Raw genomic sequence first — 57,671 nt, 5'->3', positions numbered from 1 at the left:
CCGTCCGCGTCATAGAAATAGCGGCCCTCCATCGGCTCGTTCGCGGCGTACAGGTGGATGCCCACGCCGGCGTTGCCGGCCATCGTCACCCAGCCATCGATGAAGTCGGTCGGGGTGTCCGGCATCGGCAGCGGGTCCCAGCGCAACTGGTTCGGCGGCGCCTCCAGCGCACTGAAGTCGCTGACGATGCCGCCGTTGTCCAGCCGGGTGAACGGCTGGTGCATGGCCCCGGGCCTGATGCGGTACAGCCAGCTGCGCCGGTTCTGCGCGCGCGGCGCCGTAAAGGCGGTGCCGGACAGCTGCTCCGTGTACAGGCCGTAGGGTGCCCGCTGCGGCGAGTTCCGGTGCTGTGGCAGGGCGCCAGGCAATGCTTCGGTGGCGAACTCGTTGCCAAAGCCGGACAGGTAGCCCGGATTCAGGTCGGTCTTGTTCACATTGTCTCCTGGATGAAAGCGTGATGCCACTGTAGACCATTAGCGTGCTGAATGCGAAAATGTCGACTATTCACCTTAGAAATAGATGCGACATGGAACTGCGCGACCTGGACCTGAACCTCCTCCTGGTGTTCCAGGAGGTGTTTCGCGAGCGGCAGATTTCCGCCGCGGCGCGCCGGCTGCGCCTCACGCAATCGGCCGTCAGCAATGCTCTCGCGAGGTTGCGCCGCGCCACCGGAGACGACTTGTTCGTGCGCGTTGCCGCCGGCATGCAGCCGACGCCGTATGCGGAGCGCATGGCCGAGCCGGTAGCGACGGCGCTGGCGCACCTGGAACAGGCTTTGGCGCCGGTCCAGCCGTTCGACCCGGCAACGAGCCGGCGCCGCTTCACGATCGCCATGACCGACGTGGGCGAGGTGTATTTCATGCCGCGCCTGGTCGAGCTGTGCGGCGCGGCGGCGCCCGGTGTGCAGATCGCCTCGATACGGGTCGGCACGCCGGGCCTGCGCGAGGAGATGGAAGCGGGCCGCGTCGATCTCGCGATCGGCGCGTTCGACGATGCGCCCGAGGCGCTGTACCAGCGCCGCCTGTTCCGGCAAGACCATGTATGCCTGTTCCGGGCAGGGCACCCGCTTGCCGCCGGACCGCTGACGGTCAAGCGCCTGGTCGGCGTGCGGCACCTGGTGGTGGCCGCGCTCGAGAGCCCGTATGACGGCATCAACACGGCATTGCAAAAAGCCGGCATCCTCGGCGCCGCCAGTTTCTCGGTCCCGCATTTCTCGGCCGCCCCGTATATCGTCAGTACCACCGACCTGGTGGTGACGGTGCCGCAGAAACTGGCCGAGCGGGTCGCCGCGCCATTCGGCCTGGTGTACGTGAAATCGCCGTTGCCCCTCGCCGCGCTGCAGACGAACGTGTTCTGGCACCGGCGCTACAACCAGGACGAAGGCAACCGCTGGCTGCGCACCCTTGTCGTGGAGGCGTTCGGCGAATAGCCTTATTCGGGGGCGGTGTCGAACGTCTGCTTGACTTGCTGGCGCAACCAGATATTGGCGGCGTCGTGGTGGACACGGGGGTGCCAGTGCTGGCGAATCGCGAACGGCGGCACCGGCACGGGCGTGGCAACCATGCGGATACTCTTGTAGCCGGCAAACTTGGTCGCCAGTTCGCGCGGCACCGTGGCGATCAGCTGCGGATTCTCCTCGATGATCATCGGCACCGTCAGGAAGTGCGGCGTCATCAGGTAAATGCGGCGCGGCCCGTCCAGTTCGTCGACGATGGCATCGTAGGCATCTTCCAGCTTCCCGGAAAGCGATACCACGATGTGCTCCATGGCGAAGAACTGGTCGCGGCTCAGCGTTTCACCGATGTCGCTGTTGCGGCGGTTGACGATCGTGACGAACGATCGCGTGAACAACTGCTGCTGGAACAGCCCGTCGGGAACGGCGTGCAGCGAACCGAGCGCCAGGTCGCCTTCGCCGCTTTCAAGAACGCCCTGTACCTGCCGCATCGGAACCTGCAAGGTTCGCAGCGTGCAGTGAGGCGCCGTTTCACGCAGCCGGGCGATCAGCCGCGGCAGGAAGATCAGCTCGCCCATGTCGGTCAACAGCAGACTGAACACCCGGTTCGACCGGGCCGCATCGAAGCCTTCCCGTACCAGCAGCTCGCCGCGCACGGTGCCCATCACCGACAGCACGGGGCCGCGCAGTTCCAGCGCACGGGGCGTGGGCTGCATCCCCGCCCCCGTTTTCAGGAACAGGGGATCGCCAAAGAACAGCCGCAATCGCTTGAGCGCATGGCTGACGGCGCTCTGGGACATCGACAAGTCTTCAGCGGCGCGGCTGACGTTCCCCACGCGAATCAATGCATCGAAGACCGGGAGCAGGTTGAGATCCAGGTCGCTGTTATGCAGATCATTCATAACGTGAATCGATGGTGTGTGATTTTCAAATAATACTGCAAGGGGTATCGTCTGACCACGCCCAACAAACCAAGGAGATCGCATCGTGGCAGAAAAAAAATTCGCATCGCAGGCCGACCTGGAAGTCAAGAAGACCAGTTTCATCAAGCTTTCCGATAACGCCTATGCGTACACGGCCGAGGGCGATCCGAATTCGGGCGTCATCATCGGCGACGACGGCGTGATGGTGATCGACACCACCGCCACGCCGGTCATGGCCCGTGCCCTGATCGGGCACATTCGCAGCGTGACCGACCTGCCGATCAAATACGTGGTGCTCACCCACTACCATGCCGTGCGCGTGCTGGGCGCCTCGGCCTATTTCCAGGAAGGCGCCGAGCAGGTGATCGCCTCGCGCGGCACCCATGAAATGATCGTCGAGCGTGGCGAGCAGGACATGAAATCGGAGATCGAGCGTTTCCCCCGCCTGTTCGCCGGCGTCGAATCCGTGCCGGGCCTCACCTGGCCCACGATGGTGTTCGACAACGAGATGACGATCTTCATGGGCCAGCTGGAAGTGAAGCTGGCGCACGTGGGCATGGGCCACACGAAGGGCGACACGATCGCGTATATCCCGGCGCAGAACATCTGCTTCTCCGGCGACCTGGTCGAAGCCGACGCCGCCGCCTATACGGGCGACGCCCAGCTGGAAGAATGGCCGGCAACGCTGGAAACGCTGCGCGCGATGAACTTCGACAAACTGGTGCCGGGCCGCGGCCCCGCGCTGCTGAATCCGGCCGAAGTGAATGCCGGCATCGACTACACGAAGGATTTCGTGACCACGCTCCTGCAGAGCGCGAAAGAAGCGGTCGCCGACAAGCTCGACCTGAAAGCGGCGATGGCGCACGTGCGCTCGAAGATGGATCCGAAGTTCGCGCACGTCTTCATCTACGAGCACTGCCTGCCGTTCGACGTGACCCGCGCCTACGACGAGGCGAGCGGCATCAAGCATCCGCGCATCTGGACGGCGCAGCGCGACAAGGAAATGTGGCACGCCCTGCAGGCGTAAGACGGAGGAAAATGATGGAGACGGATTTCCAGCAGCGCGTATTCGACTACCAGCCGCGCAAGGACAGCAGCGAAGGACGCCGCCCGGTCGTGGTGGTGGGGGCCGGCCCGGTCGGGCTGGCGACGGCGATCGACCTGGCCCGGCAGGGAGTGCCTGTGATCCTGCTCGATGACGATAACCGGCTGTCGACCGGCTCGCGGGCGATCTGCTTTGCCAAGCGTACGCTGGAAGTCTTCGACAGGCTCGGGTGCGGCGACCCGATGGTCGGCAAGGGGGTGAGCTGGAACGTCGGCCGCGTATTCATGGGCGACCAACCACTCTACAGCTTCGACCTGTTGCCCGAGCAGGGGCACGAGCGGCCGGCCTTCATCAACCTGCAGCAGTACTACGTGGAAGGCTACCTGCATGAGCGAGCCCGGGAGCTTGCGCTGCTCGAGCTGCGCTGGAGCAGCAAGGTGACTGGCCTGGTGCAGGACACCGAAGGGGTGACGCTCACGGTTTCCGCGCCGGACGGGGAGTATGCGTTGCAGGCGGAGTACGTCGTGGCAGCGGATGGCGGCAAGAGCGCGATCCGCAATTTCCTCGGACTTGAAAGCAAGGGGCGCATCTTCAGGGACCGCTTCCTGATCGCGGATGTGAAGATGACGGCCGAATTCCCGTCCGAGCGGTGGTTCTGGTTCGATCCGCCATTCCACCGCGGCCAGTCGGTGCTGCTGCACCGGCAGCCGGATGACGTCTGGCGCATCGATTTCCAGCTGGGATGGGACGCCGATCCGGTCGCCGAGCGTGAGCCCGGGCGCGTGATGCCCCGGATCCGCGCCTTGCTCGGCAAGGAGGTGGACTTTACGCTCGAATGGGTGAGCATCTACACGTTCTGCTGCCTGCGCATGGACAAGTTCCGCCACGGTCGCGTGCTGTTCGCGGGCGACTCGGCCCACGGTGTGTCGCCGTTCGGAGCCCGCGGCGCCAACAGCGGCGTGCAGGACGCCGACAACCTGGCGTGGAAGCTGCGCCTGGTATTGCAGGGCAAGGCGCCCGCTGCGCTGCTCGACACCTATGCCAGCGAGCGGGAATATGCCGCCGACGAGAACATCCTGAACTCGACGCGGGCGACCGATTTCATCACGCCGAAAAGCGCGGTCAGCCGGCTGTTCCGCGACGCGACACTGCAGCTGGCGCGCGACCATGCGTTCGCCCGCAAACTGGTCAACAGCGGGCGGTTGTCCATGCCGTCGGTGTATGGCGATTCGCCCCTGAATACCGCGGATGCGCAGGCGTTCGGTCCCGCGTTGCGGCCAGGTTCGCCGGCGGCCGATGCGCCGGTCGAATGGGAGGGCAAGGCCGACTGGCTGCTGCGCCATGTCGGCGACGACTTCACCGGCATCTACTTTGCCGGCAGCCACGTCGACGACAGTGTGCTGCGGCGATGCACCGCGCTGGCCGATGGGCCGATTCCGGTCCGCACGCTGGTGATCGCCGCGCCAGGCACGGCCTCGGGGCCGGGCGTGCTGGTCGACCGTGACGGGCTGGTGCGCCAGCGGTATGGCGCGCTACCGGGCAGCTACTACCTGCTGCGGCCGGACCAGCACGTATGCGCCCGCTGGCGCGAATTCGACGAAGCGGCCGTTCGCCAGGCCGTTGCCCGTGCCACCTGCAACCTGGAGCAAGCAGCATGAATGCGCAACTGAACCTGGACAGCAACCTGTCCGCCCCCGACGATTTCTACGAGGCGTTGATCGACGCCCACCAGGGCCTCGATGATGAGCAGAGCAGGATGCTGAACGCCCAGCTGATCCTGCTGCTGTCGAATCACATCGGCAACCTGGCGGTGCTGCGCGAGGCCCTGTCGATCGCCCGGGCAAACGCGGGTAGCACGGCACGCTGACGCGAGGCCATCGCCGTCATGCGTCCGGCACTTCCTTGCAGTGCCGGACATTTCCTGTTGCGCCGCATGGACCCGCTGCCGGGGCGGCGGAGGGACACCTTCGCCGCTCCACCGTCGTGGTACTCGATGGCTGTTCGGAAGTACTCACCGATCACCCCGGCGCTTGCCTTCTCGAACGTTCAGGCGGCTTTTTGCGTCGCCGCGAGCGCCTCCGCGTCCTCGCCAGCCGGCACCCTGAGCGGTGCCGCCGGCTCCGTGACCACCCGCCATACCGCACGCGCCACATCTTCGGGAAGCGTAACGGGGCCGGGGGCCTGCATCCCGGCGAATACGGTGTCCACGAAGGGCCGGTAGGCCTGCGGCACGTCGCCCTGCATTCGACTGCGCGCCCCCGCGCCGAATCGGGTATCGGGCGCGCGGCCAGGCAGCACCAGGTGGGCGCGAATACCGAGCGGTTCCAGTTCGAGCGCCAGCGATTCGGTAAACGCGTTCACGGCGGCCTTGCTGGCCGTGTAGACCGACAGCAGGGGACGAGGCGCAAGGGTCACTGTCGAGGTGACGTTGACGATCACACCGGCGCCCCGCGCCCGGAACGCAGGCAATACCGCCTGTGTCATCGCGATCGTTCCCAGCGTATTGGTCTCGAACACTTCGCGCGCCGATGCCATCGTGATCGCTTCGAGCGGATTAAGCATCCCGATGCCGGCGTTATTGACCAGGACGTCGACGGCGCCCGCGGCGTCGATGGCGGCGCGGATGCTGGCGGCATCGGTCACGTCCAGCGCCACGATGCGCAACCGGTCCGACCGCGGCAGGAGCGCGGGGTCGGGCGTGCGCATGGTAGCGACGACCTTCCAGTCGCGTTCGAGAAAGTGGCGGGCAATCTCCAGCCCGAAGCCGGACGAGCAGCCAGTGATCAGCACAGTGTTCATGAAAGACTCCAAAAATGGTTGGGATTCCAGAAGGATAGAGAAGATCTCGTGGACCGGCTACAATCCAAAGTCCAGAAAAAGTTTGCAGGAGTCCAGATGGCCGATCCATTGGCGGAAGTAGTCAGCTTGCTGCAGCTCGCTCCACGTTATGCCAAGGTGGTCGATGCCGCGGGCACCTGGCGCGTGCAGCGGACGGAAACCGGCCAAGCCTCGTTCTGCGTGATCCTCGACGGTAGCTGCCGCCTGACGGTTGGCGACAGCGAGCCGCTGCTGCTGTCGCCCGGGGACTTCGTCCTCATCCCGGCGACTTACGAGTTCGGCATGTCGAGCCTGGTACCGCCGCCCCATCGACACGCCGTGATGCTGCCGGTGCAGCTCGGGCCCGGCGAGTTCCGCCTGGGCGAGCAGCACGGCCCGCCAGAGGTGCGCTACATCGTCGGCTACTGCGAATTCGGCTCCCCGGATGCGGCGCTGCTGGTCTCGCTGCTGCCGAAGTTCATTCACGTGTGCGGCGAGCGCAGGCTGGCGACACTGGCGGAACTGCTGCGCGAAGAGTCGCTCGCCCGGCGCCCGGCGCGCGAGGTCATCATGACCCGCTTGCTCGAGGTGCTGCTGATCGAGGCCTTGCGCTCGGCGCAGGGCACGATGGCGTCGCCCGGGCTGTTGCGGGGATTGGCCGACGCGCGGCTGGCGGTCGCGCTTCGCCTCATCCACGCCACCCCGGCACGCGCGTGGACCGTGGCGGCGCTGGCGCAGGAAGCGGCCTTGTCCCGTTCAGGATTTTTCGAACGGTTCAATCAAGCGGTAGGTGTCGCGCCGATGGAATACGTTCTCACGTGGCGCATGGCGCTGGCAAAAGACCTGCTGCGGCGCAGCGACTGCCGGATAGCCCAGGTGGCCGAGCAGGTCGGCTACAGTTCGGCAAGCACCTTCAACGTCGCCTTCACGCGCCATGCCGGCATCACGCCAGCGCGTTATGCGCGTCAATCCGGCCAGCCGGCTGCGCCAGTCAGGTCTGGCTCGTCACACCCGGTCGAGACTCTGTCACATCCAGACCCGTCATCGCATCGTCATGCTCATGTCGTAGAGTGACGTGCGGCCGCAATCCGGGCCGGGGAGGGCGCGATACCGCGCCTTTGGGCATGCCGACCTCACCGAATAGCACATGAGCGAACACCTGTCTGCGCCAGTGAACCAGAACGATGCCGTTATCGACAACGCGGTCCCGGAGGATTTTCCCATTCCGGTGGCCGTGCTCGACATGCTGGACGAAGGGCCGGCAAACGCCGGCGAAGAAACCGATGCGCGGCGCAACGCCATCGACAACGTCCAGAAAGCGTATGCCGGGCGCTTCGAGGCCTGCCAGGATCTCGCATTGCGGCTGTGCACATTGATCGTCGAACGTGGCGAAGCATCGGCCCTGCCGGCCGCACGGCACCGTCTGCTGGAGCGCTACCGGAGCGCGCTGGCGGCCGCGAAATGGACATCGGAAGAGGAGGCCACCTGGATCGCCCAGCGGATCGCCTTCCTGCTGAAGTGGGACAAGGTGCCGCTGTTCCGGCATCCGTGGCGTCGTTACTCCTGACTGCCGGCAGGGGGACATACCGGGCGTATCCAGCCACGGTTTCACGGCTCGCGCATCCCGGCAAGTGCTACAGCGGAAGGTAGCCTCCGCGCAAGCCTGCTCAGTCTCGTCATCGTACCGCCGCCGGCCGCGCTTGGAGGAAAGCGTTCCGGATCGCTTCGCGACCGACGGCCAGCAGTTCCTCGTGGACGGGCGGATGCAGCGTGCGTGCCGTGCCCGAAGTGGTCAACGTGAACCTGGCCGGATGCTGCGCGGCCAGCTGCCGCCCGTGTTCGTCGAGCGCCGAGCCCAGGTCCGCGCCTGCGCCTGTCGCGAAGCGCAAGCCGCCGACCTTGTCGCGGCCTTCCTTCACAACCTCTTCCGCGAAGCTCAGCGCCTCGTTAACGAACGATGCGCGACAGACTGTCGGAACCTTTCGACCTCGCCCAGCTTGCCGGCGCAGCGCACCTTAGTCCATTTCACTTCAGCCGGATGTTCAAGAAGTCGATCGGCATGTCGCCATCGCTCATTGACGGTCGGTGCACCAACGCCCGCTAGGCCGGCACCGACCTGTCCAGTATCGCCAGCCATGCCCTGGCGAAAGCGACGAACGCGGTAACGAAGTGGGGTGTCTTTCGCTCACCTCCGAATCGCTCATTTGCCGCAGCTTCGCTGCCGCTCCACTGGCGCAGCGATCGGGCGACGCGTTGTAGAAACGGAGAATATCAGGTATCCTGATATCGCAACAATCCAGGGTCGGGCTTGCAGCCAAGCGGCCAGTCTTCATGGCAACCTCGGCCGCGACCCAACCCGTCCAGTTCGACGATCCGATAAAAATGGAGGAGATATGAAAAAGTATCTGGGCATCGCCCTCATGCTGTCGTCATTTGCCGTGGGATCCGGCCCAGCGTGCGGTGCGGAGAAGCAAGTCTTCCAACCGCCAACACCGAAGCTGGAACATCTCGCACGATTCACCGTGAACCTGGAAGCGCCGATCTGGGAGCTGGGCGCGACCAGCGATCTCGGACGCCGCCGCATCATCCCGATCACCAGCGGCAGTTTCGACGGTGCGCGCCTGAAGGGCACCATCCTGAACAACGGGGCGGACTGGCAGGTGGTGACTGCGCAGGGGCTTGCGATCATCGACACGCGTTACCTGCTCAAGACCGCCGACGGCGCGCTGATCTACCTGCAGACCAAGGGTTTCCGCTACGGTCCGGCCGATGTGATGGCGGAAGTCGCCAAGGGCAACCCGGTCGATCCGGCAAAATATACGTTTCGCGTGACGATGAGTTTTGAAACGGCCGATCCGCGCTATGCGTGGCTCAACCGCGCCATCGGCGTGGGGGCGGCGATGCGTCTTGGTTCGGCTGTCGTCTACGACGCCTATCTGCTGGAGTAGGCTGGTTTCCCGCTACCGGGTGGCCATGGCAGCACCGGCCTGGTGGCAGCCAGGTCTCCTCGTCAGTCAGGAAAGTCGGTATCCAGGAACAGCGCTTCCACCTGCGTGCGTGCCCATGGAGCGCGGCGCAGGAATTTAAGGCTGGACTTCACGCTCGGCTCGCTTCGAAAGCAATTGATGTCGATGCGGCGAGCCAGCTCGTGCCAGCCATAGTGCTCGACCAGCCGGGTGAGCAAGGATTCCAGGGTAATGCCGTTCAGGGATTGCACACGCATAGCAGGGGTGGGTTGGGCGGGACAGGGCGGCCAGTATAGCCGCCATCATCAAAAGCCGCACTGATGACCAGCGCGGAGAAAACGCTGCCGGACCAGCAGGACGTCGCACCGGCACGCCCTGCGCGTAGCCGTTCAGGTCAGCGTACCTCGTCCGTGGGCCGGGCGGGCGCCATGTGCCAGTCGCATCGCGTGGGCTCCGACGCGCGCGCCAGTGACTGGCTCTCCAGGGCATCGAGGGCGGCGGCATAGCGGCGCCCCATGTCGCGCTGTGAAGCCGCGTCGAAGTGAACCGCGTCGCGCGTCGAATTGCCCGACAGGCCGTGGCTGCCGACGCAGGCACTGTGCGCCAGCGTGGCGGGAAGCTCGCGATTGACGTCGGCGATCCGCTGCAGGAAACGATCGGCCGCCAGGTGGGCCGGCACATACTGGCCGACGATGAATGGCGTCGACGGGCCGGCGCCGTCGATATGGCTGCGCAGGTAGGTGGCCAGCGCCACCAGTTCGGCTGCATAGGCCTCGGGGGCCATGCGGTTGCCGCCGTCCGTTTCGCCCTGGTGCCACAGGATGGCGGCGAAACGCGCCGGTGCACCGCGGGCGCGTGCCGCACGCATCGCCGCATTGGCGCGCGCCACCGCCTCGGCCGCCAGCGGCGAGACCGCCGCACCGGTGACGCGCCAGCTGCCGGCGTTGTCGCTGAAGCCGGTGCCGCCATATGCCGCGGCCACGAGCACCAGTTGCCGGCCCGCGCTGCCACGCGCAAGGTAGGCCTGGCCGAACGAGATGCCTGGCCCGATCCGGACAGGGCGTTCTCCACGGTCCTGGTGCGGCAGCGGATCGCGCGCGAGCCGCAATGTGTTGGCCCGCGCATCCCATGCAAGCAGGCGCGGATCGGCCGGCGTGTCCGCCATCGGATCGGTGCCCAGGCCGCGGCCCGACATGTTCGATTGCCCGGCAAGCAGCACCACGTCGTATCCCGTGCCGGCATATCGTGGGGGTGATTCAGTGCAGCCAGTAGCAAGCATGACCAAGGCCAGGAGGAGGGCGTGCGGAAGGGGTGGGCGCAAACGCTGGCGCATGGCGGGCGGAATGGGTTGGCGACCGCATGATGATGCCAAGCGTGCGCCTGGCGCGCAATGCCTTTTCCAGCGCTGGGCGCAAGACATTTCACGGCGCCGCACGCCGCACCGATGCACTCGCCGATTCGATCGTTGCCGCGGATAGCGGCAAGCTGCCCGACCGCTCGATCACCGAGGGGGGCCGCTGCGCGTGGCCGGCGTCACGATGGAACGCACCGTGGCGGGCGATCCGGCGCACCTCGCGGTCGAAGGTTCGTGTGTGAAATTCGCAGCCTTACCCATGTACATTCGGAATTGAACGGACGCGATTTCTTCTCCGCTAACGGCGACCGTTCGCTCAATTTGACGATGTGCCGCACGAGCTGACGGCTGCGTGGATGGGTATGAGAACCCGTCCTGCCGGCAGCCAGGTAATCAGGCGATACGCCTCCCGTTTCCTTCTCTCGACAAGACCCTCTGGATGACATCGTCTCCCAGTCCTTCCCGCCGCAGCATGCGTTCGGCCCGCTCGCGGCCCAACTCCTGCGAGAGCGCGATCGCAGCCTGCACGACCGCCGCGCCAATCAGGTCCTGGCGGCGCCCGGCGTGGCAGTAAAACAGGCTGATGTCGCTATCGACCGGCATCTCGGTCGCGACCGAAGGCTCCGGCTGTGGCAACGGCGGGACGCGGCCCGGATGCCCGTCGACAAGGCGTTCGATCACGCTCTCGGGAATGTTCGCCGCACGCCAGTAGGCGCGGGCGTCGTCGACCCCCAGCATTTCCATGAAAATCAGTCCTGTTTCGACCTGCCGGGATACCAGCGCATTCCTGCGAAACTCCTGCGTCGTCCGCTTTCCTGGATGACTCTCGTGCGAAGGGGGCGCACATGGGGCCTGGCAGGAAATTGCCGGGACCGGCAAGACCGCGGTGCCAGCATTCGCCATGGTGCCAGCATGCTCGTGCGGAGCTAGGGCAGAGCGCATCGACCAGGAATGGCCCAGGGACGGGCACAAGGCAGCTGCCATGAAATTGACGTTTTGATACTGTATGGATGTACAGTATAGATGAAGTTGATCGTAGTAGCCAGGCCATTGCTTCGTGCGGCACCGGTCGATCCGGCAGGTTCGGAGAAAAATGCGCTATCTCCGCCGCATGGCACGCGGAATGCTATCGACGCAGCCCGAGCAATTTCATGAAGCAGCCGGAAAACACCTCAGCGGCTTCCGTCGGCGGATCGCGGCGCCGGTGGCATCGTCGACTCGCCACGCGTCACATATTCCATGATTCGCTCGACGCAGGCATCGGACATGGTATGGATCCGGGCACCGCATTGAACGCGGCCTGCCGCACCGATGGCGCGGCAGTGAACGATGCGGATGTGCACCTCGTCCGTGACCGTACTGTCGGGAAAACGAAACCGCAGGACACCGTGCACGCAGTCAGTCAATGGTTCCGCTGCGACGAATCCGACGCCCATCCTGGCGATGTCGGTGAGGTGGACGCGCCAGGTCCTGCTGCGATTGTCGTTCGATAGCGATGCCTCGACCTGCAGGAGGCGGCGGACATGAGCGCGCCGCTGTTCAGTTATCTGTTCGCTCACCTGTTCGCTCTCGACCAATCGCGGTGAAAAGGGATGACAGCAGCCAGCTTACCCCCTTCCTTGGCATGCGGCCGCTTCAGGAGCCCTGAATTGCCTCCGACGCGATGCAATTGCTGAAGCGGTCCTGTTCATGCGTGGCCATCAGGCCCGATATCCAGTCAAGCTTCGGCAAGCGCGGCGTTTGAGTCACGCGGGGAGCTTGGCAAGGTCACGGGCGAGGCCGGGTGACGTCCGGGCGTCACTGCAGCGCCGTTCACCGCCTGCGTCGGCATGTTCGCTGGGCTGGCGACGATCCGCTCTGCCTGCCAGTGTTTCCGCGCGGCGCAGTGCCGTCCTCGGTCTGGCCAGGACGTTGGCGGTCAGCGTGCCGCTCAAGCCTGCCAGGATGGCATATCGATGGGCTCGGCCGATGCCGAACGCGTCGCGGGTGAGCACGGCAATGCCGATCAGTTCCGCTGTTCGCTGGTCTTTTCTCCTGTCCACTGTCTGCACCGGATTGCTATCGTAGATGCAATCTTACTACGATTGACTGGAGCGCAATGTGGGCAAGCGTACAGTTGAGTGTGGGCTGCTTGCCGACGAGACACTGCATTGAACCGGTCGAAGCGGGCGCGGGGGCTGCCGCAGGCGGGGTATCCTGCAACTGGCTTTCACCTCAGCCTTTGTCATCCTCGCTGCCGGTATTCCATGACCCTATCGCTACGCCGCGCCCCCGTTACCGTCGCCACCGCTGTCAGTCTCCTGGTACTGGTGGTGGCCTGGCTGGTCCTCGGCCGGAGCATCAGGAACGAAGCCGAATCGTGGTCCTGGCTGGTGCATACGAGGGAAGTCCTGGAACATGTCCAGAGGACGATGACACTGGCCAGCGACGCCGAAGCGGCGCAGCGGGGCTTCCTGCTGACGAGCAACGAGAAGTTCGCCTCCGCCTACACCGTCGCGCGCGACCAGGTTCCCCATGAGATGCGTACCCTGCGCGAGCTGACCCGCGACAATCCACGCCAGCAGGCGACGTTGCGCTTGCTGGAGGCAGCGCTGCAACGGCGCCTGCACATGCTGGAGCTGGTCATGCAGCAGTATCGGGGAGGCACCATGGCCGATCCCGACATGCTGGAGTCGGGCCGCCTGATCAAGCAGCAGATCGTGGCCCATGCGACCACCATTCGTCTCGAGGAGCAGCGCCTGCTTCGCGAGCGGCAAGCGCGCGCGCAGATCACCCGCTGGGAACTGGTCACCGCGGTAGCCGTCGTGTCCGCCCTGTCGGTATTCCTGATCATCCTGCTGTGGGTAATATCGAGACGGGATGCCGCCCGCCTGCGGGCCGAGCGCGCACAGCTCGACGCGACCCTGCGCGGGATCGGTGAAGGGGTGATTGCAACCGACCGCAACGGTGTTGTCACCCTGGTGAATCCGGTCGCGGAAGGCCTGATGGGGATCACGGAAAAGGCGGCCCTGGGACAACGCCTGGCAGACCTGCTGCACCTGCATCACGAGACCGGCACTCCGGTCACGGCAGTGGACACGGCGCTTGGCGAAAGCGGCACCGGCCGCTGGCACTTGAAGACTGGCGAACGCCATCACGTTGTCGAGTTGACCGTGGCGCCCGTCAAAGCGGACAGCACGACGCCGCAGGGGTCCGTACTGGTGATGCGGGACGTCACCGACCGCGATGCGCGCGAGCGTGCGCTGCGCGAATCCGAAGAAAACTACCGGTACACGATCGAACTCAATCCGCAGATCCCGTGGAAGGCAACTCCCGACGGCAGTGTCCACGGCGTCTCGGAACGCTGGCTGGCGCTCACCGGGCAGCCGCGTGACGCCGCGACAGGGGCAGGGTGGGCGGAGGCCGTGCATGCGGAGGATTTGCCGGGAATGGTCGCAGCCTGGACGCACGCGGTCTCGACGGGGGAGCCGTATGACTTCGAGCATCGCATCCACACCGCGGATGGTGGCCTTCGATGGATGCGCTCCCGGGCAAATCCGCGGCGCGACGAGTCGGGGGCGATCGTCGCATGGTATGGACTGACCGAGGATATCCACGCCCGCAAGGAAGCGGAACTGTCGTTGCGCCGCGGCGAAGCGGAGCTGCGCGACAAGCTGGCCCAGGTCGAAACCATTTATCGTGCCGTTCCCATCGGCCTGGGCTACGTCGATACGCATGCGCGGATCGTGGAACTGAATGAAGCGCTGGCCGAGGTCGCGGGACGCCCGAAGGCCGGGCTGCTCGGCATGACACCCGCGGCTGTGCTGCCGGCACCCTTTGGCGACCGTGTGACCGAGGTGCTGGACGAGGTCCTGCTGCGGCGACACCAGGTGAGCGGTGTCGCATTCACCGACACGCAGGCCGTGGACGGCGCGCGGCGCGACTGGCTGGGCAGCTTCTTTCCCGTGATCGATGGCGGCGACGTGCAGGGCGTGGTCATCGCATTGCTCGAGGTCACGCAGATCAAGGTGGCGCAGCTGGAACTCGAGCAGGCGAACCAGTCGCTGGAACGGCGCATCGAGGAGCGGACCATGCAGATCGGCGAAGCGAATGCCGAGCTGCGCGCTTTTGCGCACACGGTCGCCCACGACCTGCGCGCGCCACTGCGCAACGTGGAGGGGTTCGCGACGGCGCTGCTGGAAGACGAGGGTGAGCGGATGTCGGAAGACGGCCGGCTGTTCGCCGAGCGGATCGTCGCTGCCGTCACGCGCATGGACCGCCTGATCACCGACCTTCTCGCCTACAGCCGCCTGTCGCGCGCCGAGCTGCGCATCGAGCCGGTCGACCCGGCGGCGGTCCTCCGCGCTGTCATGCGCGACCTGGAAGGCGAAATCGCTGCCCGCGGGGCGGAGATCGCTGTTGCGCCGGCGTTGCCGATGGTGATGGGGAACCAGGCCATGCTGGTGCAGGTGCTCGCCAACCTGGTGTCGAACGCGATCAAGTTCGTTGTCCCTGGCACGCCGCCGCGCGTGTCGATCGGCGGCAGCAGGGACGGACCACTCGTCCGGCTGTCGATCGAGGATAATGGCATCGGTATCGCCCCCGAACATCATGAGCACGTGTTCGGGGTATTTGAACGGCTGCACGGGCAGGAGCAATATCCGGGCACGGGAATCGGGCTCGCGATCGTGAAGAAAGGGATTGAACGAATGGGCGGAAGTGTACGCATCCTGCCAGCGGCGTCGGGCGGTACCGTGTTCGAGCTTGCCTTGCCGGCGGCCGCATGACGATGGAGACCGGAATGACGCTCGCCACTGCCGCGCCACCGTCGGACGGCGCTCCGCTCATCCTTCTCGTCGAGGACAATCCGGACGATGTCCTGCTGGCGAAGCGGGCATTCAGGAAGGCCGCCCTGGCGGCGACGCTGGAAATCGCCAGCGATGGTGATGAAGCCGTCGGATACCTGGACGCCGCCGCGCAGCCAGGTGCGAGCCCACGGCCTGCGCTCCCGTCGCTGATCCTGCTCGACCTGAAACTGCCGAAGCGCCCGGGCCTGGAAGTATTGCGCTGGATACGCGCAACGCAGCACTACGACGCCACACCTGTTGTGGTGCTGACCTCTTCCACGCAGGATGAAGACATCCAGAAAGCTTACGCACTGGGCGCCAACTCCTACCTGCAGAAGCCGGTGGCATTCAACGGCCTGGTGCAGCTGCTCGGGGTGCTGGGCCTGTACTGGCTGCAGAATAACCTGACCGCGTCGCCCGGGGCGACGCAGCGTTAGAAGTTGAAGTCGAGAGTGGAATATTCAAGTTGAATGGGCATGCCCGAAAGACGCAAGCGTGACGATTACCTTATTACTGCTGGACGATAATCCGGATGACCGCGCCCTCGCGCGGCGCGAACTCGAACGCCATTTCGACGGCTGCACCATCCGCGAAGTGGGCGACCGTGCCGGCTTCGAGCGCGAAATGCAGGACGGCCTGCGGGTCGACCTGATCATCACCGATTTCCAGATGCGCTGGATCACCGGCCTCGATATCCTGAAACAGGTAAGGGCCTACGATGCGCAGCTGCCCGTCATCATGTTCACCGCGACCGGCACGCAGGAAATCGCCGTCGAGGCGATGAAGCTCGGGCTGGACGACTATGTCATCAAGAGTCCGCGCCACTATGCGCGCCTGCCGCTCGCCGTGCGGACCTGTCTCGACCGCTCGGAGATCCGGGCACGCGCGATCCGTTCGGAAACGCGGCTGGCCGGCCTGCTCGAGAATATCCAGCTGGGCGTCTTCCGTATGACCCTCGATGGCCGTCTCCAGGAGGGCAACCGCGCATTCTGGACCATGCTCGGCGGCGATCCGACGGCGCCGGATACCTTGCGCCATCCATTGCTCGACCAGGTGCTGGCGCGCCTGCCCGCACTCCAGGCCACGCTGGACACCGCCGAGCTGCAGGCGGAGCTGGGCGCCATCGATGACGCGGGCCGCTTCTTTGTCGTCAAGCTCGTTCGTGTCAAGGTCAACGGACATGAAGCCGTCGACGGTATCGTGGAAGATGCGACGTCGCTGCGCAGGGCCAGTGCCGAGATCCATCGGCTCAATGCGGAGCTGGAGCAGCGTATCGCCGAACGCACCCGGCAGCTGCAGGAGGCCAACGAAGCGCTGGAAACGTTCGGCTTTTCGGTGTCCCACGACCTGCGTGAACCGTTGCGCACAATCCAGGGGTACGCGGCAGCCCTGCGCCAGGACCTGCACGCGGGGGATTACCGGCACCTGGAGAAGTTCGTCGAGCGCATCAATGCGATCGCGCGGCGCATCGACCAGATGGTGTCGGACCTGCTGGAGTTTGCCCGCTTGTCGCGGGCCGAGGTCGGCTCCGAAACGCTGGTATTGACGGACATCGTGCGCGATGCCCGGGTCGCGCTGCAAAACGAGCCGGTCTATCGTGCGGCCGAGGTCCATGTCGACATCCCGGAAGCGTTGCGGGTCAGGGCGCATCGTCCCATTCTCGTGCAGGCGCTGACGAACCTGTTGGGTAACGCCGTCAAGTTCGTGCGGCCCCATACGCATGCAGCCATCCACGTCGTGGCCCGCGCGCACGGCCGCCAGGTCCGGATCGAAGTGCAGGACAACGGCATCGGCCTGGCCGACGAGGCCCGCGCGCGCGTCTTCAATGTCTTCGAACGCCTGCATGGCGAGGAAGAGTATCCCGGAACAGGGATCGGCCTGGCGATCGTGAAGAAGGGCGTCGAACGCATGAATGGCTGCGTGGGCGTGGATTCCGCTCCCGGCATCGGATCAACTTTCTGGATCGAGTTGCCAAGTGCCTGACATGTCTGGTGGCGCCGAACGGCTGCGCATCCTCCTCATCGACGACAATCCCGATGACCGCGCGCTCGTCGAGCGGGAATTGCGGCTGCGTATCGCCGCCGTGTCGGTCAGCCACGTGGCCGATGCCGGCGCACTCGACCAGGCCCTGGCCGCTGGCGAATTCGACGTGGCCGTCACCGACTATCGCCTGCGCTGGACACTGGGCACGGAGGTGCTGCGCGCCATCAAGCAGCGCTATCCGAACACGCCCGTGGTCATGTTCACGGGCAGCGGCAACGAAGAGGTCGCGGTGGAGGCGATGAAGGAGGGCCTCGACGACTACATTACCAAGACGCCGAAACACTATCCACGGGTGCCTTACGCGGTGCTGGGCTGCTTCGAACGGGTCAACAACAGGTTGCGCCTGCAGGAGTCGCTGGCGCGGGAAAAACTGGCCAAGGCAAGACTGGAAGTGGCACTGCAGTCGGCCCGCATGGGCACCTGGCAGTACGACGTGCAAACGGGCCAGCTGGCGTTTTCCGACGACATCGGGCCCATGTTCGGCCACGGCCACGGCTTTGTCCACGCAACCGTCGAGGAAGCGCTGTTGCAGGTCCACCACCTGGACAGCGGGCGGGTGCGCAGTGCGTGGGCGGGCGCCATCGAGCGTGACGAGGCGTTCGCCTTCGAGGCCCGCGTCGTCGGTGCCGACGCCAGGACCCGCTGGCTCGCGGTCAGCGGCAAGGCCGTGGGCGACGGGACAGGCACACGGCGGATCGTCGTGGGGACGGCACGCGACGTCACGGCCGAGGTGGCGGCGCAGGAGGCGCAGCGCGCGCAGCAGGAAGAACTGCAGGCGGTACTCGACGTCCTGCCGGTCGGGGTGGCGATCAGCCACGATCCGCAGATCAGTGAAATCACGGTCAGCCCCTATTTCTGCGGTTTGCTGGGCATCGAGCCTGGCACCAATGTGGCGCAAGCCGTTACCGGACCGGACGGCGAGCAGCCGTACCGATATTTCCGGGGCGGCCAGCCGCTCGAGCCGGCCGACTGGCCAATCCGTGTCGCCGCCCGCCAGGGGACGCCGGTGCGCAGCGAGGAGCTGGAGGTGCGTTTCAACGACGGACGCGCGTTGACCATCCTGGTGAATGCGGCACCTCTGCTGGATGGGCAGGCGGCGGTACGCGGCGCGGTGGCCGCGATCATGGACGTGAGCGCACTGAAGTCCGTCCAGCGGGAACTGGAGCAGGCGAACCGACAGAAAACCGAATTCCTGTCGGTACTGGCACACGAGCTGCGCAACCCGATGGCGGCGATCAGCTATTCGGTCGAGATGCTCCGCCATGTCGCGACGCCGGATGCCATCCACAAGGCACGCGAAGTGATCGGTCGCCAGACCGCGCACATGCGCAAGCTGCTGGACGACCTTCTCGACCTGAGCCGGATCACGCACAACCGCATCGACCTCGTCCTCCGGCCGATCGACCTGCGAAGTGTCATCGAGCATGCCTACGAGAGCACGCAGGCGTTGCTGGAAGCGCAGCGTCACCGTATCGCATTCGAGCTGCCCGACAGGCCGTTGATGGTACTGGGCGATGAAGTGCGGCTCACCCAGGTCTTCACCAACCTGCTGAACAACGCTGCCAAATTCACGCCCGCTGGCGGCTCGGTCACGGTCGCGGGGGCAGTCGACGAGCGGCATGTCGTGCTCGAGGTGATCGATAACGGCGCGGGTATTCATCCTTCGGAACTCGAGCATGTCTTCGAGATGTTCGTGCAGGGGAAAGGCAAGGCCAGCGGCGGGGTGCCCGGGCTGGGGATCGGCCTCGCGATCGTTCGCAAGCTGGTGGAACTGCATGGCGGTACAGCGCAGGCTTTCAGCAAGGGTCCCGGCAGTGGCACCACGTTCCGCATCGAGTTGCCCCGAGCCGAAGAGGCAGAGACGACGCAGGTCAGGCCGGGCGGGCACGACGCCGGCAAGCACGGGCGGTTGCTGGTCGCCGACGACAACGTCGACGCGGCGGACCTGCTCGGTGCCGTGCTTGCCATGGAAGGCTATCCCGTGGAGGTCGCCTACGATGGCGAAGCCGCCATCGAGCTGGCCGGGCGCTGGCGGCCCGACCTGATGCTGCTGGATATCGGCATGCCGCGCGCGACCGGCCTCGACGTGGCTCGCTGGATCCGCGCCCAGGACTGGGGCACGCATGTCGTGCTCATCGCGATTACCGGGTGGGGACAGCACGAAGACCGCCGTGCGACCCGGGAGGCGGGTTTCGACGTCCACCTCGTCAAGCCTGTCAGCCCGACGGAAATCGTGGCGCTGATCGGCAAGCATCTGGGCGCGCCGCATGGCGATGCACGGCATTCGCGAGACTAGCGCCCGATCCGTCTTTCAGTGAAAGGGGATCGCCGGGAAGGGCCCGCACAGGCACTGTGCCACATTTCCCTGCGGTTTATTTTGCAGTTATCATCACTGCACTACTGGATGAGAAGCAACTCTTTGTCCAGGACGGCGATGAGGACAGCGAAATGAGCGATTACGCACGCCCCCCGCGACCCGATGACGAGGAAGAACGCCTGAGCGCCTTGAGCGCGGCGCAATTGCTCGACACGCAGCCCGAGGAAGTATTCGACCGGGTGACCCGCATGGCCTGCGCCGTGCTGGGTGTTCCGGTCAGCCTGATTTCACTGGTCGACAAGGACCGGCAATGGTTCAAGTCCAGTTCCGGCCTGGACGCCCGCGAGACCGGCAGGGACGTGTCGTTTTGCGGACATGCCATTCTTTCCGACGCGCCCTTCATCGTCGACGACACCAGCGCGGATGCCAGGTTCGCGGCCAATCCGCTCGTCACGGGTCCACCGGGGATACGCTTCTATGCAGGGATTCCCATCCATGCGGGCCCCAGCCGGATCGGCACGCTGTGCATCATCGATACCGCCCCGCGGACACTCGTCGCGCGTGACCTTACCCTGTTGAAGAGCATGGCACGAACAGTGGAGGATCTGCTGTATGTCAGGCAAGCAACGCTGGAGTCGGTCCACTCCCTGAACGACTGGATGCGGCATTACGGAAATGCGTCACGCAGCCGCGTTCAGGCACTGCGAAACCTGCTCCTGCGCGACCATCTGACCGGCCTGCCCAGCCGCGTGGCGATCGACAGCGCCATCAGGGATGGCCTCGGGGCGAGTGAACACAAAGGATCAGGGCTGCTGGCGGTGATAGACATCGATAACCTGTCCGCGGTGAATGAGCGGCTGGGGCACGATGCCGGCGACAGGCTGATCGCGTTGACCGCCGAACGCCTGCTCCAGGCGTCCGGGCCGGCTGACGTGGCGGCACGCATCGGTGGCGGCATGTTTGCTTTCCTGATGCGTGGCGCACCCGATTATCGTTCGGCGGTAGCGCGGCTGGCGGAAATCCATGAACTGCTGAATCGGGCGTTCGAAGGCACCCACGGCTCGATACGGTGCAGCCTGACCACGGGGTACGTAGCGATGGGGTGGCAGGAAGCAGATCCCGAAGCCTTGCTCGATACGGCACATGAGGCCGTGCGGCAGGCGAAAGCCCTCGGCCACGGCCTGATGAGTGCCTATAACCATGCGCTGGGCCGTCTCGGCCATCGGGCGCTGGAACATGACCTGCGCGCGGCGATTGCGACGGACCAGCTTTACCTGGTGTATCAACCCAAGATCGATTTCGACAGCGGCGACCTGGTCGGATGCGAAGCCTTGCTGCGCTGGCGGCATCCGTCGCTCGGGCTGGTCGCACCGTGCGACTTCATTCCGGTGGCCGAGGAAAGCGGCATCATCGTGCAACTCGGCCGGTGGACGCTCGACGAAGCGTGTCGCCAGATCCGGCGGTGGCTCGATGCGGGAGAAGTGGCACCCAGCGTCGCGGTCAACTTGTCGCCGCGACAGTTCCTGCACGGCGATATCGTGGAAGGCGTGCGGGCGTCACTGGCGGCCCACGGCATACCGGCTGGCTTGCTGGAACTGGAGCTGACCGAAACGGTCGCGGTCCGCGACATCGACCGTGTCATCGCCATCATGCATGAGCTGAAACGGCTGCACGTCAGTCTCAGCATCGACGATTTCGGCACCGGTTTTTCCAGCCTTTCCTACCTGATGCGGCTCCCGGTCGACCAGCTCAAGATCGATCGCTCGTTCATCAGTCATCTCGTCACGGACCAACGTGCGCAGGCGCTCGTGAAAGGGGTGATCGACATCGGCGATGGATTGGGAATGCGCGTCATTGCGGAAGGCGTCGAGACGCCCGCCCAGGCGTCGCTCTTGTCGGTGCTCGGGTGTTCGGTCATGCAGGGGTATTTTTTCGGCCGGCCGATGTCCCCGGACCAGCTCGAGGAAGCGCTGCGGGTACCCGCCGGCAAGAGGCGAACAGGAGCGCTCATGCGCAGTGCCGATGGGGCCTGACCAGGCGGTCGGCCCGTACGCAAGCGCGTTCGTACGGCAGTGGCGCGTCGCGGGCATCGGCAATGGGCGCAGGACGATCTGCCCGCGACGACCGTGCCTGGTGATCTGCGCGCCAACGTCTGATCAAGGGGCGGTAAGCTGGCGATCGTCACCCTCGAGACATGAAGGACATGATTGACTGACTACCTGAAAATCGATCGGCTCCTTGGGATGCTCCTTGTGATCCTCGGGTTCAACACCATGCTTGGCTGGCTTCTGCGGGTACCTGCCATGGTGGAGATCGTTCCAGGTCTCGTCCCCATGGTCTTCAATACAGGGTTGGGATTCGCGCTGGCGGGCATCGCGCTGATCGCTGGCGACCGCCGTGCGGGCACGGTGCGCGCGCTCATCGGGTATGCCATGCTGCTGCTGTACAGCATCACGCTGGCCGAACATGTCCTGGATGCCACCCTTGGCGTGGACATGGCGTGGGTCCATCAGTGGTACAACTACGGCAACACCCGCCCTGGCAGGATGGCGCCCAACAGCGCATTGGGTTTCATGCTCATCGGCGCTGTCAATGCCGCGGCGAGGTGCGTGCATTCGCGTGCCAGGGCGCGCATCGTGGTCATCCTGACCCTGTGCATCCTGACCATCGGCCTGACAGGGCTGGGCGGGTACCTGCTGGCGCCGGACCTGCTGTTCGGCTGGTCGCGCTCCGCCAGGATGGCCGTGCATACCGCCAGCGGCATGATCGTGGCGGCGATCGGGATCTGGGCCGGCTGGTCCGCCAGTACCTGGTACGCCGACACCCGGTTCTTCACGGAGGCGGGCAAGGTGCGCCTGCTGGGAACCGCCATCTTGATCGTTGTCACGACCACGGTCGGCCTGGCTGGCTTCGTGCTCATGCAGGAATCGCTGGAAAAGGCCATCGAAGGGCGCCTGCTGTCCGTCGTGCAAAGCCGCGGGCCCTGGCTGGCAACGATCACCCGTGAAACGGTCCAGCATGCACGCAGCGAACTGCGAATGGTGGAAGCCGTCGAAGCCGCCGTGCCTCTGTTGCGCCCGTCGCCGGCCGGCCGCCCGCCGCTTGCCTTCGACCGCGCGGCCCGGCGCCTGCTGGCGGAAGGTTATCCGCACGTCGCTGTCGAGGATGCAAACCGGCATGTCGTCAGGGAAGCCGGCGAATTCGAAGCGCCTGCGCAGTTCGTCGCCGTGCTGGACAAGGACGGCACTGAACTGGTCTGGAATGGCATGCCCATGCTGCGGGTCCGCGCGCCCGTGATCGAGGGCGGCCAGCTCATCGGCCACCTCCGGCTCGACAGGTCGTTGCAGTCATTTAACCGGGTGCTGTTCAATGTCGCGACACTGGGCGAGACCGCGGAGGTGTCCGCCTGCGTGCGGCAAGGCGGGCAGATGGTCTGCCTGCCGAACCGGCAGCATTCGCGCCCGTACCGGCTTGGTCTGGCGGAAGGAGATCGCCATCGCGACTTGCCGATGGAATACGCCCTTCGCGGCAAGGCCGGCGTCATGTATACGCTCGACTACCGCGGCCACAATGTGGTGGCGGCCTACGGCGAAATCGTCCCCGGCATGGGGTTTGTCGCCAGGCAAGATACCGTCGAGGCGTATGCGGTTATCCGCCGGGCGCTGGCAGTCGGCGTCCCGATCGTCCTGCTGATCGCCCTCGGCGGCGCTTACGTCCTGTACGCGCAGACCAATCCGCTGGTGACGCGCATGCATGATTCGGAGCGCCGCGCGGACCAGGCCGCCGCGGAGATCCGCACCCTGATGAACGCCGTAGCCGACGGCATCATGACCATTGGCGGCGATGGCCGGGTGCATTCGGCCAATCCCGCGGCATGCACGCTGTTCGGCTACGCCGACGAAGGGCTCGCGGGGCGCCATGTCGAGGGCCTCATTCATTGTGCCGTGGCGGATGGGCGCAGCTCGGGCGATGGTCACGCGGCGAAGCATCAACTCGCACAGCTGGTCGGCCGGGCCAACGTACAAGTGGAGGGGCAACGCAGCGATGGCATGCGATTTCCGCTTGAACTGGCGGTGACCGCGGTCAACGTCGAGGCGGACAAGCGTCTTGTGGCAATCATGCGCGACATCACCGAGCGCCAGGCCCTCGAGCGCAAGCTCGAGCGGATGGCGCAGTACGATGCGCTGACAGGGTTGGCCAACCGCACCCTGTTCGTCGACCGGCTGCGTATCGCACTGGCCCGCAGCCAGCGCCTGCAATCCTCGCTGGCGCTGCTGTATATCGATCTCGACGGCTTCAAGCAGGTGAACGACACGAAGGGACATCACGCGGGGGACGAGCTGCTGCTTGCCGTGGCGCAGCGCATCACGGCAATGGTCCGGCGTACCGATACGGTCGCCCGGTTGGGCGGCGACGAATTCACCGTCCTGCTGGAGGACGTGAACGAGGCAGGCCGGAATGCTCTCGCGGTGGCGGAAAAGATTCTCGCCGAGCTGCAGGTGCCGTTCCCGCTTGGTGCTGCCAGTGTCCGGATCGGTGCCAGCATCGGCGTGGTCGTGCAGAACGGCGCCGGGCCCGCGACCGATATCGAGCGCATCGTGCAGTTGGCGGATTCCCGCATGTACCTTGCCAAGCAGGGTGGCAAGAATCGGGTCATTGGTCCCTGACCTCCCGGCGAGAGAAAATTTCCAAGTTGTTAGCTTCTTTCCATCGGGTTCGTTGCGTCGTATCCGTTAAGTCTTTCAAATACCTGGGATGTGTTTGCCAAAAACTTGAAAGGCTACAGCGTGAGAGTCAAAGATTTGTCGATTGCCAAGAGACTGGGCATGGGATTCGGCGTCGTGAGCGTCTTGCTCGTTTTCCAGATCGTGATGAGTAACATCATGCTTGGGCGCATGGATGCGAGCACCGATGCGATCGTGCATGACCGGATGCCAAAGATCCTGGCGACCAAGGACATGCTTCTGGAAGTGAACGATATCGCCATCGCTTTGCGCAATATGATACTGACGCCCGTCGCAGCCGACCGGACAGCGCAGATGGACGAAGTCAAGGCGTCGAGAACCGCGATCGCCGCCATCCTGGGCTCGCTGGATGGATCGATCAAGCGACCCGAGGCACGGGCACTGCTGGAACAGGTCAGGAAGGATATGGATACCTACGTCGCTGGCCAGGATCGGCTGGTCCAGCTCGTCAACGACGGAAATCCCGACGCGGCGCGGGCGCTGTTGAGCACGGAGCTCCGGCCCTTGCTGGCGCGCCTCAAGGGTGAGGCAAATGACCTGGTCAGCTTCCAGAAGGGGTTGAGCGATGAGGCGGCCGCAGCCGCCGCGGCAACGCACACCGAGTCGAGATTAGTTTCCATCGTCATCGGCGTGCTCGCCGTCGCCTTTGCTGGCGGCGTGGCCTGGTGGATCACGTCGTCGATCGTGCGACCCGTGCGCCGCGCCCTGGAAGTCGCCAATACTGTCGCTGCTGGCGACTTGACCAGCCAGATCGACGTCGAGACGGCGGATGAAATGGGGCAGTTGCTGCAGGCGATGAAAGCGATGAACGACAGCCTGGCGCAGACGGTTGCGACGGTTCGGTCGGGTACCGACACGATCGCGACCGCGGCGGCGGAGGTGGCTTCCGGCAGCCAGGACCTGTCGGCGCGCACGGAGCAGCAGGCCAGCTCCCTTGAAGAGACGGCGTCGTCGATGGAAGAGCTGACGTCGACCGTGAAGCAGAGCGCCGACAATGCCCGCCAGGCAAACTCGCTCGCGGAGAATGCTTCCACCATCGCTACCAGGGGCGGCGACGTGATTGGACAGGTCGTCACGACCATGGACGATATCCGTGCCTCGGCGGCGAAGATCGGCGACATCACCAGCGTCATCGACAGCATCGCGTTCCAGACCAATATCCTTGCGCTCAACGCGGCTGTCGAAGCTGCGCGCGCCGGCGAGCAGGGACGGGGCTTCGCCGTGGTGGCAAGCGAGGTGCGGAACCTGGCGCAGCGTTCCGCGGCAGCCGCCAGGGAAATCAAGCAGCTGATCGGCGATTCGACGGAAAAGGTCGCCAACGGTGCCGCGCTGGTAGCGCAGGCCGGCGCCACAATGTCGGAAATCGTCTCGAGCGTAAATCGTGTCACTGGCATCATGGGCGAGATCACCACGGCCAGCGCCGAGCAGACTGCGGGGATCGAACAGATCAACCAGGCGGTGGGAGAGATGGATTCGATGACCCAGCAAAACGCCGCACTGGTCGAGCAGGCCGCGGCGGCATCCGAAACCATGAGCGAGCAGGCTGGCAAGCTGGCGGAGGCGGTGTCGGTATTCCGTCTTCGCTCCGCGCACGCGCCGCTGCGCAGCGATGCCGGACGCCCTTCGTCACCGGCGAGGCATCCACGACTGGCAATGAGCTGACCAGGTAGCACTGGCCTTCATCGCATGAGGCGTCGCGCAAGGCTTCCATTGCCGCGGCGGTCTCGATCCCTCCGGCCAGGTCGGGTAGGTTGAGCACGTTCGCAGTGTCGATCATGCCAGGATAAGGCCTTTGCGGCGGGTGTCTCGGTCACGAAAGAACGGTCCAGCTGCAGCACATCGGTCCACGGCGGCGACCGCCGACCGTCCGGCATCCATGGCTCCACCGTCAGGAGTGCATCGGCAATATGGTTGCGCCCACCTGCCGCACCGTGAAATGTTGTAACCGTGCCGGCAACAGCTTTTTATTCGAAGCTGCAAGCGAGGCGGCGTATACTTCACGTCAATCAAGCCCGTCTGCGGCGCGGGCCATTCGATCGCGGAGAAGACATGGGCAAACGGGCGCTGTTCGGCACGACGCTGCTCGCTGCGGCCATTGCCGCGCTGGTGCCACCGTGGCTGGCCTACAGGGAGGCGGAGTACCAGGCGTACCGCACGGAGGCCGATTTCGCGCTCGGCTACGCCCGCGACCTGATGCGCCGGGTCGACGAAACCGGCAGCCAGGCGTTTCGTGGCATCGAGCAGCTAGCCAAGTCCGGCTATCCCCCGTGCTCGGCGCAATCTCAGGAACTGATGCGTCGCATCGACTTGTCGTCGACCTATATCCAGGCCATCGGGTATGTCCGGGGCGGCGTGCTGGCGTGCTCCTCGATGGGGGACCATTCCCTCGCGCTGGGCACGCGGACGTTTCGCACGTCCAGGGGCGTTCTCATTCATACCGAGGTGCCGCTTGGCAAAGACTCCTCCAGTCCGCTGATCGGCATCCAGCGGGGCGATTACGCCGCGCTGTTCCACCGCGACCTTCCGCTCGATACCTGGACCGCCGTGCCGGATGTGTCGCTTGCCGCGCTGCACCTGGAAATGCGCGACAGCGGAACCCCGATGACCAACCGCGGGTATGTCGACCGAAGCTGGCTGGCGCGCCTGGAGAACCGGCGCGAAGTGACCTTCCTGACCGGGCAGTATCTGGTTGCCGTGGTCCGTTCCGACAAATACCTGAACGCAGGGGTCGCGGCCGTGCCGCGCGCGCACCTGGACCGGCGTACGGCGGCCGCCGCGATGCGCCTCGTGCCCGCGGGGACCGTGGCTGGCCTGGCGCTGGCATTGGCGATCCTGTTGCTGGCACGGCGCCAGATGTCCATCGCGAACGCACTTCGGCATGCCCTGCGCAAGGACGAGTTTTTTCTGCTGTATCAACCCATCGTCGAACTGGCGACCGGCAAGTGGGTCGGTGCCGAGGCGCTGCTACGCTGGCGGCGCGCCACGGGTGAGCTGATCGGACCCGACCTGTTCATTCCGATTGCCGAGCAGACCGGCACGATCACGAAGCTGACCGGGCGCGTGATCCGCCTGGTCCAGCGTGACGCCGGCCGTTTCCTGGTCGATTTCCCGGGCTTTCACATCGCCCTGAATCTTTCCGCGTCCGATCTCCGGTCGACTGCCATCGTCGATCTGCTGGACCGGCTGCTCGCACAGACGGGCGCCAGGCCGGCCAACCTCATCGTCGAGCTGACCGAGCGCGCATTGCTCGACATCGGGTCCGCGCGAAAAGTGATTTCCGCCCTGCGCAAGCGGGGTATCGAGGTCGCCGTCGATGATTTCGGCACGGGGTATTCCAGCCTTTCCTATCTGGAATCGCTGGAACTCGACTACCTGAAGATCGACCGTTCCTTCATCGAAGCCATCGGCACGCGGGCACCGACCAGCCAGGTCGTCAGCCACATCATCCGCATGGCCGATGCGATGGGCTTACGCATGATTGCCGAGGGCGTCGAGACCCAGGCGCAGGCGGACTTCCTGATCGCGAACGGCGTGCAATATGCGCAGGGCTGGCTGTTCGCCAAACCGATATCGTTTGACGAGCTGAGCCGCGCGCTGGATGGAACGCTTCCTGAACGCGCGGACCGGCTGGCCGCCGGGCAGTGACGCCAGAGCTGGCGCACTGTCCGGATCCACGCCGTGTCGAACAGCGCCAAGTCGCGATGCCGCGGCAATGGAGCAGTGAGTGTCGGCCGCGTCGGGTCATCGCGGCGACCGTTAGGCCATGTGGCCGCCATGCCCCGGTTTTCCAGGATGTCGCCGTGGCCAGGGCGGGACCGCCTTCGGTCCCTGTCCCGATGTCGATCCCGCTCCCGATACCCGCCGCTGATTTCAGGGAGCGATCGGGAACACCGGCACCTGCCGCAGGGCGGACAGGCCGACCACGAAGGAGGCTGGTCCGGTAGCGTCGACAGGGCCGCCGACGTCGTTGAAGACATGTTCGAAGCCGCCCGAGCCGAACACCTTGCCAGCGCTCGTGTTCGTGAAGCGCACGCCCGGCGCGACCGGCGCCCTGATCGCGCTGCGCGCATAGATGACGGCCGGTGGCGGGGCACGGAAGAACGTCCAGCTGATCAATCCGGTGGCGTCGTGCGAGGTCACGTTGCCGGCCACTTCATAGCATGGATAGCCGTTCTCGGTCGTCTTTTCCATGCGATTCATCCAGCGATCCTGGGAGGGCGGGTCGTACGGCGGCTCGCATTCCATGAAGATCGTGCGCCCGCCGTTGGCGTTCCACACGACTTGCGACTTCTGAAAGTGCTCGGCGAACAGGCCCAATGCGGTGACGTTGGCGCCGTTCACGACCAGGCCATGGTCCGCCAGGTTGATGTCCCAGCCGACCGTATCCGGATTGCCATGGTCGGCGCGCCACAGCCAGGCGTGATCGACCAGCACGTCGTTCTGGTTGATCTCGAGGCTGGTCGTCGCCATGCCGGCGTAGGAACCGCCGATGCGGATGAAAATATCGTGCAGGGTCGTCGGATCGGATGCTATCCCCTTGCTGGCACCCTTTGGCCCGACCTGCACCAGTACCTCCGAACGTTTCGTGTTGGCGTCCACCATGAACGACGACAGGATAACGCCGGGAACGTCGTCGACCAGGACCGCGGCGGTGCCGCTGGTCGGTGTCAGCGTGGCCAGGCCCATGCCCATCACGACAGTGTTGGCGCGGCTGACCTGGATCGGCCTGTCGATCGCATGGACCCCGGGTGTCAGCAGAAGATGCTTGCCCTGTGCGAGTGCCTCGTTGATCGCCGCGGCCGAGTCGCCAGGCCTGGCGACATGGAACGCGGACATCGGCAGCGGCGTTCCATCGCGTGCCGTCACGCCCCAGTTGACGCCACGCGCGCTGGTGCGCAGCGACGGGACGAACACCAGGAACCGCTTGCCATCGTGATAGAGATACGGTGCCTCGCGCGAGAGGGGCGTCGAGGCCAGCGAGGTCTTGTCGCCAGGGGCGAACCGCGTCGCGGGCGCGCCAACGACGCCGGAGGTCACGATATTGGCGGATCGTCCCTGCCAGCTGCCGATTTCGCTGTCGCGGGTGTAGTACTGCGCCTGCCCGCCTTCGACCGCGCCGGTAACGGCTGGCTTGCGGTCCTCTTCCCATGCGAATGCGGAACGGACTTCGCCGGTGACGCGGCTGTTCGCGATGAAATTGCCGAATGCTATGCCGCCGGCCAGGTCGAGATTGCCGACCACGTGGAGGCGCCGCAGCGGCGACGCCTGCGACGTATTCCAGCGCATCGTGTGCGCCGGTTCGTCGGCCTGGATCGGATGGATCGTCATGTTCGCCAGGGATCGCCAGAAGGTCGACAGCGCAGGCTGGCCCGCCACGCCGGCGCGCAGGTTGCCATTGATCGTCACCCCGGCCGGCGCTGCGCCCAGGCCGTGCACGGTCATGTTGACGCCTACCGGGGAATCGACGTGTCCTGTCGCCGTGGCGGGATTGAACTGGCCGGCCGCACTGCCGTAGGTACCCGGCATGAAATACACGGCGTGGCGCTTGTCGTCGAAGCCGTTCGACTGGGCCGCCAGGCTGCGCAGCCTGGCGTTGATGTCGGCAATGGCCATGGCCGGCGTGAAGATGGTCACGTTCGGCCCGAAATCCGGCACCGGCTCCGCGGCCTGGCCGGCGGCCGGCGCGGTCTCGCTGGCCCGTCCATGGCTTCCGCCGCAGGCGGTCAAGAGAACAGCGGCGGCGGCGACCAGCGCCAGCGCATGCATTCCCTGCTCACGCATTCCTTGATGTGTCATTCGAGTCTCCATGCTTGGTATCGGGAGGCGCGCGTTTCCAGTCTCGGCGCCTGGTGTTCCGGGGGCGAATCGAACGGCAGGCGGCAGGGAAATGCTGCTTGCCGGATCCCGGCTCAGGAATGGGTCAGCAAGGCCCGGTCTGCCCGGCCCGGCAGGAAGCAGACCACCGCGCAGGCGGCGATGGCGGCGGCGGCCAGCCCGAGGCTCGCATAGCCCGACAGCTTCACCACCGTGCCGCCGAGGATGGGGCCGATCGCCGCGCCGGTCATCAGCATGGCCGGTGTCGCGCCCACCGCGCGGCCGCTCGGGTCGAGCGCGGCCAGCAGGCCGAACGCGAAGGTGTGGGTAAAGATCATCACGGCGGCGAAGCACGCCGCGCCGGCGGCATAGGGCAGGACGGTCTGGCTCTGCGTCATCAGCAACGCCAGCACTGCCTGGACGACGGGACCGCACACCAGCACCACGCGTGGATTGACGCGCTGTTGCAGGAACGCGGCAAGCGGTGCGGGAAGCAGATTGACGAAGCCCAGTGCGATGAGCACGCCCGCCACGGCAGCCGCGTCGAAACCCCGCTCGGCGCCGATGCGCTCGACGAAGGCGAAGATCATCGCCTGGACGAGGGCCATGCAGCTGACGCCGATCGCCGCCAGCCATACCGCGCGCGGCAATTTGCCCGCCATGCGCTGCGCCTCCGTGCTCGCGGCGCGGGACGTGGGGAAGGCCAGTGCGGCGACGCAGGCGGCAAAGGCCATGATGCCGCAGAAGCTCCAGAACAGTGCCGGCGCGCCCAGCGCGGCCACGAGCTTCGGCACGCCGCCCATGAACAGGATACCGAAAACGCCCAGTGCAAAGCCGACGATGGCGAACAGCCGGTGCGGGTTGCCGCTGCCGCCGATAGTCGCGTGCGTCACGCTCAACGCGGTCGCGGCAGCCAGTCCGGCCACCACGTGCAGCACGGCCATCGCCGCATAACCGTCGACCAGCCCGACAGCGCCGAAGGCCAGCGCCGCCACGGCGAAGCCGCCGGCCGCGGTGGCGCGTGCGGGCACGCGGACCGAGCGGGGGGCCACGAACAGGCTGGCGCACACGGCGCCGGCCAGGAACAGGGTGGCCAGTCCGCCCGCCTGCTGCGGGTCCAGGCCGTAGCCGCTGATCAGCACACCGACCCAGACCGGCAGTGCGACCAGGTCGACCATCCCGGCACAATGCGCCACCATCAGGCTGGCGCGGCCAGCCCGGCTTTCACTGGTTGTTTTCATTCTTGTCTCCTGTATTTTTGGGCCGTTCGTGCGAACGCACCGGCAGGCCGCGCCGATGCGCCTGCCCGCGGCGATGCACTCACCGTTCACGCGGCATGGGATGCCGCGAGACGAGTGCCCTTGTATTTGTATGTGCTTGCAACGGCTCCTCAATGTAGCGGTGGCATGTCACCGTCACAAGTCGGACCTTTCGATTGCAGGTATCGGCCAGGGCGATGAATCGGCCATTCAACGACGCCACCGGAAACGCCCGACGCGTGGGCCGAGCCAGGGCTTTGCGCGAGTCCTCTTCCAAAAGCAATAGCTCTCGATGCCTAAATGAGATTGATTCGTATTATGTTTTGGTGGCTTATAATGGCGAATTCCTTTTTCACCGCCTGCTCATGATCCAGTCCGCCTTCCCCATGACTTCCTTCACGTCCATCGCCAGCGCCGTGGCACTGCTTGCCGCGGGTGCCGTGCATGCACAGGAAAGCGGGGCCCCGGCGCCGCAAACCATGCAGACCGTCGTGATCAGCGCATCGGCGGATGCGTCGGCCGAGGGGCTGACGAAGGCCTATTCGGGCGGCCAGGTCGCCAGGGGAGGGCGGGTCGGCCTGCTGGGCAACGTGGACATGATGGATACGCCGTTCAACGCCACCAGCTACACCCAGCAACTGCTGCAGGACCAGCAGACCCACAGTGTGGCGGATGTCCTGCAGAACGACCCTGGCGTGCGGGTCACGCGCGGCTTCGGCAACTACCAGGAGATGTACGTGATCCGTGGTTTCGCGGCCAACTCCGACGACCTGGCCTACAACGGTTTGTACGGCATCCTGCCGCGCCAGTACGTGGCGACCGAGCTGCTGGAACGCGTGGAAGTCTTCCGCGGCGCCAGCGCTTTCCTGAACGGCGCCGCGCCCGGTGGCGGCGGCATCGGCGGTTCGATCAACCTGCTGCCGAAGCGTGCCGGCAACGCGGCGCTGACCTCCGTCACGGCCGGTATCGAATCCGGTGGCCAGGGCTATGCCGCGGCCGATATCGGGCGGCGTTTCGGCCCCGAGGGCCGCGCCGGCATCCGCGTCAATGCCGTGCGCCGCGATGGCGATACCGCCGTGGACCGGGAACAGCGCGAACTGTCGCTGGCTTCCGTGGGGCTGGACTGGAATGGCGGGAACTACCGCGTGTCCGCCGACGTCGGGTACCAGGATCACCAGCTGACGGCCGCCCGCCCCAGCGTCAATGTCAACGCCGGCGTGCCGGTTCCCGTCGTGCCGGATGGCCGCAGCAACTACGCGCAGCCATGGACGCATTCGAACGAGCGCGACACGTTCGGCACCCTGCGCGGCGAGCTCGATCTCGCTAAAGACACGGTGACCTGGGCGGCGTTCGGCGCACGTTCGGGGCGCGAGTCGAACATCCTGGCCGCGCCGCGTGTCGCCGCGGCCGACGGCACCGCCGCGATGTACCGCTTCGACAACGAACGCAAGGATACGGTGCGTACCGGCGAAGCGGGTGTTCGTACGAGGCTGCGCACTGGTGCGGTCGGCCATGCGATCAGCGCGACGGCGACAGGTTTCTGGAGCGATTCGCGCAACGCGTACGCGATGAGCAATTCCACCAGTGCCGGCATGTTCCGCACCAACCTGTACGCGCCGGTGGACAACATCGCGCCGGCGGCCACCTACCTGGTCGGCGGCCGCCTGGATGCGCCCCTGACCACCAGCAAGACCATCCTGTCGAGCTATGCGATCGCCGATACCCTGTCGCTCCTGGACGAGAAGGTGCTGGTCACCGTGGGGCTGCGCCACCAGCGCATCAAGGATTACAGCTACAACTACAACACGGGTGCGGAAACGTCCGCCTATGACCAGAGCCGCAACACGCCCGTCGCCGCCGTCGTGTTCAAGCCCGCGAAGAACGTCTCGGTCTATGCGAATTACATCGAAGGCCTGCAGAAAGGCATGACCGCTTCCGGTACCGGCGTGATCAACCTGGGCGAGACCTTCGCGCCGACAGTGTCGCGCCAAAAGGAAGTCGGCGCCAAGTACGACGCCGGCACCATCGGCTTCACGGCTGCCGCCTTCGTCACGGCGCAGCCGCAGGCGTACGTCGTGAACAACGTTTACGGGCTCAATGGCGAGCAGCGCAACCGCGGCGTGGAGATGACGGTCTTCGGCCAGCCCGTGCGCGGCCTGCGCCTGCTGGGCGGGCTGACGCTGATCGATGCCGAACAGCGCCGCACCAATGGCGGCCTGCGCGACGGCAACGATGCGGTCGGCGTGCCGGACCGCCAGCTGAACCTGAACGCCGACTGGGACGTGCCCGGCGTGCGCGGCCTGGCGCTGAATGGCCGCGTGGCGTACACCTCGCAGCAGTACCTCGATGGCGGCAACCTGCAACGGGTGCCATCGTGGACCCGGACCGACGTGGGCGTGCGTTACCTGGCCAGCCTGGGCGAGCGGACGTTGACCTTGCGCGCGCGCGTCGACAACCTGTTCGACCGCGACTACTGGGCCTCCGCCGGTGGCGCGTCGGGTGCCGGCTATCTCGTGCAGGGCACGCCCCGCACGGTGGCAGTGACGGCCGCGGTCGAATTCTGAGGCGCTGCGTCGCGGCTCAGCAAGTCGCGTCGCGGACTGTCAGGGCGACGTCGGCCGCGCCGCTTGACCAGGTCGAGTCAAGGAAGCGGCGGTGGCGATCGGCCTCACCCAGATATTCCGGAAGCTGACTGGATCGCCATGATCCTGCAGCTTGATCGGCGCGGCACCATGCTGGCGATAGGACGGCTTGCCGGCATAGACCGACTCCCCCTGGAGTGCGACATGATGCTGTACCAGCACGCCGTTGTGCAGGGCGGTGACATACGCCGGTGACAGCAATGCGCCATCGCTGGCAAAGCGCGGCGCGGTCCATAGCACGTCATAGGTCTGCCATTCCCCCGCCGCGGCGCAGGCATTCGCCAGCGGGATGTGCTGCTTGTAGATGCTGGCCGCCTGCCCGTTCGCGTACGTACGATTGTCGGCGCAGTCGAGGATCTGGATCTCGTAGCCGCTGTCGATGCCGGTCGAGGCCAGGAACAGGCCGCTGTTTCCCTTGCCCTGGCCGCTGCCCGTGGCCGATGCCGGCACACGCCACTCGAGATGGATCTGGTAGTCCGTGAACAGCCGCCTGGTCTGGATGTTGCCGCTCCCGGCGCGCACGGTGAACACGCCGTCCTTCACGGTCCAGCTGGCCGGTTGGCCGGGCGATGCGGTCGACACCCATTCGCGAAGATCCTGCCCGCCGAACAGCACGATCGCATCCGACGGCGCGGCGGCCGGGGAGCCCGGAGCGACGCGCGCGGGTTCCGGTGCCCATACTTCCGTGTCCTTCGGGTCCGGCGGGGGAGGCGCCTGGTGTTGCGCGGTGGCGGAAACCATCGCCGGGAATCCGATCCATGCCACGGCCGTCCTTGCAATCATCATTGATCCTGTCATTGTTTTGCCCGGCACGCCCGGGTCAGCGATGCATTCATGCCGATCACGGGTATCGGGATGGCCGCTCGATCCGGACCTTTGCCTTGCAAGCCCGGCCAGCCCCGATTATGCGATACCCGGCGCAAACCGCCAACCGGGCACCCGGCGGCGGCCTGGCAGCATTGCGGCATGACAGTGCCCGCGCGCCATCGGCGCACACCGGCGACTATACTTGCGGTCAACGGGCCAGGCATCGGCTCATCGATCGCGAGTCAATTAATGAAGCAGCGTGCGGTATTTGTCGCAACGTCACTGGCGGTCCTTGTCGCGCTCACGGTGCCCCCATGGCTTGCGCTGCGTGAAGCCCGGCAGCAGGCCTACCGCGCGGAAGCCGACCTGGCGCTCGGCTACGCCAGCGATATCGTGCGCCGGGCCGACGATACCGAGAAACAGGCGCTGGCCGGCATCGACCAGCTGGCGCGATCGGGCCATGCTCCCTGTTCCGCCGCGTCGCAGGCGCTGATGCGGCATATCGACCTGACCTCGATCTACCTGCAGGCCATCGGCCATGTCAGGGATGGTGTCCTGGTCTGCTCATCGATGGGCGACGAGCCGGTCCCGCTGGGGGCGCAGGTGTTCCGTTCGTCGACCGGGGTAACGCTGTACGCGAGCGTGCCGCTGCGCGATGGCGTGAAGAGTCCACTGCTCGGCTTTCAGAAGGGTAACTTCGCGGCGCTGATCCACCGCGACCTGCCGCTCGACGCCTGGACGGCGGTGCCGGGCGTGTCGCTGGCGATGATGCACCTGGAATTTTCGCGCAACGGTCCGCCGGTCACCCATCGGGGGCATATCGAACGGAGCTGGCTGGCGCGCCTGGGGGAGCGCCGTGAAGCGACGATCGTCATGGACGGCCATCTCGTCGCGCTGGTGCGCTCGCGGCAGTTTCCCACGGCCGGTATCGCCGCGGTACCGGTTTCCTACCTGGACCGGCGCACCAGCGCCCTGGCAAGGCGGTTCGTGCCCGCCGGGGTGATCGCCGGCCTGGCGTTGGCGGCGGCGATCTGCATGCTGGCGCGCCGCCAGCTGTCGCTGGCCAGCGCCTTGCGCCAGGGGCTGCGGCGCAACGAGTTCTTCCTGGCCTACCAGCCGATCGTCGAACTGGCGACGGGCCGGTGGGTGGGAGCGGAAGCGTTGCTGCGCTGGCGCCGGTCGAACGGAGAACTGATCGGGCCCGATCTTTTTATCCCTGTCGCGGAACGCACCGGGACCATCACGAAACTAACCGAACGGGTGCTGGAACTGGTGGCACGCGACGTCGGCGATTTCCTCGCGAGGAACCCCGCGTTCCATATCGCCGTGAACCTGTCCGCGGCCGACCTGAACTTGCCTGTCACCAGGACCTTGCTCGACAAATTGCTGGCCGACGCCGGCGCCACGCCGTCCAACCTGATCGTGGAGATGACCGAACGGGCGCTGCTGGACATCGCGACGGCGAAACCGGTCATTGCCAGCCTGCGTTCCGGCGGCATCGAGGTGGCCGTGGACGACTTCGGCACGGGCTACTCGAGCCTGTCCTACCTGGAGTCGTTCGAGCTCGATTTCCTGAAGATCGACCGCGCTTTCACCGAGGCCATCGGGACGCGCTCGCCCACCGACCAGGTGGTGCACCACATCATCGCCATGGCCCAGACCATGAAACTGCGCATCATCGCCGAAGGGGTGGAAACCGAGGCGCAAGCCGAGTACCTGCTCGGGCGCGGCGTGCAGTTCGCCCAGGGCTGGCGCTTCGCCAGGGCCATGCCCTGGAGCGAGCTGCGGGCCGCCTTCGAGCAGCGTGGTTCGGGAAGTTCGCGTGCCCCGGCGAACGACCTGGCGGACGTGCGGTGACGCGGCCGGCCGCTTGCCGCATGGCGAGCCCGGCGCCGGATCGTCTTCAGCCGGATCAACTTCAGCCGGATCAACTTCAGCCGGAGATTGTGCTGGCGGACGCGGTGTCCGCTTCCTGTGCCAGGAACGCCTCCAGCTCGGCCATCGGCATCGGCCGGGCAAACAGGTAGCCCTGGCCTTCATCGCACGCGGCGTCGCGCAGCGCCTCCATGGCCACGGTGGTCTCGATCCCCTCGGCCACCACGGACAGGTTGAGCACGTGCGCCATGTCGATCAGCGCCCGCACGAAGCCGTCGCCGGCGGGATTCTCCGCGACGAAGGAGCGGTCCAGCTTCAGCACGTCGATCGGCAGGCGTTTCAGGTAGGACAGGCTGGAATAGCCGGTGCCGAAATCGTCGATCGACAGGCGCACGCCCAGCGCCTTCAGGCCTTGCATCACTTGCACGGACTGGCCCAGGTCCTCGATCAGCGCGCTTTCCGTCAATTCCAGTTCCAGCGCCTCCGCCGGCAAGCCCGATTCGGCCAGTGCGGTGCGCACCTGGCCGATCAGGTCGGGCGAGCGCAACTGGCGCGCCGAGATATTGACCGACACATGCAGGGCCAGGCCGAAGCGGTCGTTGACGTGCTGCACGTCGCGGCATGCCGCTTCCAGCACCCAGCAGCCGATGGTGCCGATCTGGCCACGTTCCTCGGCCAGCGGAATGAACTCCAGCGGCGGCACGCGGCCGAATTCGGGATGCTGCCAGCGCAGCAGCGCTTCCACGCCCAGCGTGCGCAGCGAGCGCAAGTCGACGCGCGGCTGGTAATGCACCGAGAACTGCCGCTGCTCCAGCGCGCGGTGCAGTGCCGCCTCGAGCTGCAGGCGCCGCCGCGCCTCCAGGCACATTTCCGGCTCGAAGAACTGGAACGAACCATCGCCGAGCGCCTTGGCCTTGTACATTGCCGTGTCCGCTTTCTGGAACAGCTCGTCGGTCGACGTGACATCGGTTCCGGCATGGCTGATACCGATCGACGCGCCCACGCGCATTTCCATGCCGTCGGCGACGAACGGCATCTCCATCGTCGCAAGCAGGCGCCCGGCGATGGCGACCGCCGCCTCGCGGCCCACGCAGCTGGCCGCGACCACGAACTCGTCGCCGCCCAGCCTCGCCACCACGTCGCCCGGCCGCATGCACGCCTGCAGGCGCTGGCCCACCTGGCGCAGCAGCCGGTCGCCGGTGGCGTGGCCCATCGAATCGTTGACTTCCTTGAAGCGGTTCAGGTCGATGAAGAACACCGTCGTCTCGCCGCGGCACTGGGCCAGCATGTCCGACACGCGCCGGTTGATCCAGGCGCGGTTCGGCAAGCCCGTCAGCGTGTCGCGGGTGGCCAGCTCCTCCATCCGGGCCTCGGCGCGCTTGCGCTCCGTGATATCGGTGACGAACGCCGTCAGCGACCGTGCCTGGCCTTGCGCATCGAGTTCGATGGTCTGGTTCACCAGGGCCACCACGTGGTGGCCCTGGCGGTGCAGCAGCACCGTCTCGAGCGCATGTTCGCGCGGGCCCGTGTGGCGGACATCGAGCGCTGCGCCGGCGTGGCCGCCCACCAGGATCTGCGCCACCGGCCTGCCGAGCAGCTCCTCGCGCGAATACCCGGACAGCTGGCACAGCGCGGGATTGATGTCGTCGATAATGCCGTCGCCGTTGACCAGCACATAGCCGGCCGGCGTGATGCGGATCGTTTCGCGGAAGCGCCGCTCGCTGTCGCGGATCTGCTGTTCGCGCGCCACGCGTTCCGAGATGTCATGGAAGAAGACCGACAAGCCTTCCTCGTGTGCGTAGATCCGCTCGCTGACCCAGACCCCCGCCGGTTCGTAGAAAGCCTCGAAGCTGATACTTTCGCGGCGTGCCATGGCGATGCGCAAGTGCTCCCCGACCACCGATTCGCTCAAGCCGCCGGCCACGTCCCACACCACCTTGCCGATCGCCGCATCGCGGTCGATACCGGCGAACGCCGCCGCGCGATGATTCGCATACACGATTTCCCATTGCGCGTTGACCGAGAAGAAGCCATCGGTGATGCTCTCGATCAGGGTACGGTTTTGCTCGGCCATGCATTCGAGGCGCTGCAGCATCTCCTTTTCGCGCGCGATATGGCGCGAGACGAACACGGCGCCCAGGCAATCGCCCGTGACCGGATCGGTGACCATGCGTGTCTTCGACGCCAGCGCCAGATAGCGGCCTTCGGTGTCGCGCTTGCGGATCTCGATCGCGTTCGGCCGGGTCTCGCCGGCCAGGATGCGCCCCATGTCATCGTTGGCGTGGGCATGGTCGTCCGGGTGGACGAAGTCGATCGCGGGTTGCCCGATCAACTGTTCCCTTGTCCAGCCGAGGCTGCGCGTGAACGACGCTGAAATGTCGATGTAGCGCCCGTCCAGGCCACAGTAGGCCACCAGGTCGGTCGCGTTGTCGACCAATAGCCGCAGCGTCGCAGCATCCCGGACCGCGGCATCGAGCGCATCGCGCCGCTCCGTCACGTCGACCAGCGTGCCCGCATGGCCGTCGCCCTGTTGCCGCGGCAGTCCGGTGACCAGCACATGCCGCCGCTGGCCATCGCTGCAGGTGACCTCCAGCTCGCATTCAAAGGGCTGGCGCCGGGCCAGCACGCCATCGAGTTCGCACGCCACGGCGGCGCCGTCCACGGTGGCGACCGCCGCCAGCCAGTCCGCCAGCGGCATGCCGGCCATTTGCGGCAGCAGCCCGGGACACCACTCCAGCGGCGCTGCGCAGACACCGTCCGCATCGGTGGACCATGCCAGGTGAAGGAGCTGTTCTTGGGGCGAGCTGCGTTCGCGAATCATGGTGGGGCGGCCTCGTGTGATGAGCAGGGCGGGGCGCCTTGCTCGCATGCTGGATGTTCGATCGGAAGAGTGCCCAAGCCAGTCAATCGACGGGGGCGAGAGCTCGCGAACCGCATGGCGGTGGGCAGGATGGCCGCAGTGGGAGCTGAATCGACACGGTACCACGAATAATTCCGTGCGGCAATATTCTTGCACGAATGCCGGCCGTTTGTGGCGCCCCGGCAACTTCGCCTGTCTGGCCCTCGAGCGGGCTTTCCTGGGCAGGCAATGGTTGCGGACAATGACACTACGTGTCATACTGGATTTGTCGTGTCATCGGCCGTATCGGAGAAGGCCGGCGCGCGGCGGCACGCGTTTTTCCTTCATTTTTCGTGCATTTTTCCTTCATGCAGGAGCCAGGATGACCAACACACTTTTGATGACCAAGCAGGAACTCGTTTCCATCGCGCAGGAGCGCCTGGACCGGGAAGCCACCGACAACGGCTGGTCGGCGCGGCAGCGGCTAGCCCTGGCTTGCCGCATCTTGTTCGACGGCGGGCATGATTCCGGCCTCGCCGGCCAGATCACCTGCCGCGCCGGAGAACCCGGCACTTTCCTTACCCAGCAACTGGGCCTGGGCTTCGACGAGATCACCAGCACGAACCTGATCCACGTGGACCGGGACTTGCAGGTACTGGCCGGAAGCGGCATTCCCAATCCGGCGAACCGTTTTCATACGTGGATCTATCGGGAGCGCCCGGATGTCAACTGCATCATCCATACGCACCCCACGCACGTGGCGGCGCTGTCGATGCTGGAAGTGCCGCTGGAGGTGTCGCACATGGACACCACGCCGCTCCATGACGACTGTGCCTTCCTGAAGACCTGGCCCGGCGTCCCGGTCGGCAACGAGGAGGGCGTCATCATCGCCGGCGCGCTGGGCGGCAAGCGGGCGATCCTGCTGGCCCACCACGGCATGCTGGTGGCGGGCAGCTCGATCGAAGAGGCTTGCGTGCTGGCGCTGCTGATGGAACGTGCCGCGCGCCTGCAGCTGCTGGCGATGGGCGCCGGCACGATCCAGCCGATTCCTTCCGCGCTGGCAAGCGAGGCGCACGACTGGATCTCGACCGCCAAGCGCGACAGCGTCTCTTTCAATTATTTCGCCCGGCGCGCGCTCCGCCAGCACGCCGATTGCCTTCTCTGACACAGGAACCGTTCACATGACAACTCCATTCAAGGGCATCATCGCCTATCCCGTCACCCCATTCCAGGCCGATGGCAGCATCGACGCCGCCATGCTCACGCGCCTGGTCGACCGCATGATCGATGCCGGCGTGCACGCGATCGCGCCACTGGGCAGCACCGGCGAGAGCGCCTACCTGGACGACGACGAATGGCGCCTCGCCGCCGAGACATCGATCGCCGCCGTGGCCAGGCGCGTGCCGACCGTCGTCGGTATCTCCGAACTGACCACGCAGGGCGCCATCCGGCGTGCCCGGTTTGCCGAACGCCTCGGCGCCGACGCGGTGATGGTCTTGCCGGTGTCGTACTGGAAGCTGACCGAGGCGGAAATCATGGCCCACTACCGCGCCATCGGCGACGCGGTCGGCCTGCCGATCATGCTCTACAACAATCCGGCGACGAGCGGCATCGACATGTCCCCCGAGTTCATCGCGCGCATCTGCCGCGAAGTGCCCAGCGTAACGATGGTCAAGGAAAGCACCGGCGACCTGCAGCGCATGCACCGTCTCGACCAGCTGACGGAGGGCCGGGTGCCGTTCTACAACGGCAGCAACCCGCTGGCTTTCGCGGCATTGAATGCCGGCGCCGCCGGCTGGTGCACGGCCGCGCCAAACCTGAATGCGGCCCTGCCGCTGGCCCTGTACGAGGCGATCACCGCCGGCGACCTGGCACGCGCGCGCGCCGTCTTCAGGCGGCAGCTGCCGCTGTTGCAGTTCATCGTGAAGATCGGCCTGCCGACCTCCGTCAAGGCCGGTTTGCGCCTGCAGGGCATCGACGCGGGCGACCCGCGCCTGCCCCTGCGGCGGCTGGGCGCGGAGCATGAGGCCACGCTCGCGGCCATCCTGGCGGCGCTGGAAGAGTAGGGGAAAAGCGGGCAGCAAAGCGGTAATGCCGTTTAGATAAGCCACCCCAAGTGCAGATTCCGGGGTCAGGGAGGAGTGCTGGCATGCATGCCAGCACCGTTCCGCAGGCGCGAAGCATGCTTCGCGAAACCCCTGCTTCACCCCGGCGGGGCGTAGTCGGGGTTTCAAGGAGCATCGCTCCTTGCCGACGTAGCGATACTGGCCTGCAAGCCAGTATTCCTCTCTGACCCCAGCCCTTCGCTGTAGGGGTGAATGCATGCGATCCCGACGCGCCGGGTACGCTTAACGGAATGGCATCAGGGAGAAAGCGGGGAGTTGCGGCGCCGATGAAGGCCGCGTGGCCGCCCGCCCTTACTCGCCGTCGTGGCTGACGACGACCAGCACTTCCGCCTGCTCCTCGCCGATGCTGCGCGTCCGGTGCGGGATCAGCGCGTTGAAGTACAGCGAGTCGCCGGCGGCCAGTTCCACGGTATGGGTGGGGAACGCCACTTCGATACGGCCCTTGTGCACGAACAGCAGCTCTTCGCCCTCGTGCTCCTTGAACGCGGACGTCGTGAATTCGCGCGGCGGAAAGACCACGAACGGCAGCATCCGTTTCGACACCGCGCCCGAGGCGATGCTCTGCACCTCGTGCCGCTCCGCATGCTGGTTGCCGAGCGATGTGCGCTCGCTGGCGCGGGTGACGGTGATGTCGTTCGCGGCGTGGCTGTTCGAGATGAGCTGCTCGATATCGACTTCCAGCGCCCGCGCCAGCTTGATCGCGACAGCGATCGACGGCACGCTCAAGCCCCGCTCGACCTTGGAAAGATAGCTTTTCGTCAGTTCCGCCCGCTCGGCAAGCTCTTCCAGCGACCAGGATTTCTGCTTCCTCAGTAGTTTGAGTCGTAACGTCATGGTACTTCTGGCGAGATCAAAGGCGCATTATAGGTGACGAGGCGGGTTAGGTGACGAGGCGGGTGCGTTCGCTGGTATTGCCGGCGATGACGCAAAGCCGCCGACCGTTGCGTGGCGCCGACGCCATGGCGCGGTCCAGCCGATCCAGTTGCGTTATGGCGCCGCTGGCACTAGCATGGATCGCAGGACAGGGGCCTGCCTTGAACCAACGCCCGTGGCGGATCGCGCTGTCATCAGCTCTTCCTGACTGAATCGGCAGGCCGTTCGAGGACAGCTTGCCGGACCGAACGACCAACCCGGCAAGGACTGCGCGCATGCCCCCCACATCTGGCAGCCAATCGTCGTCACACGAAAACCTTGCAGGCACCGGGTCGTACGATGCCGGCACCACCGCGCCTGCCGGCCTGCAGGAAATCTATGAAGCCCTGGAGCGGAAGGCCACCGAAGCGATGGCATGGTATGCATCGCGACAGCGGGCCAAGAAGCGCGGGGCGCGTTACATCCGCACGGCGGCGATCCTGCTCGGCGCGTTGACCGCGATTATTCCTTCGGTGATCGCGATGATGCCGGAACGGATTTTCATCATGGGAGAGGACATGGCGGTGGTGCGCTTCAATCCCGTGGCTACCATCACCGGTGTCGCGGCCGCCACCGCCGTCCTGTTCGACCGGTTCTACGGCTTCTCCGCCAGTTGGGGGCGTTATATCGTCACCTATCAGCGCATCCAGCAAGACCTGGACGACTTCCGGATCGGATGGCGCAAGCAGATGCTCAAGTTGAACAGCAACATGCCGCCCACGGATGAGCAGATCCTGGCGGTGTACGATTTCCTTGCCGCGTTTCTGCGATCCGTGAACGATGCGGTACGAGCGGAAACGGAAGCCTGGCTGACCGATTTCAAGAGTTCGGTCGCGGATATCGACAAGACAGTCGACGGCCAGCGGGCCGCCGCCGCGAACATCGCGGCCGGCGGTGCCAAGGGCGCGCTCTCGGTGGTGCTCGCCGATCCGGAGGAACTCGACGGTGCACGGTGGACGCTGCAGATCGACAATCGCAAGGAGGAAGTGAAGACCGGTCAATCGACGGCAACCATCCCGATGCTGGACCCCGGCATCTACAAGCTGCGCGTGGCGGGTATCCGCAGGGGCCGGCCGGTCGCGGCGGAGTACCCGGTCTGCGTGACTCCCGGCGATGTGACCACCCTGAAGGTTGACAGGCTTGGCTGACCTGGCCGACTTGTGCCCCAACTGCGGGCATGACTACGCGCCGCACGTGGATCGCTGCGAAAACTGCCATCACGACCTGGGTGCACCCAACGTGCGTGCAGCCATGGCAGCCGGCGAACGAGCGGCACTCGAGAAACGCTGCCGCGATGCGCTGGAATACGCGGCAAGCCAGGGCTATCGGCACATCGTCGAGGATTTCAGGCGACATGCCGCGCGCTCCCGTGCCGTGATCTGCAAGAACATTGGTGCAGTCTACGGTATCGCCGCGCAGGCAAGGGGCAGCTGGCTGATTTCCAGCTATCACGCGCAAGTCGCTGGCGGAAGCCGTGCGCCGGATGGCGACGATTGGGACTTCGCCAGGGCGCACGAGCGCCGCTGGTTCCCGAACTACTCCGACAAGATCCAGTACGGGGCCCTTTCGTTGACTGACACGGGCCTGTCTGGCTGGGGCGAGGTGTCGCTGGTGCTGAACGAAACCGCGATCCGCGGCCGCGCATCGGTGGGTGAAGAGAATGCGGTGCATTTCGCGCAGCGGCTTTCCCCGGCGGAGCCGTTTCCCAAGGGCTTCCGGGCGACATGGGACGAGCGCGGCGAACTGTGCGTCGCCAAGCTCTTCAAGAAAGTGGAGGCCACGACCGGCGAAGCGGATTTCGCCGGCATCCTGATGTCGACACCAGGCGATCGCGACGAGGCCAACTTCGTCGAAGTCCACATCTATGGCACGCTGTTGCTGGAAGGCGTGGCATGCGTACGTGTCGCCCGTGTGTACGAGCAGGAGTTTGCGAGCTTGTGGGCGACGCTGGGCAGCCGAAACATCCGGGTCGATTTCTTCGACGATGAGAAGGTACAGGCATGAATGCCGTGATTTCCGGCGCATCGGGGATGGCGCTGCTGGTGGATGCCGGATCGTTCCATTCGTTTCACCTGAAAAGCCCGGACACCCGGCGGCTGCGCCAGCCGGAAGAGTATGCGCTGCTGTTCGGCGGCGATCCCAGTGTCGAGTTCCTGGAAAATGTGACGGAGGAAGAGGTACTGTCCCGGCTTCGGGACGCGGTGGAACGTGAACACGCCACGCGCTTCATGCTGTTGCTGCTGGACGGCGCCTGGCCCACCGACGTACGTGTGGAAGCGGCAAAAAAGCTCGAGGACATGCTGGACACGGACAAGCAGCAGCGCATCAAGGACCTGCTCTTCTCGCTGCCACTGCCGCCCGGGGAGTCCGTGCAGAGCGCATTGCTGCTGTGCCGCGGTCCGCGCGTGAAAGCGCTGCTGGCGGAATTGGTCATGTCGCAGGAGGCAATCGCTGAAACGCGCGCCGCCTGGGACGCGGCCGTCATGCAGTCGCCGGCAAGCGAGCCCGATCTGCTTCACGCCCGCGCGCTGGCGGTGCGCAGCGGCTTGTTCCGCGAGATGGTGGCCTTCACGCTCCAGCGCGCCAGGTTCGACGAGGTACGGGTGCACGTGCGCGCGACCGACTTCAAGGAGATTCCCGGGTGGGATGCCTTGTTGAACAGCTGGGCTGCGCCGATGCATTCGCGATGGCAAGTCGCTGGCGAAATCATCGCTGCCACCTGGGGCCACCTGCGGCACCTGCACCTTCCCCGGCCCAGGAATCCGCTGCCCGGCATGGCGCCGGCCATGCAGTGGCCGCGTGCCGAATCGGCCGCGCATGGCCCCGATGCCATGGACGATGCAGCAGTCGCCGGGATGCGACGCGTCCGGCGCCCGCGCGACTTCCCGCATTGGATATCCCTGCTGGGCATTGGCTTCCTGCTGTTTTTGTACATGCTGCGACAGGTGGCCCCTTTCGCCGTGGACGCTCAGCAGCTCGCCCAACTGGTGGGCTACCTGGCCATCGCCTTCCTGATGCTCCAGGGCATGGGATTCTCCGGTGCTGCATGGTACGTTCCGCAATACGTGCCGACCGGTGATGTACAGGCGGACCACGACAAAGCCAGCGTCAGCCAGGCGCTCCGTGCACAGGTCGACGCATTGAATGCGACGATCGATGCCACCGCCGACGAGGCCCGGCGCATCCGCCGCTGGCGCAACGTGCCTTACTGGCTGTACCTCGTGCTGGCCGTGGGTTCGCTGCTGGCCTGGTACGTCTTGCCGAACGTGATCGCCTTCGCCGTGGAGCTGCAGTGGTTCTTGATCCAGGTAACCGTCCTTGCGGCGGCCATCGTGGTCTTCCAGCTCTTGAACCACGCCTTTGGCGCATCGCGGGAGTCGCTGCGGCGCGCATTCGCGCAATCCATCGGCGCGCAGGCCGACCGCGAGGAAGCCAGCCTTGCGCTGGCGGTCGCGCTATCGCCTGCCGGTCCCGCCCGGGAAGCCAGCGCGGGCGGGGCAGGCTGGCTGCATGTGCGCATCCCGGAAATCGACGCATTCGCGGATCGCTCGGTCGACATCGTCGTCGATGGCAAGGCGCAACGCCATGAAGGCACGAACAGCGTGGTACTGCGGTTGGCAACCGGTTCCCATGCGCTGGAGTTTGCTGGGCGGAGCAACGCTGGCCACGAGGTCCGGAAGAAGAAGCTGTTCGTCGCGGACAGCGGCACGGTGCGGGAAGCCACGCTGCGGATGTCGGCGGGCGGGCCCGGGCAGGCGGACGACATCGTTCTTTCGATGTGAATCATGGCAGGGAAGCGATGCGGTGTTCAGCGCCACGTGATCATCGGCATTCGGTCCCCTACAGCGCCTCCGGCACATACGCGATGTGCCGCTCCTCGTAGATCTCGTAGATGATGGCCAGCATGTCCGCCAGTTCCTGGGAGCGGTCCATCGCCCGCGCGCTGAAGATGATGGGCGACACGGCCTGCCGGTCGTCGATCGGCCGGTAGACCACGTCGGTGCGGATCATGCCCTGCAGGCTGTCCGGCACGATCGCGATGCCCTGGCCGGCGCCCACCAGGCCGATGGCGATCTGCAGTTCGCGCACTTCGATCACCTGGCGCGGCACCAGCATCCGTTCGCGGAACGTGGCCAGCACCTGGTCGGCAAAACTGGGGCGTGGCGTTTTCGGGTAGACGATCAGCGGGTCGTCCATCAGTTCGGACATCCTCAGCGGCCCCGGCTGCTGCGTCAGCCGGTGGCCGACCGGCAGCGCCACGATCAGCGGCTCCTCGCGCAGCACGATGCGGCGGATCGCCGCGTCTTCCCCCTTCAGCCGGCCGAAGCCGACGTCGATGGTGCCTTCCTTCAGCGCCTTCAGCTGGTCGATGGTGGTCAGTTCGTGGAAACTGATCTCCACCGTCTGGTACCGGTCGCGAAAGCGCCGCACGATTTCCGGCAGCAGCCCGTATAGCGTCGAGGCCACGAAGCCGATCGACAGCTTGCGCTCGATCTTGCCGACCCGCCGCGTCATCGCCTTCAGGTCCTGCGCCTTGTCGAGCAGTTCCTGGGCATGGGCATGGAAGAAGCGGCCCGCCTCGGTCAGCCGTAGCGGCCGCGAACCCTTTTCGATCAGCACCACGCCCAGCTCTTCTTCCAGCTGCTGGATCTGGCGGCTCAGCGGCGGCTGCGCGATGTTGAGCCGCTCGGCGGCCCGGGTGATGTTCTTCTCGTCCGCGACAGCGACGAAATAGCGCAAGTGGCGCAGCTCCATGACTATACCTTCCAGGTATGGAAAACATACCAAATCAGTGTTGGACGGGGTCCCGTACGGGGCATATTGTACTCATACCGCCCCAAACCATACTGACTGAATATGATCTCCAACATCACAACCTACCTCGTGGACGTGCCGACGATCCGGCCGCACAAGCTGTCCGTGGCCACCATGCATACGCAGACGCTGGTGCTGGTGCGCATCCGCTGCGCCGACGGCATCGAAGGCTGGGGCGAGGGCACCACGATCGGCGGCCTGGCCTACGGCGAGGAAAGCCCGGAAAGCATCAAGGCCAACATCGACGCGCACATCGCGCCGCTGCTGGTCGGCATGGATGCCGGCGCGGTCGCGAAAGCGATGGCGAAGGTGCGCAAGGCGATCCAGGGCAACCGTTTCGCCAAGTGCGCCATCGAGACCGCGCTGCTCGATGCGCAGGGCCGCCGCCTGGGCGTGCCGGTCAGTGAACTGCTGGGCGGCCGCGTCCGCGACGCCCTGCCGGTGGCGTGGACCCTGGCTTCCGGCGATACCGCGAAGGACATCGCCGAAGCCGAAAAGATGCTGGAACTGCGCCGCCACCGCATCTTCAAGCTGAAGATCGGTGCCCGCAGCGTGAACGACGACGTGACCCACGTGCTGGCCATCAAGCGCGCGCTGGGCGATGCCGCCAGCGTGCGGGTCGATGTCAACCAGGCATGGAGCGAGCTGCAGGCCGTACGCGGCATCGCCGCCCTGCAGGACGGCGGCGTGGACCTCATCGAGCAGCCGGTGCGCGCCGAGAACCGCGAAGCGATGCGCCGCCTGGCGCGCCGCTTCGACGTGGCGCTGATGGCCGACGAAGCGCTGCATGGTCCGGTCGACGCCTTCAATATCGCGCGCAGCGAAGGCGCCGACGTCTTCGCCGTGAAGATCGCGCAATCGGGCGGCCTGGTGCCGGCCCAGCAGGTTGCCGCGGTGGCGCAACTGGCCGGCATCGGCCTGTATGGCGGCACGATGCTGGAAGGCGGCATCGGCACCGCCGCCACCGCCCAGCTGTGCGCCACCTTCGCCGACCTGTCGTGGGATACCGAGCTGTTCGGCCCGCTGCTGCTGACCGAGGAAGTGCTGCGCGAGCCGCTGGTGTACCGCGATTTCATGCTGGAAGTGCCGTCCGGGCCCGGCCTGGGCGTGACCATCGATACCGACAAGCTGCACCGGCTGTCGCGCAAATAAGGAGAACACCATGCTGTTCCATGTCCGGATGGATGTCCAGTTGCCGGCCGCGATGCCGGCCGGGCAGGCCGCGCAATTGAAGGCCGACGAGAAGGCGCTGGCGCAGCGCCTGCAGGAAGAGGGCAAGTGGCGCCACCTGTGGCGCATCGCCGGGCAGTACGCCAACGTCAGCATCTTCGACGTCGGCGGCAACGAAGAGCTGCATGCGCTGCTGATGTCGCTGCCGCTGTTCCCCTACATGAAGATCGATGTCACGCCGCTGTGCCGGCACCCGTCCTCGATCCGCACCAACGACTTTTGACCAGAACACAAGGAGACAATCATGAACCATACCAATATGACCCACGGCGACATCGACCAGCTCGTGCACAGCTGGATCGTGGCATCGGCGATCCGCCCGGCCAATCCCCGCGTGCAGCAGATCGTGGTGCGCCTGGTGGGCGACCTGTGCAAGGCGATCGAGGACCTGGACATCACGCCGAACGAATTCTGGAAAGGCCTCGAGTACTTCTCGGCCGCCGGCGCGAACAATGAACTGGGCCTGCTGACGCCGGGCCTGGGCCTTGAACGCTTCATGGACATCCGCGCCGACCTGGCCGATGCGAAAGCCGGCCTGGAAGGCGGCACGCCGCGCACCATCGAAGGCCCGCTGTACGTGGCCGGCGCGCCGGTCTGCCAGGGCAGCGCGCGGCTCGACGACGGTACCGAAAGCGACCGGGCCGAAGTGCTGTTCATGCAGGGCACCGTCTACGGCGAGAACGGCCGGCCGGTCCCGGGCGCGCAGGTGGAGGTGTGGCATGCGAACCTGCTGGGCAATTACTCGCACTTCGACCAGTCGCAGTCGCCGTTCAACCTGCGCCGCACGATCGTCGCCGACGACCAGGGCCGCTACCAGTTCCGCACCATCATGCCGAAGGGCTACGGCTGTCCTCCGGGCGGCAGCACGCAGCAGCTGCTCGACCTGCTGGGCCGCCACGGCCAGCGCCCGGCGCACATCCACTTCTTTGTTTCCGCCGACGGCCACCGCAAGCTGACCACGCAGATCAACATCGATGGCGACGAATACCTGTGGGACGACTTCGCGTTCGCCAGCCGCGAAGGCCTGGTGCCGCCGGTGGTGCGCGTGGAAGACCCGGCCGCCATCGCCGCGAAGGACCTGAAGCAGCCGTTCGCATCGATCGACTTCGACTTCCGCCTGCATGCCGACAGCGCGGCCGCACCGGCCGCCGATGTCGAACGCGCCCGCGCCGCCGCCTGAGGAGCATTGCCATGAATTCGCGCACCATCCCGATCCATCCCGCAAAGCCATCCACGCAAGCGTTCATCGACGGCCTGCTGGTCGAAGACGAAGCAAAGGGCGATTACCGCCTGCACCGCAGCGCCTTCACCGATGCCGACCTGTTCGAACTGGAGATGAAGCACATCTTCGAAGGCAACTGGATCTACCTGGCCCACGAGAGCCAGATCCCGAACAACAACGATTACTACACCACGCACATCGGGCGCCAGCCGGTGTTCATCGCCCGCAACAAGCAGGGCGAGCTCAATGCGTTCATCAACGCGTGCAGCCACCGGGGCGCGCAGCTGTGCCGCCACAAGCGGGGCAACAAGGCCACCTACACGTGCCCGTTCCACGGCTGGACGTTCAACAACAGCGGCAAGCTGCTGAAGGTGAAGGACCCGGAAGGCGCCGGCTATCCGGAATGCTTCAACAAGGAAGGCTCGCACGACCTGAAGAAAGTACCGAAGTTCGCCAGCTACCGGGGCTTCCTGTTCGGCAGCATCAACCCGGACGTGGTGCCGCTGGAAGAATTCCTGGGCGGCGCCGGCAAGATCATCGACATGATCGTCGACCAGTCGGCCGATGGCCTGGAAGTGCTGCGCGGCGCGTCCACCTACACCTTCAACGGCAACTGGAAGCTGCAGGCCGAGAACGGCGCGGACGGCTACCACGTCTCGGCCGTGCACTGGAACTACGCGGCCACGACGAACCGCCGCAAGGAACAGGAAGCGCAACCGGGCCGCGAAGACAAGATCCGCGCGATGGATGCGGGCACCTGGGGCCGGCAGGGCGGCGGCTTCTACGCGTTCGAGTACGGCCACATGCTGCTGTGGACGCAGTGGTCGAACCCGCAGGACCGGCCGAACTACCCGCGCCACGCCGAGTACGCCGAAAAGTTCGGCGAAGCCACGGCGAACTGGATGATCCAGCGCTCGCGCAACCTGTGCCTGTATCCGAACGTGTACCTGATGGACCAGTTCGGGTCGCAGATCCGCCTGCTGCGCCCGATCTCGGTCGACAAGACCGAGGTGACGATCTACTGCATCGCGCCGAAGGGCGAACCGGACGAAGCGCGGGCCCGCCGCATCCGCCAGTACGAGGACTTCTTCAACGTCAGCGGCATGGCCACGCCGGACGACCTGGAAGAGTTCCGCGCCTGCCAGGCCGGCTATGCCGGCACGGCGATGGCATGGAACGACATGTGCCGCGGCGCCACGCACTGGATCAAGGGGCCGGACGAAGCGGCCAGCGAGATCGGCCTGCAGCCGGTGATGTCCGGCGTGCGTACCGAGGATGAAGGGCTGTACACGGTGCAGCACCGCTACTGGCTGGACGTGATGCGGAAAGCTGTAATGCAAAACGCTCCGAAGGAGGGCCAGCCATGAGCACCGTGACGATCGACACCATCGCCGCCTTCCTGTACCGCGAAGCGCGCCTGCTGGACGACGAGCAGTGGGACGACTGGCTCGAATGCTATCACCCGGATGCGCGGTTCTGGATGCCGTCCTGGGACGACGACGGCACGCTGGTGACGGACCCGCAGCGCGAGATCTCGCTGATCTACTACCCGACCCGCCAGGGGCTGGAAGACCGGGTGTTCCGCATCAAGACGGAACGCTCGAGCGCGACGATCCCCGACACGCGCACCAGCCACAACATCGCCAACATCGAAGTGGTGGGGCAGGAAGCAAGCACGGTCACGGTGCGCTTCAACTGGAACACGCTGAGCCACCGCTACAAGACCGACTTCGCGTACTTCGGCATGTCGCGCTACGTGATCGATTTCGGCGGCGACCGGCCGCGCATCCTCGACAAGTACGTCGTGCTGAAGAACGACTACATCAACCAGGTCATCGACGTGTATCACATCTAGTCGATCACGAAGCCACCAGGAGACAGATGATGAATACCCATCGCATCGCCCTGCAGTTCGAAGACGGGATCACCCGCTTCATCACCTGCAACGACAACGAAAAACTGGCCGACGCGGCCTATCGCCAGAAGGTCAACATCCCGCTGGACTGCCGCGACGGCGCATGCGGCACCTGCCGCGGCTTCTGCGAGTCGGGCAGCTACGACATGCCCGAGTCGAGCTATATCGAGGATGCGCTGGAGGCGGAGGATGCCGCCAGGGGATTCATCCTCGCCTGCCAGTGCAAGCCGACCTCCGACTGTGTCGTCAAGATTCCCGCCACGTCGGAGTCCTGCAAGTCCGGCGCCCATACTTTTACTGGAACGATCGCCGCCGTCGATCACCTGTCCGCCTCGACGATCACGTTCGCCATCGATCTCGACGGCGCCGGGCCGGATTTCCTGCCGGGCCAGTACGTCAATGTCGCCATTCCGGGCACCACGCTGACGCGTTCGTACTCGTTCAGTTCCCCGCCTGGCGCCACCCAGGCGCGCTTCGTGGTGCGCAACGTGCCGGGTGGCCGGATGAGCGGCTTCCTGTCGAACGAGGCGGCGCCGGGCCAGGCCATCTCCTTTACGGGATCGTATGGCAGCTTCTACCTGCGGCCGGTCGCGCGGCCCGTGCTGCTGCTGGCCGGCGGTACCGGCATCGCACCGTTCCTGTCGATGCTCGACGTGCTGGCCGCGAAGGGTTTCGCGCAGCCGGTGCGGCTGGTCTATGCGGTGACCAACGACCACGACCTGGTCGGGCTGGAGCAGCTGGATCGCATCGCCGCGGCGCATCCGGATTTTACTTACGTGGCGACCGTGGCGGCGGACAGCCAGCACCCGCGCAAGGGCTATGCCACCGCGCACGTGGAGCCGGGCTGGATGAACGGCGGCGATGTCGACGTCTACCTGTGCGGTCCGGTGCCGATGGTGGACGCGGTGCGCGGCTGGTTTGCCGAGACGGGCGTCGCCCCCGCCAGTTTCCACTACGAGAAATTCTCGTCGACAGGAGCATGAGATGACGGATGAAGCAAGGACGCCGCGTGAACGTTTCCGCGGCAAGGTCGTGATCGTGACCGGGGCCGCGCAGGGCATCGGCCGCGGCGCGGCGCTGGCCGCCGCGCGCGAGGGAGCGCAACTGGTACTGGCCGACCGTGCCGGGCTGGTACTGGAAGTGGCCGCCGAATGCGCCGAGCTCCGGGCGCAGGTATCGGTCGTGCGGTCGGATCTGGAAACCTATGCGGGCGCGGTAGCCGTCGTCGACCAGGCGCTGGCCGAGCTCGGCCGCGTCGATGTGTTGATCAACAATGTCGGCGGCACCATCTGGGCCAAGCCCTACCAGGAATACGCCGAAGAACAGATCGAGGCGGAGATCCGGCGCTCGCTGTTCCCCACGCTGTGGTGCTGCCGGGCCGTGCTGCCGGCGATGATCGAACAGCGCGGCGGCGCCATCGTCAACATCTCCTCGATCGCCACGCGCGGCATCTACCGGATTCCCTATTCGGCGGCGAAGGGCGGCGTCAACGCGCTGACCGCCAGCCTCGCGCTGGAACATGCGCAAGATGGCATCCGCGTCAACGCGGTGGCCACCGGCGGCACGGCGGCACCACCGCGCGTGGTGCCGCGCAATCCGGCCCCGCTCAGCGCGCAGGAGCAGGCGTGGTACCAGGGCATCGTCGACCAGACCATCGCCAGCAGCCCGATGCACCGCTACGGCACCATCGACGAGCAGGTCGGCGCCATCCTTTTCCTGGCTTCCGACGAAGCGTCCTATATCACGGGCAGCGTGCTGCCGGTGGGCGGCGGGGACCAGGGATGAACACCATTGAACTCAACGGCGCGGCCTGCCGCTACCGGACCGATGGCGACCGGCGCAATCCCGCCGTACTGATGTGCAATTCGCTGGGCACGGATCACACGATGTGGGATGCGCAGGCCGATGCGCTGTCGCGCTGCTTCTACGTGGTGCGCTACGACACGCGCGGCCATGGCGCATCCGGCGCGCCACCGGGACCGTACAGCCTGGAGCTGCTGGCCAACGACGCGCTGGGCTTGCTGGACCATCTCGCCATTGGCAGTGCGCACGTGGTCGGCCTGTCGATGGGCGGGCTGGTCGCGCAATGCCTGGGGCTCTATGCGCCGCACCGCGTGAACCGGCTGGTGCTGGCCAACACGGCGGCGCGCATCGGCACGGCGGCCGGCTGGCGCAGCCGCGCCGAGGCGGTGCGCGAGGATGGCCTGGCGACGATCGCCTCCACCTCGCCCGCGCGCTGGTTCACGCCGGCGTTCGCGGCGGAAGACCGCGCCACCATCGAGCCGCTGCAGCGCACCTTGCGCCGGCAGTCACCGGAAGGGTATGCGGCCTGCTGCGATGCGCTGGCCGACGCCGACCTGGGCGACGACATCCGCGCCATCACGGCGCCGGTGCTGGTGATCGCCGGCGAAGCCGATCCGGTGACCACCGTCGCGGAAGGTGTCGCGCTGTGCACGCGTATCCGGGACGCCAGGCTCGTCACGCTGCCGGCATCGCACCTGTCGAGCATCGAAGTACCCGCCGTCTTCACGCGGGAAATCCAGTCCTTCCTTCACTCCTGAGGCCACCATGAGCGAGACGGTTCGGCCGGACGCCCCGGCCGGCGTGGCGGCGCGCGCGCTGCCGCTGCCGGCGATCGTGGCGGGCTTCCTCGCGGTGCTGGTGTCGTTCGCCGGCCCGCTGGCGATCTTCTACCAGGCGGGCCAGGCGGCGCAGGTGGATGCGGCCACCTTCGCCTCGTGGGTGTGGGGCATTTCGATCGGTGCCGGCGTGACCGGCATCTTCCTCAGCCTCCGCTACCGGGTGCCCGTCATCACTGCCTGGTCGGCGCCCGGCACGGCGCTACTGATCACGCTGTTCCCGGCGCTTTCCGTGGCCGAGGCGATCGGCGCCTATATCACGGCGGCGGCGATCCTGCTGCTGCTCGGGCTCACCGGCAGCGTCGACCGCATCATGCGACATATCCCGCACGGCGTGGCGGCCGGCATGATGGCCGGCATCCTGCTCCCGTTCGGGTTGAATGCCTTCCGGAGCGTGGGCAGCCTGCCCGTGGTGGCGATCGGCATGATCGCGGCCTACCTGCTGTGCCGGCGCATGCTGCCCCGCTATACGGTGGTCGCCGTGCTGGCGGCCGGCGTCGCCCTCGCGCTCGCGGCGGGCCGGACGGACTTCAGCCACGTCGGCCTGGCGCTCGCCGTGCCGGTGCTGGTCGCGCCCGAATGGTCGCTGGGCAGCACCTTCAGCCTCGCGCTGCCACTGGTCCTCGTCACGCTGACGGGGCAATACCTGCCCGGCATCGCGTTGCTGAAGACCTCCGGCTACGACTTGCCCGCCAGGCCAGTGATGGTGGTCAACAGCCTGGCGTCCCTGCTGGTCGCCGCCACCGGTGGCATCACGATCGCCATCGCCGCGATTACGGCGGCGATGTGCACCGGCCCGGATGCGCATGAAGACCCGCGCAAGCGCTACATCGCCGGGGTGGCCAACGGTGTGTTCTACCTGCTGGCGGGATTGTGCGCCGGCTCGATCGTCACGCTGTTCGCGGCGCTGCCGAAGGAACTGGTGGCCACCGTCGCGGGGCTCGCCTTGCTGGGGCCGATCGCGGCCAACGTGGGCGCCATGTTGGCCGCGCGCGACCGCGATGCGGGCCTGGTCACGTTTGTCGCCACCGCGTCAGGCATGACGTTCCTCGGCCTGGGCGCCGCTTTCTGGGGCATCGCGATCGGCATCGCCGCGCATCTCCTGCTGACCCGCGAATAAGGAGGACCGCACCAGCCTCTAGAAAAAACGTCAATACAGCGATTCGAAACGACGACTATCCAAACATCCAAGGAGACACGAATCATGCGGCAAATCGACCTTCAGCAACTGGCGGACAAGGCCCGCTTCAACCGCTACCACGGCGGCATCCTGGCGTGGTGCGCCATCATCATCATCTGCGACGGCTACGACCTGGCCGTGGCCGGCATCGCGCTCCCGTCGATCATGAAGGACATGGGCGTGACGGCGCAAAGCGCCGGCTTCATGGTCAGCTCGGCGCTGTTCGGCATGATGTTCGGCGCCATCTTCCTCGGCACCATCGCCGACCGGATCGGCCGCCGCGCCGCCATCGCCATCTGCCTGGCGCTGTTTTCCGTGTTCACGGCCGCGGCGGGCCTGACGAACGATCCCTATGTGTTCAGCGCGATGCGTTTCCTGGCCGGCCTCGGCATCGGCGGCGTGATGCCGAACGTGGTGGCGCAGATGACCGAGTACTCGCCGAAGAAGATCCGCGCGACGCTCGTCACGCTGATGTTCTCCGGCTACGCGGTGGGCGGCATGCTGGCGGCGTTGCTGGGCAAGGGCATGCTGGAAGCGTGGGGCTGGCAATCCGTGTTCCTGGCCGCCGGCGTGCCGGTGCTGCTGATTCCCTTCGTGCTGAAGGCGCTGCCGGAATCGATGGCGTTCCTGGTCCGCCAGGGCCGCATCGCCGAAGTGCAGGAGATCGCGCGCCGGCTGGAGCCGTCGTTCGTGCCGCAGCAGGGAGACTCGTATGCGCTGGCTTCCGATGGTGCCGCGGCGGGCACGCCGATCAGCCAGCTGTTCAGGGATGGCCGCGGCTTTTCCACCGTGATGTTCTGGATCGCCTTTTTCATGTGCCTGTTCATGGTGTATGCGCTGAGCTCCTGGCTGACGAAACTGATGGCGGGCGCCGGCTACAGCCTCGGCTCGGCGCTGACGTTCGTGCTGGTGCTGAACTTCGGCGCCGTGATCGGCGCTGTCGGCGGCGGCTGGCTGGCCGACCGCTGCCATATCAAGTACGTGCTGATGGGGATGTATGCGCTGGCCGCCGTGTCGATCACGCTGCTGGGCTACCCGGTATCCACGCCGGTGCTGTTCCTGCTGGTCGGGCTGGCCGGCGCGTCGACCATCGGTACGCAGATCGTCACCTATGCGTACGCTGGCCAGTTCTACCCGGCGGCGGTGCGGGCCACCGGCATCGGCTGGGCCTCCGGCGTCGGCCGCAGCGGTGCGATCCTCGCGCCGATCGTGATCGGTACGCTGGTCGGCATGGCATTGCCGCTGCAGCAGAACTTCGCCGCCATCGCGGTGCCCGCCGTGGTCGCGACGATCGCGGTCTCGCTGATCCGGCATGGGCGGTCGGCTTCGGCGGTGGAGCGTGTCGTCGGGGTCTCCGCGTAATTGGCAGCAGGGATCGCGCTTGCACTATGATCGCACCATGGCTGACAACTCTACTTTGCACGGCAATCAACAGATCCAGCGTGGCGAAATCTATTGGGTGGCGCCCGAGGAAGATCGTGGCTCTGTTCCTCCCATCGCGCACCCCGGGAAGTCGAGTCATCTTTCGTACTGCTGCCGCCCACTGAAGCTATTTTCCCGGCAGTGCAAGGTGCAATAGCGGATACGGCTGCCCAAAGGGGTCCTTCTCGGAGCGCCCGACCATCCGGAAGCCCATCCTTGCGTAGAACCCGACGGCCTGGTGATTCTGTTCGTTGACATCCACCTTTGTTGCGTTCAGATGGCTGACGGCGAAATGAATCAATGTGCGACCTGCGCCGCCGCCGCGATGCTCGGGATGCACGAACAACATCTCGATATTGCCGTCCGCTACACCGATAAACGCGAAGGGCTGGTTTGCGGTATCGCGCAGGCAGTACAGCGGCGCGAACTTTTGCAGAATCTGACGTACCAGGGGTACCAGATCGCGGATACCCTCTTCGCTGAGG

Annotated in this window: 50 protein-coding genes (2 of these 50 cut by a window edge); 34 read left to right on the top strand and 16 right to left on the bottom strand. The window is 65.9% G+C overall.

From position 1 onward, the window contains the following. Positions 1-434, bottom strand: the 5' end (the start) of a protein-coding gene (hmgA, locus tag EYF70_RS17420) for a homogentisate 1,2-dioxygenase (protein WP_131146538.1). Its footprint begins 859 nt before the window's first position; only the first 434 of its 1,293 coding nucleotides appear in the window; it begins with the start codon at positions 432-434; the stop codon falls past the left edge of the window. Positions 435-526: 92 nt separating this feature from the next. Here hmgA and EYF70_RS17415 point away from each other — a divergent pair, with 92 nt between their 5' ends. Continuing rightward, positions 527-1,429 (top strand): LysR family transcriptional regulator, encoded by a 903-nt coding sequence (locus tag EYF70_RS17415; RefSeq protein WP_131146537.1) that lies wholly within the window; start codon positions 527-529, stop codon positions 1,427-1,429. A gap of 2 nt (positions 1,430-1,431) precedes the next feature. Here EYF70_RS17415 and EYF70_RS17410 read toward each other — a convergent pair whose 3' ends face one another. Next, positions 1,432-2,499 (bottom strand): LysR family transcriptional regulator, encoded by a 1,068-nt coding sequence (locus tag EYF70_RS17410; protein ID WP_229420428.1) that lies wholly within the window; start codon positions 2,497-2,499, stop codon positions 1,432-1,434. Between EYF70_RS17410 and EYF70_RS17405 the strand changes: the two genes are divergently transcribed. The 3 genes from EYF70_RS17405 to EYF70_RS17395 are packed head-to-tail and all read left to right on the top strand — an operon-like array spanning position 2,441 to position 5,288. Further along, the gene (locus EYF70_RS17405; RefSeq protein ID WP_131146536.1) at positions 2,441-3,403 is read left to right on the top strand and encodes an MBL fold metallo-hydrolase; all 963 of its coding nucleotides are present in this window, start codon (positions 2,441-2,443) and stop codon (positions 3,401-3,403) included. The genes EYF70_RS17410 and EYF70_RS17405 overlap by 59 nt on opposite strands. 14 nt (positions 3,404-3,417) lie before the next feature. Beyond that, positions 3,418-5,079: an FAD-dependent oxidoreductase gene (locus tag EYF70_RS17400; RefSeq protein ID WP_131149169.1), complete on the top strand. Its 1,662-nt coding sequence runs from the start codon at positions 3,418-3,420 to the stop codon at positions 5,077-5,079. Next, positions 5,076-5,288 carry a DUF2783 domain-containing protein gene (locus tag EYF70_RS17395; RefSeq protein ID WP_131146535.1) on the top strand — a complete coding sequence of 71 codons (213 nt, stop codon included), beginning with the start codon at positions 5,076-5,078 and terminating at the stop codon, positions 5,286-5,288. The genes EYF70_RS17400 and EYF70_RS17395 overlap by 4 nt, the downstream gene beginning before the upstream one ends. A gap of 179 nt (positions 5,289-5,467) precedes the next feature. Here the strand turns inward: EYF70_RS17395 and EYF70_RS17390 are convergent, their stop codons facing one another. Then, complete coding sequence (locus tag EYF70_RS17390) at positions 5,468-6,220, bottom strand: SDR family oxidoreductase (RefSeq protein WP_131146534.1); 753 nt, start codon at positions 6,218-6,220, stop codon at positions 5,468-5,470. 96 nt (positions 6,221-6,316) lie between these two features. On the opposite strand from EYF70_RS17390, the gene EYF70_RS17385 reads away from it, so the two are divergent. Together EYF70_RS17385 and EYF70_RS17380 are read left to right on the top strand one after the other, a co-directional pair. Continuing rightward, positions 6,317-7,312 (top strand): AraC family transcriptional regulator, encoded by a 996-nt coding sequence (locus EYF70_RS17385; protein WP_131146533.1) that lies wholly within the window; start codon positions 6,317-6,319, stop codon positions 7,310-7,312. A 73-nt stretch (positions 7,313-7,385) separates the two neighbouring features. Further along, positions 7,386-7,805: a hypothetical protein gene (locus EYF70_RS17380; protein ID WP_131146532.1), complete on the top strand. Its 420-nt coding sequence runs from the start codon at positions 7,386-7,388 to the stop codon at positions 7,803-7,805. A 109-nt stretch (positions 7,806-7,914) separates the two neighbouring features. Here EYF70_RS17380 and EYF70_RS17375 read toward each other — a convergent pair whose 3' ends face one another. Beyond that, positions 7,915-8,157, bottom strand: a complete 243-nt coding sequence (locus EYF70_RS17375) for a hypothetical protein (protein ID WP_131146531.1) — start codon at positions 8,155-8,157, stop codon at positions 7,915-7,917. 38 nt (positions 8,158-8,195) lie between these two features. Between EYF70_RS17375 and EYF70_RS17370 the strand changes: the two genes are divergently transcribed. Together EYF70_RS17370 and EYF70_RS17365 are read left to right on the top strand one after the other, a co-directional pair. Next, a complete protein-coding gene (locus EYF70_RS17370) occupies positions 8,196-8,342 on the top strand; it encodes an AraC family transcriptional regulator (protein WP_131146530.1) in 147 nt (48 codons plus the stop codon). A gap of 289 nt (positions 8,343-8,631) precedes the next feature. Further along, positions 8,632-9,186, top strand: a complete 555-nt coding sequence (locus EYF70_RS17365) for a DUF3237 domain-containing protein (protein ID WP_131146529.1) — start codon at positions 8,632-8,634, stop codon at positions 9,184-9,186. Positions 9,187-9,248: 62 nt separating this feature from the next. Here the strand turns inward: EYF70_RS17365 and EYF70_RS17360 are convergent, their stop codons facing one another. Together EYF70_RS17360 and EYF70_RS17355 are read right to left on the bottom strand one after the other, a co-directional pair. After that, complete coding sequence (locus EYF70_RS17360) at positions 9,249-9,461, bottom strand: VF530 family protein (protein ID WP_131146528.1); 213 nt, start codon at positions 9,459-9,461, stop codon at positions 9,249-9,251. 137 nt (positions 9,462-9,598) lie between these two features. Then, positions 9,599-10,426: a sialate O-acetylesterase gene (locus EYF70_RS17355; RefSeq protein ID WP_165497717.1), complete on the bottom strand. Its 828-nt coding sequence runs from the start codon at positions 10,424-10,426 to the stop codon at positions 9,599-9,601. A gap of 137 nt (positions 10,427-10,563) precedes the next feature. Here EYF70_RS17355 and EYF70_RS31115 point away from each other — a divergent pair, with 137 nt between their 5' ends. Beyond that, positions 10,564-10,800, top strand: a complete 237-nt coding sequence (locus EYF70_RS31115) for a hypothetical protein (protein ID WP_165497716.1) — start codon at positions 10,564-10,566, stop codon at positions 10,798-10,800. Between the two features lie 151 nt (positions 10,801-10,951). Here the strand turns inward: EYF70_RS31115 and EYF70_RS17350 are convergent, their stop codons facing one another. The 3 genes from EYF70_RS17350 to EYF70_RS17340 all read right to left on the bottom strand — a co-directional run bounded on the left by EYF70_RS17350 (position 10,952) and on the right by EYF70_RS17340 (position 12,609). Next, positions 10,952-11,302: a hypothetical protein gene (locus tag EYF70_RS17350; RefSeq protein ID WP_131146526.1), complete on the bottom strand. Its 351-nt coding sequence runs from the start codon at positions 11,300-11,302 to the stop codon at positions 10,952-10,954. Positions 11,303-11,730: 428 nt separating this feature from the next. Then, on the bottom strand, positions 11,731-12,117 hold the full coding sequence (locus EYF70_RS17345; RefSeq protein WP_165497715.1) for a PilZ domain-containing protein: 387 nt from the start codon (positions 12,115-12,117) through the stop codon (positions 11,731-11,733). Positions 12,118-12,303: 186 nt separating this feature from the next. After that, the gene (locus EYF70_RS17340) at positions 12,304-12,609 is read right to left on the bottom strand and encodes a hypothetical protein (RefSeq protein ID WP_131146524.1); all 306 of its coding nucleotides are present in this window, start codon (positions 12,607-12,609) and stop codon (positions 12,304-12,306) included. Between the two features lie 360 nt (positions 12,610-12,969). Between EYF70_RS17340 and EYF70_RS17335 the strand changes: the two genes are divergently transcribed. The 8 genes from EYF70_RS17335 to EYF70_RS17300 all read left to right on the top strand — a co-directional run bounded on the left by EYF70_RS17335 (position 12,970) and on the right by EYF70_RS17300 (position 28,134). Next, positions 12,970-15,324: a PAS domain-containing protein gene (locus EYF70_RS17335; protein WP_229420427.1), complete on the top strand. Its 2,355-nt coding sequence runs from the start codon at positions 12,970-12,972 to the stop codon at positions 15,322-15,324. 14 nt (positions 15,325-15,338) lie between these two features. Then, the gene (locus EYF70_RS17330) at positions 15,339-15,821 is read left to right on the top strand and encodes a response regulator (RefSeq protein WP_131146522.1); all 483 of its coding nucleotides are present in this window, start codon (positions 15,339-15,341) and stop codon (positions 15,819-15,821) included. A 58-nt stretch (positions 15,822-15,879) separates the two neighbouring features. Continuing rightward, a complete protein-coding gene (locus EYF70_RS17325; protein ID WP_131146521.1) occupies positions 15,880-17,367 on the top strand; it encodes a sensor histidine kinase in 1,488 nt (495 codons plus the stop codon). 1 nt (position 17,368) lies between these two features. Beyond that, on the top strand, positions 17,369-19,723 hold the full coding sequence (locus tag EYF70_RS17320) for a hybrid sensor histidine kinase/response regulator (protein WP_165497714.1): 2,355 nt from the start codon (positions 17,369-17,371) through the stop codon (positions 19,721-19,723). Positions 19,724-19,875: 152 nt separating this feature from the next. Beyond that, a complete protein-coding gene (locus EYF70_RS17315; protein ID WP_131146519.1) occupies positions 19,876-21,777 on the top strand; it encodes a putative bifunctional diguanylate cyclase/phosphodiesterase in 1,902 nt (633 codons plus the stop codon). 174 nt (positions 21,778-21,951) lie between these two features. Beyond that, a complete protein-coding gene (locus EYF70_RS17310) occupies positions 21,952-24,411 on the top strand; it encodes a sensor domain-containing diguanylate cyclase (protein ID WP_131146518.1) in 2,460 nt (819 codons plus the stop codon). Between the two features lie 159 nt (positions 24,412-24,570). Then, on the top strand, positions 24,571-26,151 hold the full coding sequence (locus EYF70_RS17305; RefSeq protein WP_218943690.1) for a methyl-accepting chemotaxis protein: 1,581 nt from the start codon (positions 24,571-24,573) through the stop codon (positions 26,149-26,151). Positions 26,152-26,538: 387 nt separating this feature from the next. After that, positions 26,539-28,134 (top strand): EAL domain-containing protein, encoded by a 1,596-nt coding sequence (locus EYF70_RS17300; protein ID WP_131146516.1) that lies wholly within the window; start codon positions 26,539-26,541, stop codon positions 28,132-28,134. Between the two features lie 225 nt (positions 28,135-28,359). On the opposite strand, the gene EYF70_RS17295 is transcribed toward EYF70_RS17300, so the two are convergent. After that, the gene (locus EYF70_RS17295; protein WP_131146515.1) at positions 28,360-30,285 is read right to left on the bottom strand and encodes a pectate lyase-like domain-containing protein; all 1,926 of its coding nucleotides are present in this window, start codon (positions 30,283-30,285) and stop codon (positions 28,360-28,362) included. Between the two features lie 113 nt (positions 30,286-30,398). Beyond that, positions 30,399-31,544 carry an MFS transporter gene (locus tag EYF70_RS17290; protein WP_131146514.1) on the bottom strand — a complete coding sequence of 382 codons (1,146 nt, stop codon included), beginning with the start codon at positions 31,542-31,544 and terminating at the stop codon, positions 30,399-30,401. Positions 31,545-31,948: 404 nt separating this feature from the next. Here EYF70_RS17290 and EYF70_RS17285 point away from each other — a divergent pair, with 404 nt between their 5' ends. Continuing rightward, entirely contained in the window at positions 31,949-34,126 is a 2,178-nt protein-coding gene (locus EYF70_RS17285) for a TonB-dependent receptor (RefSeq protein WP_131146513.1), read from the top strand. Positions 34,127-34,165: 39 nt separating this feature from the next. Here the strand turns inward: EYF70_RS17285 and EYF70_RS17280 are convergent, their stop codons facing one another. Then, entirely contained in the window at positions 34,166-34,990 is an 825-nt protein-coding gene (locus tag EYF70_RS17280) for a 3-keto-disaccharide hydrolase (protein WP_229420426.1), read from the bottom strand. A 270-nt stretch (positions 34,991-35,260) separates the two neighbouring features. Here EYF70_RS17280 and EYF70_RS17275 point away from each other — a divergent pair, with 270 nt between their 5' ends. Next, the gene (locus EYF70_RS17275) at positions 35,261-36,868 is read left to right on the top strand and encodes an EAL domain-containing protein (protein ID WP_165497713.1); all 1,608 of its coding nucleotides are present in this window, start codon (positions 35,261-35,263) and stop codon (positions 36,866-36,868) included. 76 nt (positions 36,869-36,944) lie between these two features. On the opposite strand, the gene EYF70_RS17270 is transcribed toward EYF70_RS17275, so the two are convergent. Further along, complete coding sequence (locus EYF70_RS17270; RefSeq protein ID WP_165497712.1) at positions 36,945-39,707, bottom strand: bifunctional diguanylate cyclase/phosphodiesterase; 2,763 nt, start codon at positions 39,705-39,707, stop codon at positions 36,945-36,947. A gap of 400 nt (positions 39,708-40,107) precedes the next feature. On the opposite strand from EYF70_RS17270, the gene EYF70_RS17265 reads away from it, so the two are divergent. Continuing rightward, on the top strand, positions 40,108-40,890 hold the full coding sequence (locus EYF70_RS17265) for an aldolase (protein ID WP_131146509.1): 783 nt from the start codon (positions 40,108-40,110) through the stop codon (positions 40,888-40,890). Positions 40,891-40,906: 16 nt separating this feature from the next. Beyond that, entirely contained in the window at positions 40,907-41,791 is an 885-nt protein-coding gene (locus EYF70_RS17260) for a dihydrodipicolinate synthase family protein (RefSeq protein WP_131146508.1), read from the top strand. Positions 41,792-42,142: 351 nt separating this feature from the next. Here the strand turns inward: EYF70_RS17260 and EYF70_RS17255 are convergent, their stop codons facing one another. Next, positions 42,143-42,685, bottom strand: coding sequence for a helix-turn-helix domain-containing protein (locus tag EYF70_RS17255; RefSeq protein ID WP_131146507.1), 543 nt, complete (start codon positions 42,683-42,685; stop codon positions 42,143-42,145). Between the two features lie 314 nt (positions 42,686-42,999). Here EYF70_RS17255 and EYF70_RS17250 point away from each other — a divergent pair, with 314 nt between their 5' ends. Genes EYF70_RS17250 through EYF70_RS17240 form a run of 3 tightly spaced genes read left to right on the top strand, consistent with a single transcriptional unit; the run spans position 43,000 to position 46,545 of the window. After that, positions 43,000-43,911 (top strand): SLATT domain-containing protein, encoded by a 912-nt coding sequence (locus tag EYF70_RS17250; RefSeq protein WP_131146506.1) that lies wholly within the window; start codon positions 43,000-43,002, stop codon positions 43,909-43,911. Further along, entirely contained in the window at positions 43,904-44,767 is an 864-nt protein-coding gene (locus EYF70_RS17245) for a hypothetical protein (RefSeq protein ID WP_131146505.1), read from the top strand. Before EYF70_RS17250 ends, EYF70_RS17245 begins: the two co-directional genes overlap by 8 nt. Then, positions 44,764-46,545, top strand: a complete 1,782-nt coding sequence (locus EYF70_RS17240; RefSeq protein WP_131146504.1) for a hypothetical protein — start codon at positions 44,764-44,766, stop codon at positions 46,543-46,545. The genes EYF70_RS17245 and EYF70_RS17240 overlap by 4 nt, the downstream gene beginning before the upstream one ends. Positions 46,546-46,603: 58 nt before the next feature. Here the strand turns inward: EYF70_RS17240 and EYF70_RS17235 are convergent, their stop codons facing one another. Further along, positions 46,604-47,518, bottom strand: a complete 915-nt coding sequence (locus tag EYF70_RS17235; RefSeq protein ID WP_131146503.1) for a LysR family transcriptional regulator — start codon at positions 47,516-47,518, stop codon at positions 46,604-46,606. A gap of 102 nt (positions 47,519-47,620) precedes the next feature. Here EYF70_RS17235 and EYF70_RS17230 point away from each other — a divergent pair, with 102 nt between their 5' ends. The 10 genes from EYF70_RS17230 (at position 47,621) to EYF70_RS17185 (ending at position 57,126) form a co-directional block, all read left to right on the top strand. After that, on the top strand, positions 47,621-48,730 hold the full coding sequence (locus EYF70_RS17230) for a muconate/chloromuconate family cycloisomerase (protein ID WP_131146502.1): 1,110 nt from the start codon (positions 47,621-47,623) through the stop codon (positions 48,728-48,730). Positions 48,731-48,740: 10 nt separating this feature from the next. Then, entirely contained in the window at positions 48,741-49,031 is a 291-nt protein-coding gene (gene catC / locus EYF70_RS17225; protein WP_131146501.1) for a muconolactone Delta-isomerase, read from the top strand. Positions 49,032-49,067: 36 nt separating this feature from the next. Further along, positions 49,068-49,988 (top strand): catechol 1,2-dioxygenase, encoded by a 921-nt coding sequence (catA, locus tag EYF70_RS17220; protein WP_131149168.1) that lies wholly within the window; start codon positions 49,068-49,070, stop codon positions 49,986-49,988. A gap of 11 nt (positions 49,989-49,999) precedes the next feature. Then, entirely contained in the window at positions 50,000-51,397 is a 1,398-nt protein-coding gene (gene benA / locus EYF70_RS17215; protein ID WP_131146500.1) for a benzoate 1,2-dioxygenase large subunit, read from the top strand. Next, a complete protein-coding gene (gene benB, locus EYF70_RS17210; RefSeq protein WP_131146499.1) occupies positions 51,394-51,885 on the top strand; it encodes a benzoate 1,2-dioxygenase small subunit in 492 nt (163 codons plus the stop codon). Before benA ends, benB begins: the two co-directional genes overlap by 4 nt. Positions 51,886-51,914: 29 nt before the next feature. Next, on the top strand, positions 51,915-52,928 hold the full coding sequence (gene benC, locus EYF70_RS17205) for a benzoate 1,2-dioxygenase electron transfer component BenC (protein WP_131149167.1): 1,014 nt from the start codon (positions 51,915-51,917) through the stop codon (positions 52,926-52,928). A 1-nt stretch (position 52,929) separates the two neighbouring features. Next, on the top strand, positions 52,930-53,730 hold the full coding sequence (locus EYF70_RS17200) for a 1,6-dihydroxycyclohexa-2,4-diene-1-carboxylate dehydrogenase (protein ID WP_131146498.1): 801 nt from the start codon (positions 52,930-52,932) through the stop codon (positions 53,728-53,730). After that, positions 53,727-54,506: a 3-oxoadipate enol-lactonase gene (gene pcaD / locus EYF70_RS17195; RefSeq protein ID WP_131146497.1), complete on the top strand. Its 780-nt coding sequence runs from the start codon at positions 53,727-53,729 to the stop codon at positions 54,504-54,506. The genes EYF70_RS17200 and pcaD overlap by 4 nt, the downstream gene beginning before the upstream one ends. A gap of 7 nt (positions 54,507-54,513) precedes the next feature. Then, positions 54,514-55,704, top strand: coding sequence for a benzoate/H(+) symporter BenE family transporter (locus EYF70_RS17190; protein ID WP_131146496.1), 1,191 nt, complete (start codon positions 54,514-54,516; stop codon positions 55,702-55,704). 84 nt (positions 55,705-55,788) lie between these two features. Beyond that, positions 55,789-57,126 carry an MFS transporter gene (locus EYF70_RS17185; RefSeq protein ID WP_131146495.1) on the top strand — a complete coding sequence of 446 codons (1,338 nt, stop codon included), beginning with the start codon at positions 55,789-55,791 and terminating at the stop codon, positions 57,124-57,126. 187 nt (positions 57,127-57,313) lie between these two features. On the opposite strand, the gene EYF70_RS17180 is transcribed toward EYF70_RS17185, so the two are convergent. Then, a protein-coding gene (locus EYF70_RS17180) for an acetyltransferase (RefSeq protein ID WP_131146494.1) crosses the window boundary here: on the bottom strand, positions 57,314-57,671 show its 3' portion. Its footprint extends 83 nt past the window's final position; only the last 358 of its 441 coding nucleotides appear in the window; the start codon falls outside the window, past its right edge; the stop codon is at positions 57,314-57,316.

Origin of the sequence: Pseudoduganella albidiflava (assembly GCF_004322755.1) — a bacterium.
Taxonomy (GTDB): domain Bacteria; phylum Pseudomonadota; class Gammaproteobacteria; order Burkholderiales; family Burkholderiaceae_D; genus Rugamonas; species Rugamonas albidiflava.
The sequence above is the reverse complement of the archived record's forward strand: the minus strand, read 5'-3'. Positions and strand labels throughout refer to the sequence as shown.

Excerpts from the sequence above, each read along its gene's own strand:
- EYF70_RS17415 (WP_131146537.1), top strand. The coding sequence starts at position 527 with ATGGAACTGCGCGACCTGGACCTGAACCTCCTCCTGGTGTTCCAGGAG.
- EYF70_RS17410 (WP_229420428.1), bottom strand. The coding sequence starts at position 2,499 with ATGAAACTGGTCTTCTTGACTTCCAGGTCGGCCTGCGATGCGAATTTT.
- EYF70_RS17400 (WP_131149169.1), top strand. The coding sequence starts at position 3,418 with ATGGAGACGGATTTCCAGCAGCGCGTATTCGACTACCAGCCGCGCAAG.
- EYF70_RS17395 (WP_131146535.1), top strand. The coding sequence starts at position 5,076 with ATGAATGCGCAACTGAACCTGGACAGCAACCTGTCCGCCCCCGACGAT.
- EYF70_RS17390 (WP_131146534.1), bottom strand. The coding sequence starts at position 6,220 with ATGAACACTGTGCTGATCACTGGCTGCTCGTCCGGCTTCGGGCTGGAG.
- EYF70_RS17385 (WP_131146533.1), top strand. The coding sequence starts at position 6,317 with ATGGCCGATCCATTGGCGGAAGTAGTCAGCTTGCTGCAGCTCGCTCCA.
- EYF70_RS17380 (WP_131146532.1), top strand. The coding sequence starts at position 7,386 with ATGAGCGAACACCTGTCTGCGCCAGTGAACCAGAACGATGCCGTTATC.
- EYF70_RS17370 (WP_131146530.1), top strand. The coding sequence starts at position 8,196 with ATGCGCGACAGACTGTCGGAACCTTTCGACCTCGCCCAGCTTGCCGGC.
- EYF70_RS17365 (WP_131146529.1), top strand. The coding sequence starts at position 8,632 with ATGAAAAAGTATCTGGGCATCGCCCTCATGCTGTCGTCATTTGCCGTG.
- EYF70_RS17360 (WP_131146528.1), bottom strand. The coding sequence starts at position 9,461 with ATGCGTGTGCAATCCCTGAACGGCATTACCCTGGAATCCTTGCTCACC.
- EYF70_RS31115 (WP_165497716.1), top strand. The coding sequence starts at position 10,564 with ATGATGATGCCAAGCGTGCGCCTGGCGCGCAATGCCTTTTCCAGCGCT.
- EYF70_RS17350 (WP_131146526.1), bottom strand. The coding sequence starts at position 11,302 with ATGGAAATGCTGGGGGTCGACGACGCCCGCGCCTACTGGCGTGCGGCG.
- EYF70_RS17335 (WP_229420427.1), top strand. The coding sequence starts at position 12,970 with ATGACACTGGCCAGCGACGCCGAAGCGGCGCAGCGGGGCTTCCTGCTG.
- EYF70_RS17330 (WP_131146522.1), top strand. The coding sequence starts at position 15,339 with ATGACGCTCGCCACTGCCGCGCCACCGTCGGACGGCGCTCCGCTCATC.
- EYF70_RS17320 (WP_165497714.1), top strand. The coding sequence starts at position 17,369 with ATGTCTGGTGGCGCCGAACGGCTGCGCATCCTCCTCATCGACGACAAT.
- EYF70_RS17315 (WP_131146519.1), top strand. The coding sequence starts at position 19,876 with ATGAGCGATTACGCACGCCCCCCGCGACCCGATGACGAGGAAGAACGC.
- EYF70_RS17305 (WP_218943690.1), top strand. The coding sequence starts at position 24,571 with ATGGGATTCGGCGTCGTGAGCGTCTTGCTCGTTTTCCAGATCGTGATG.
- EYF70_RS17300 (WP_131146516.1), top strand. The coding sequence starts at position 26,539 with ATGGGCAAACGGGCGCTGTTCGGCACGACGCTGCTCGCTGCGGCCATT.
- EYF70_RS17295 (WP_131146515.1), bottom strand. The coding sequence starts at position 30,285 with ATGACACATCAAGGAATGCGTGAGCAGGGAATGCATGCGCTGGCGCTG.
- EYF70_RS17290 (WP_131146514.1), bottom strand. The coding sequence starts at position 31,544 with ATGAAAACAACCAGTGAAAGCCGGGCTGGCCGCGCCAGCCTGATGGTG.
- EYF70_RS17285 (WP_131146513.1), top strand. The coding sequence starts at position 31,949 with ATGACTTCCTTCACGTCCATCGCCAGCGCCGTGGCACTGCTTGCCGCG.
- EYF70_RS17280 (WP_229420426.1), bottom strand. The coding sequence starts at position 34,990 with ATGATGATTGCAAGGACGGCCGTGGCATGGATCGGATTCCCGGCGATG.
- EYF70_RS17275 (WP_165497713.1), top strand. The coding sequence starts at position 35,261 with ATGAAGCAGCGTGCGGTATTTGTCGCAACGTCACTGGCGGTCCTTGTC.
- EYF70_RS17270 (WP_165497712.1), bottom strand. The coding sequence starts at position 39,707 with ATGATTCGCGAACGCAGCTCGCCCCAAGAACAGCTCCTTCACCTGGCA.
- EYF70_RS17265 (WP_131146509.1), top strand. The coding sequence starts at position 40,108 with ATGACCAACACACTTTTGATGACCAAGCAGGAACTCGTTTCCATCGCG.
- EYF70_RS17260 (WP_131146508.1), top strand. The coding sequence starts at position 40,907 with ATGACAACTCCATTCAAGGGCATCATCGCCTATCCCGTCACCCCATTC.
- EYF70_RS17255 (WP_131146507.1), bottom strand. The coding sequence starts at position 42,685 with ATGACGTTACGACTCAAACTACTGAGGAAGCAGAAATCCTGGTCGCTG.
- EYF70_RS17250 (WP_131146506.1), top strand. The coding sequence starts at position 43,000 with ATGCCCCCCACATCTGGCAGCCAATCGTCGTCACACGAAAACCTTGCA.
- EYF70_RS17240 (WP_131146504.1), top strand. The coding sequence starts at position 44,764 with ATGAATGCCGTGATTTCCGGCGCATCGGGGATGGCGCTGCTGGTGGAT.
- EYF70_RS17235 (WP_131146503.1), bottom strand. The coding sequence starts at position 47,518 with ATGGAGCTGCGCCACTTGCGCTATTTCGTCGCTGTCGCGGACGAGAAG.
- EYF70_RS17230 (WP_131146502.1), top strand. The coding sequence starts at position 47,621 with ATGATCTCCAACATCACAACCTACCTCGTGGACGTGCCGACGATCCGG.
- catC (WP_131146501.1), top strand. The coding sequence starts at position 48,741 with ATGCTGTTCCATGTCCGGATGGATGTCCAGTTGCCGGCCGCGATGCCG.
- catA (WP_131149168.1), top strand. The coding sequence starts at position 49,068 with ATGACCCACGGCGACATCGACCAGCTCGTGCACAGCTGGATCGTGGCA.
- benA (WP_131146500.1), top strand. The coding sequence starts at position 50,000 with ATGAATTCGCGCACCATCCCGATCCATCCCGCAAAGCCATCCACGCAA.
- benB (WP_131146499.1), top strand. The coding sequence starts at position 51,394 with ATGAGCACCGTGACGATCGACACCATCGCCGCCTTCCTGTACCGCGAA.
- benC (WP_131149167.1), top strand. The coding sequence starts at position 51,915 with ATGAATACCCATCGCATCGCCCTGCAGTTCGAAGACGGGATCACCCGC.
- EYF70_RS17200 (WP_131146498.1), top strand. The coding sequence starts at position 52,930 with ATGACGGATGAAGCAAGGACGCCGCGTGAACGTTTCCGCGGCAAGGTC.
- pcaD (WP_131146497.1), top strand. The coding sequence starts at position 53,727 with ATGAACACCATTGAACTCAACGGCGCGGCCTGCCGCTACCGGACCGAT.
- EYF70_RS17190 (WP_131146496.1), top strand. The coding sequence starts at position 54,514 with ATGAGCGAGACGGTTCGGCCGGACGCCCCGGCCGGCGTGGCGGCGCGC.
- EYF70_RS17185 (WP_131146495.1), top strand. The coding sequence starts at position 55,789 with ATGCGGCAAATCGACCTTCAGCAACTGGCGGACAAGGCCCGCTTCAAC.